Consider the following 57671-nt stretch of genomic DNA (forward strand, 5'->3'; position numbering starts at 1 on the left):
TGGCCGGGCAGCCTATTTCGGGTTGGGCAAAGTGAGGGCGCAAAGCCACCTGAAGGCGATGTGTGTGAACCTGTTGAAGGCGGCCAACAGGATAGGTGTGCCTGTTGCTGCCTGAACAGGCAGGCAGAGACCTTTGCAAAACCCTCAGATGTGGATGCAGTTCAAGGCGTAGCAGCACAGCGAGTGCAGACATATCATACAGATAGGCAAACGAGCGAGCAGCGCACAACGCAGAAATGCGCCGCAGATGGGGGTTTTGCAAAGGTCTCAGGTAGTACGGAACCGATTCTGTTAACAAAATCGTTCTCTTTGAGCCAAAGCACTGCAACGCCGTAGTAAAAGTTAAGTGGATTGACTATATCACGCAAATATTTCCCACACCCACCCATAAAATACACAAGAACCCACTCAGAAATTAATATCAACTTTCAAATAAAAAATCCCACGACTATTGTCGTGGGATTTTTTTATTTTTCACTTAGCGTTTTTTACCTGTTACTGTAGCAACAGCCAAATTGGCATTACGTTTCAGGGCAACGCTTTCAACGCCTTCCGGAAGTTTGATATCCGACAAATGCAGAATGTCGCCTGCCACAACATTGCCACAATCCAATTCCAACGCAGCAGGAATATCTTTAGGCAGAGCGATAACTTCCACAGTCGTATTCAACAGTGAAACTCGACCGCCTTGCAATTTTACAGCTTGGGAAATTTCTGCGTTCACTACATGCAAAGGTACACGGATACGCAGGGGCTTGGCTGCATCAACCACTTGGAAATCGATGTGTTGAACTTCTTGACGGAAAGGGTGGATTTGGAAATCGCGCACGATCACATCTTGGGTTTTGCCGTCAAGAGTCAATTTGATCAGAGCAGTATGGAAAGATTCTTTTTCCAAAGCATAGAACACTGTTTTGTGATCAACCGCAATTGCTACAGGCTCTTGGTTCTCACCGTACAATACGGCAGGGGTTTTACCTTCACGACGCAGGCGGCGGCTCGCACCAGTGCCCTGTGCTTCGCGAACGGTAGCTTGAATTTCGTATGACATAATTAAAAAACTCCAAAATAAATAAAATTAACTGCAATCGGCCGCGACCAGCCCAAAGCAGCTCACGTTAAGGCAGAAATACACTGCCGTTGGTTAACACATCTTCATTGAAAAGATATGAAACAGATTCTTCGTTGCTGATACGTCGCACGGTTTCGGCCAACAGTCCGGCAATCGTTACCTGACGGATACGTTCGCATTGCTGTGCAGACGCAGACAAAGGAATGGTATCCGTTACCACAACCTGATCTATATCTGAAGAGTCGATTCGGGATACCGCCTCTCCGGAGAATACCGGATGGGTAGCATAAGCCAACACTCTGGAAGCACCTCTGGCTTTCAAGGCCGAAGCGGCTTTACATAAAGTATTCGCGGTATCAATCATATCATCGACAATCAAACAGGTACGGTCTTGAACATCACCGATAATGTTCATTACTTCCGCCACATTGGCTTTGGGGCGGCGTTTGTCGATAATCGCCAAATCGGCATTCAGTACTTTGGCTACCGCCCGTGCACGAACGACACCGCCGATATCGGGGCTTACCACTGTCAGATTGTCGATACGCTGACGCTGGATATCGTTAATCAAAATGGGCGTAGCGTAAATATTGTCTACCGGAATATCAAAAAAACCTTGAATTTGATCGGCATGCAGATCAACAGTCAACACCCTGTCGATACCTGCGGAATAAAGCATATTGGCAACCAGTTTGGCAGAAATCGGAACGCGCACGGAACGGGGGCGGCGATCTTGGCGGGCATAGCCGAAATAAGGAATCGCTGCTGTAATGCGCCCCGCTGATGCACGCTTCAAGGCATCGGCCATGGTAAGGATTTCCATCAAGTTGTCGTTGGTGGGTGCACAGGTAGGCTGAAGAATGAAAACATCACGCCCGCGCACATTTTCCAGAAGCTCTACTGCCACTTCTCCATCAGAGAATTTGCTCACAGAGGCATTTCCTAAAGAAATGTCTAGATGTTTGACCACTTTTTGCGCCAATTCGGGATTGGCATTACCGGTAAAAACCATCAAACTGTCATATGCAGCCATATCTTCGTCACCTGGATGTGTATTGGGGTTGTGCTCGGAAAACATTATTGCTTCCTTCTGCTTTTGGCCGGCCAGCCGAAGCGGTTATTATACGCGCCAACGGTCAACCATCAAAGCCCCTTCTTTAATTCTTGATATTTTTTCAGACGGCCCTAGACTTTGTTGCGTTAAAGTCTGCTCAAAGCCTCTTAAATGAAAACCTTCTCACAAAATAAAAAGCGTGCAAGTAAACTCACACGCTTTTTTATTGGCTGGGGAGGAAGGATTCGAACCTTCGCATGCTGGAATCAAAATCCAGTGTCTTAACCACTTGACGACTCCCCAATGAGGGGTTGGCTGGGGAGGAAGGATTCGAACCTTCGCATGCTGGAATCAAAATCCAGTGTCTTAACCACTTGACGACTCCCCAACACAATCAACTGTTAACTATTCAGCAGCGGATGAGCATCTAAGCTTTTCACACAATATGCTTCATAGTGTTTTGAAACTTTGCTTAAGGCTGAGTTTGCATTTTCTTCGCTGTCAAAAGCGATGAATAAACAGGCGCCGGAACCGGTCATTAAAGGTTTGCCTATTTTTTCCAGCAACTGATAAGCCTTCAAGACTTCAGGATACTCCTGAAACACAACCGCCTGCATATCATTTCTGAAAGGTTGCAGCGATTGGAAAGTCGGCATTATGCTGGGTTGGGAATCCCGTGTCAAGCGTTCGTGTGAAAAAATCGCAGCCGTGCTGACGTGAACCGGTGGTTTTACTACAACAAACCATTGTTGGGGAAGGTCAATTTGCGTGAGTTGCTCGCCTATGCCTTTGGCAAAAGCGTTACGTCCGAAAATAAAAAACGGCACGTCTGCACCGAGTTTGACGCCTATATCTATCAACTCCGGCGTGGTCAAACCGCATTGCCACAAGCTGTTGAGGGCGATCAATACCGTTGCCGCATCGGAACTGCCTCCTCCCAAGCCCCCGCCCATGGGAATACGTTTATCCAACCAAATATCCACGCCTTTTAGGCCGTCTGAATAAGGCTGCAAAGCGGCAGCGGCCCGATAGGTTAAATCCGTTTCGGGCGGCACGTTCTGCAACGGGGTGTGCAAGATGATTTTGCCGTCGTTGCGGGGGGCAAGATAAACCGTGTCTTGCAGATCAATCAAACAGAAAATGCTTTCCAAGCAGTGATATCCGTTTTCCAAGCGGCCGGTGATGCGCAAATCCAAGTTCAATTTGGCGGGTGCGGGATAAGCTGTGGCATGGTTCGGAACAATGGCCTGCGTCATAATTTTCCTTCAATCCATTGATTGATTTTATTGTTTATCTTGCTGCGCATTGGGTTGCGGCATCGGCATTGCGGGCGTATTCCATTTGGTCGAACACCAGCCTCAATGTTAATCGGCTGCTTTCCAATAACAGGATTTTCGGCGTGCCGTCTGTATTGAGGGAACGGGTAATCGTCCATTCAAATTGCTGCAAACGTCCGTCGGGCAACAGTTGGTACGGTGCGTTGGCAACCCATTGGCCGTTGGCCCAAACATGCAGGTATTGTACGGGCAGCGCGAAGCCTAATAGTTGCTCGCTTAATTGCTTCGGGGTGGCTGCTTGATATTTTTTTCCTTTGCTGTCTACGGCCAGCACGCCTTGTTGGTCTTGACAGAGTTGGCCGATGGTATTGCCCAGCGGGGTGTTGACATCAATTGTTTGGACTTGGTTTTGGTACGTCCAGTCGAAATTGGCATACGAGCCTTTTTCGTTCATTTTGACGGCCAAGCGGCCGTCGGCGGCAAAATCGGGAATATCGGTTTGTGCGCGCCAGCTTTCTTTGCCCGCCATGTGGGGTTGGGCGCACGCAGCCAGCATCAGCAAGGCTGCAACGGGGAATAAGGGTTTGAAGCGATTGTATTTCATAGATTGCCTTGAGAGTGGATATTCAAACGGCCGTTTATTCAAGCCGATGTAAATCTGACATTGAGGCCGTCTGAAATAAAGGTTTTCAGACGGCCTGCTTCTTTATTTTTTCTTGGCTTTGGCACGTTTTGCTTTTTCGGGAAGCTGCACACCGAACCGTTGCAGGGTTTTTCTCAGCACGGCATGGTTGCGGTCTTTATCCAACCCTTGCTGCCAAACGGTTTTGGCTTTTTCCTGCTGGCCGAGCTTCCAGAATACTTCGCCTAAATGTGCGGCTACTTCAGGATCCGGAAACTGTTCAAATGCGTATTCGAGATAGGGCAATGCGGCTTGGGCATCGCCTTTCAGGTAATATGCCCATCCCAAACTGTCGTTGATGGCGGCGGACTCGGGTTCCTGCTGATAGGCCGCCTGAATCAGTTTGAATGCTTCTTCGACATCGTATTTCGGCAAGGAAAACATGGTGTAGCCAAGGGCATTCATGCCTATTGCGCTGTCCGGATTAAGCTCGAGATAACGGCGCAGGTCGGTTACGGCTTTTTCGGGGCGGTTGAGTTTGTCGGCATAAAGCATGGCGCGCTGGTAAAGGATATCCGACAGCCGCTCTTTGCCGTCGGGCTGTTTTTCGGCATCTGCGGCCAAAGCATTCAATTCGGACAGTGCTTCTTGCGGGCTGTTGTGCTTGCTCAATGCAAACAGATAAACGCGCTGGATATCGCTCATGCCGAAAAACCGCCCCTGTTTTTCAGGCAGTTTTTGTGCGCGGCGCGCTTCTGCCAAAGCATTGCGGCCATTGCCCTGCTCGGCTTCGATGGAGGCTTTCAATACGGCTTTATCGAAGTTAAATTCGGGCGAGGTAATGCGCTCCACCCATGATTTGGCTTGTTTGAAATCTTTTACATCTGCATAACGCATGGCACCGATCACGGCCGCCCTGCTCTTTTGTTCGCTGGTGCCGATACGGTAGGCTCTGTCGAGATAGTTGCCGACTACGGAAATATCGTCTTCGCGCGTTACCGACAAAATGGCGGCCTGAATATACAGATCGGCATTCGGGTTTTCGTTTAACAAGGTTTGCAGACGTTGATAGGCTTTGTCATGCTGGCCGTCTGCAATCAATCCGCTGATTTCCAATTCCTGCCATACGGGGGAAAGTTTGGCGGTGTCGGTTTCTGCAAAAAAACGGCGCAAGACTTTGGGGCTGTGTTGGGCAACCAGCCTCAGGGTGATTTCGGTAGGCGGTAGAATATCGGTATCCAGCTTGGCCAGATTTTGCAAAGCCTGAACGGCATCGCGTTCCCGCCCTCTTTGGGCGCTTAAAATCAGATCGGCAATAGCTGCTTCGGGCTTATCGGCATGTTTTTTCGCGGCTTTGTGCACTTCTTTTCCGGCCTTCTCCGCCAAAGAAGCATGTTGCAGGCTCATTTGAGCAAGCAGCAGGAAAATACGGCGGGTTTGCTCTTCGTTCGCACGCTCGAGTACGGCTTCCAAGCCTTTGGCTGCGGCTTCCGACTTGCCGTTGATTAAATCGAGCGTCCACGCCATCCGTTTTTGGGCATCTCCCGGCACCGGTTCGATTTCGCGCCATATTTGGTAAATCTGACCGGCCTGTTGATAGGCGCGCAGTGCCACAGCCATTTCTACCGCACGCTCTGCCACCACCGGGTCTTTGGTGCGGTTGAGCATCACGATATAGGTGGCCAATGCCGTGCCCGGATCGCCTTTCTGCACCGCCATTTCGCCGCCCAACAGGGTAAAGAGATGGTTGGCACGCTCAACAATGGCCGAACGGCGTTCGTATTCCGAAGCACGCTCTTCGGGCGTATATTGGCTTTTTCTTGCCACCACAGACTTCACCGACTGTTCGGGCTGCTTCGACGCCTCTGCCTGTGCATAAGCCTGACCGGCAAACACAGCCATTACGGCAAGTGCCGCAAAACGCATGCGTTTTTTTCCCAAAAACATAAAACTTTCCTTCGATATGTGCAGGATCAGGCACATGATTTCAGACGGCCTGTATCCTGAAAAACAGATGTGCGATACTTTATCACAAGCATGGAGCTTTGTTGACATTGCAGAAATCATAATTACATATGTAAAGTTATCTGCCGCAACATTTAAACAGGCCGGATACGCAACCGCACATCGAAGCGGTTTCACACCGGCCGCCAAACAGATATATCATGCGGAAACGGCTTGTTTTAGGGCGCGCAACCGGAAGGCTTGAGAAGCGACAGACAATCAACTTATTTTTCACACAAGACAGCAACGCCGCAGTATCAAGTTAAGTCGGTTGACTATAAAATCGGCTGTGAACATACCGCCGCAATGCTTTCTAACGACACGCCCCCCAAATAACGAGGCCGTCTGAACACAATACGCAGGTGCACACATGACCCAATCCGAACTTGCCGGTTTTTTACAACAAGCCGCACATTACCCCGCCGACGCAGGCAAGCGGCGCAATGCCTTGTTTGCGCAAACCGCCACGCGCGAAGCCGCCGTTTTGCTGGGCATGGTCTGCCGCGACAGCCAATGGCAGATTCTGCTTACCCGCCGCAATGCCGCCCTACCCGAACATGCGGGGCAGATTGCGCTGGCAGGCGGCAGAAAAGATGCTACCGACACCAACCTTACCCACACCGCTTTGCGCGAAACAGCCGAAGAAACCGGCATCGGCGCCGAGCATTGGCAAACCTTTCCGCACTTCCAACCTTATTACACGCCTTCGGGCTACATTGTTTCTCCCGTGCCCGCGTTATGTGCCGGCAATCCGCCCACCTTCCCCAATGCGGCGGAAGTGGAAGAAATTTTTTACCTGCCTCTCTCCGTGGCACTCGACACCCGCGCGTATGAAACCCGAACGCTCAACTACAACGGCAACCGCCTCAACACCCCCGCCCTGCCTTATCTGCACTACGACATTTGGGGGCTGACTGCGATGATTCTGTATGATTTGGCCGACCGCTACCGGCAACACCGGCAGGCTTCGGGGGCTTGCGGATTGCCGTTTTAAAACGTGAAATTAGGTTCACACAGCAATCAGGCCGTCTGAAAATAATTTTTCAGACGGCCTGATACTTTGCAAAACCTTTAAGATGCGGATGCAGCTCAAGGTGTATAGTCAAACGAGCGAGCAGCGCACAATGCAGAAATGCGCCGCATATAGGTGATTTGAAAAGGTTTAGACCCTGTTTACATCACCATCACGCTTCGCCCAACAGCTGTTCACGCGTCAGCAGGAACACGAAGCCGTCGCCGCCGCTGGTTTCCAGCCAAGTGAACGGCAGTTCGGGATAGGCCGCTTCCAATACATCGCGGTTGTGGCCGATTTCCACCAGCAGCACGCCTTTGGGGTTCAAAAACTTGGCGGCATGCAAAATAATCTCGCGGGTGGCATCGAGGCCGTCTGAACCGCTGCCCAATGCCAGCTCGGGTTCGTGCAGATATTCCTGCGGCAGGGCTTCCACCGATTCGGCATCAACATAAGGCGGATTCGACACGATTAAATCGTAAGTGCCTTCCAAGCCTTCAAACAAATCGGTGTGAATCAGATTGATGCGCTCTTCCAAGCCGTAGTCTTCCACGTTGATGGCGGCCACTTCCAAAGCGTCGAGGCTCAAATCGACCGCGTCGATTTCGGCAGCCGGATAATGATAGGCCATCTGAACCGCCAAACAGCCGCTGCCCGTGCATAAATCCAAAGCGCGGTGAACCAGCTCTTCATGCTCTATCCACGGCGCAAGCGGCTCGCCCAAAAGTTCGTAGATAAACGAACGCGGCACAATCACGCGCTCGTCCACATAAAAATCAAAATCGCCCTGCCAAGCCTGATTGGTTAAATAAGCCACGGGCACACGTTCGGTAACGCGCTTTTCAATCAAGCCCAATACTTCTTCTTTTTCGCTGTCGAGCAGCTTGGCATCGAGATACGGTTCGAGCATATCCAGCGGCAGGCTCAGGGTATGCAGAATCAGATAGGCGGCCTCGTCGTGGGCATTGTCGCTGCCGTGTCCGAAATGCAGGCCGGCTTCGTTAAAACGGCTGACGGCAAAGCGCAAAATATCGCGCACGGTAGAAAGTTGTTCGGCGGCTTGGGTAAACATCATGTGGTTGCTTTCAATTTAACAGTTTTGCTTAGGCAGGTCGGCCGTTTCAGACGGCCTTTGCTGCCCGCACGTTACAGTTCGATACCTTTGAGCTTGGCTACGGTGTTAATGTCTTTGTCGCCGCGACCGGACAAGTTGACCAAAATCACTTGGTCTTTGCCCATCTTCGGCGCTTCGGCCACCGCCCACGCCAGCGCGTGGCTGCTTTCCAGCGCAGGGATAATGCCTTCGTAGCGGCACAGCAAATCAAAGGCTTCCAGTGCGGCATTGTCGTTGGCGGCATGGTATTCGACGCGACCGAGGTCAGCCAAATGGCTGTGTTCGGGGCCGATGCCCGGGTAGTCCAAACCGGCGGATACCGAATGGGTGCCGACCACTTGGCCGTGTTCGTCCTGCATCAGATAGCTGCGGAAACCGTGCAGCACGCCGATCGGGGCTTTGCTGGTAATCGGCGCGGCATGTTCGTCGGTATCCACGCCTTTGCCGCCCGCTTCCACGCCGACCAAACGCACGTTTTTTTCGCCGAGATAGGGATAAAACAAGCCGATGGCGTTGGAGCCGCCGCCCACACAGGCCACAGCCGCATCGGGCTGGCGGCCGATGGCTTCAAGCATCTGCTCTTTGGCTTCGTTGCCGATCACGCATTGGAAATCGCGCACCATTTCGGGATAAGGCGCAGGGCCGGCGGCGGTGCCGATGATGTAGAACGTGTCGTCCACCCGCGCCACCCATTCGCGCATGGCTTCGTTCATGGCATCTTTCAACGTGCGCGAACCGCTGTCGACACTCACCACGTTCGCCCCCAACAGCTTCATGCGGAACACGTTCGGCGCTTGGCGTTGGATGTCGTCCGCGCCCATATAAACGTGGCACTCCATGCCGAAACGCGCGGCCACCGTAGCACTCGCCACGCCGTGCTGCCCCGCGCCGGTTTCGGCAATCACGCGTTTTTTGCCCATACGCTTGGCCAGCAAGGCCTGACCAATGGTGTTGTTCACTTTATGCGCGCCGGTGTGGTTGAGGTCTTCGCGCTTGAGCCAGATTTGCGCCCCGCCGAGCTTTTCGCTCAAACGCGCGGCATGGTAAACCGGGCTGGGACGGCCGACGTAATGTTTCAAATCGTGGCGGAACGCTTCCCAAAAAGCCGGATCGTTTTTAGCTTCGCGGTAGGCTTCGGCCAATTCTTGCAAGGCGGGAATCAGGGTTTCGGAAACATATACGCCGCCGTGTTCGCCGAAAAAGCCTTGTTCGTTGGGCGCTTGGTAGTCTGCCATTATTTTGTCCTTTTCTTTTCTCTTATTTTTTCAGACGGCCTCTGCAAGCATACAGTAGAAATAAATGTTCAGCCGTCTGTTTAATTACAGTCTGCAAGTTTGAACGGCTGCTAAAAATGCCGCTATTTTATCGTGATCTTTAATGCCGCCCGAAACTTCCACCCCGCCGGACACATCCACTGCCGCCGCGCCGCTGACACGCACGGCTTCGGCTACATTCTCCGGCGTGAGGCCGCCTGCCAAAACCCACGGTTTATCAAGCTGTTTCGGCAATAACATCCAATCAAACTGCTGCCCCGTGCCGCCGTATTCGGTCGGATGATACGCATCAAACAGCAAGGCGCGGGCGTTGGGAAACTGCGCGCAGGCCGTCTGAATATCTTCTGCATGCCGCACCCGCACGGCTTTTAAATAAGGCCGTCTGAACTGAGCGCAAAAGGCATCGTCTTCATCGCCGTGAAACTGAATCACATCCACCGGCACCTGCGCCAAAATATCGTGGATGCGCGCGGCATCTTCGTTCACAAACAGAGCCACTACGCTCACAAACGGCGGCAACACGCGCACGATTTCTTGTGCTTGGGCCACGGTTATGCGGCGTTTGCTTTTTTCGTAAAACACCAAACCGACCGCATCGGCACCGGCTCGGGCGGCGGCAAGGGCGTCTTCGGGGCGGGTGATTCCGCAGATTTTCACTCGGATGTTCATGATGGTTTTCCGGTATGGTATCAAGCGTTGAAACGGTTATGTGCGCAGAGGCCGTCTGAAAACACGGTAACGGCACGCCCTGATGTTTAACCGAAAAAGCCCATTTTTACTTCAATCAGTTTTTCCAGTTCGCGCAATACGCGGCGGCGCGATACGAAAAAGATGATGTGGTCGCCGTCGGCCATTTCGGCGTCTTCTTTATGCCCCATGATTACTTGGTTGTCGCGCACAAGAGCGGCGAAATGGCAGCCTTGCGGCCATTTGATCTCGGAAACGCGGCGGCCTACCAGCGCAGACGTGTGTTTGTCGCCGTGTACCACCACTTCGATGGCCTCTGCGGTGCCGCGCCGCAGCGGATGCACCGCCACCACATCGCCGCGGCGGATGTGCGCCAAAATCGAGCCGATGGTAATCAGGTGCGGCGACACGACGATGTCGATTTTGTTGCCTTCGAGCAAATCTACATAGCTGGAGCGGTTCACAATCGAAATCACGCGCTTGGCACCGAGATTTTTGGCCAGCAGGCTCGACATGATGTTGTTTTCGTCGTCGTTCGTCAATGCGCAGAATACGTCGATTTCGTCGATATATTCGGCTTCGAGCAGGGTTTCGTCGGAAGCCGAACCTTGCAGCACTAGGGCATTGTCGAGATGTTCGGCCAACCATTCGGCGCGCGGCTGGTTGAATTCGATGATTTTGATGTCGTACTGGTTTTCGAGCTGCTTGGCCAAGCGGTAACCGATATTGCCGCCGCCGGCAATCATAATGCGGCGGTTTTGCTGCTCGCGCGGGCGCAATTCGCGCATGATGGCGGCCACGTCTTCGGTGGCGGCTACAAAGAACACTTCGTCGCCTTCGATAATCACGGTTTTGGCCGAAGGCACGATCAGATGGTTGTTGCGGTAGATGGCGCAGATTTGGCAGTCGACACCTTCGGGAAGGTGCTTGTTGATTTGGGAAATTTCTCTGTTGACCAACAGCCCGCCTTTACGCGCCTGCACAATCACCATTCGTGCTCTGTCGTTGGCAAACCGCAGCACCTGCAAAGCACTGGTGTAGCTGATCAGGCCGACCAGCCGCTCGGTAACCAGCTGTTCGGGGCTGATGGATTCGGTAATGTCAAAGAGCGAAAGGCTGTTGTCGTATTCATTGCTGCCGGGCGCGCGGTATTCCAGATAATCGGTGGAACGCACACGGGCGATGCGGCCGGGAATGTTAAACAAACCGGCTGCCATTTTACAGGCCACGATATTGGTTTCGTCGCTGCGGGTCAGCGCCAGCATCAGGTCGGCATCGGCCGCACCGGCGCGCTCCAACACCAGCGGCGATGCGCCGTTGCCGAGCACGGTTTGAACGTCTAAACGGCTGCCGATATTGTGCAGGGCGTTTTCGTCTATATCGATGATGGTGACGTCGTTACCGGGTATGGAGGCAAGGTTGTGGGCAACGGTAGAACCTACCTGCCCGCTGCCGAGTATGAGTATTTTCACGTTGCGGATGTCGGTTAAAGCAAAGTGTGTATTCTAAACTAAAGCCGCAGCAAGCCGATAGGCCGTCTGAAATTTATGATGCAATAAAGCGGAATTTACTTTTCAGACGGCCTCGACACGGGCATTCGGCCGAAATCGCCGGCACAGGCGTTTTAACTGAAAACACCGCCGCAACGAAGCGTTGAACAGGTTAAGGCTTCAACGGCCATACAGCTTTACCGCAGCCTGTGCCCGCGTGCGCCAATCTTCCTGCCCGCCTTCTGCCAAAATCCGGCAGCACGCTTCGCTCAAAAGCAACCGCTTACGGCGTTCCAGAGCAGCCATGCGGTGCAAAGTATGCGGCAGTTCTCGCGCGGCGAAAGGGTTCAGACGGCCTGCCTCGGCCGCCCAATCTTGCACGGCTTGGATAACGGCGGTATGGATTTGCGCTTCCGAGAGGCCGTCTGAAACGGGCTTAAACCATCCCAACCATGCAGCAGCTTCCAACCACAATACGGCAGCATCGGGCGACAAGGTTTCGTTCTAAACCAATGCGTATAAATCGGCGTGCAAACGCTCGCGCTCATCGGGCGGCAGCGCGGCGGCGGAAGACAGCAAATGCTCCAACAGAGCCTGATGTACGGGCTGCGGCAAAGGGTGGCGGCTCAAGCGTCGGTAAAACGCGAAACGCAAAGGAAAAGCCGTTTCCCACACTTGTTCAGCCACACGAGCCGATGCCTGCGGGGCAAACAAGCAGGCCAACACCACCAACAGGCGTTCGCCGTCGCCTTCCGCGCTCAACCAATGTCTCGGCGCAATACGCGCCAACTCATCCGCCCGGCCTGCCGATTCGGGGTCAAAAGCGCGAATCGCTTCGGCGGTTTGCCGGCTGAGGTGTTTTTGTTGGTATTCTGCTTCGGCCGCTGAAAAATCACTGCGGCCGCCTGAAAGATAAGCCGCTGAAGATGCGAAGAAAAAATCGGTGCGCACCGATTGGGCTTCACGGATTTCTTTCTTCCAGCGACGGGCTTTAAACGGGCTGAGCCGCTCGATGCGCAGATAAATATCGGGGTGCGTGGCCGCCAGTTTGTCGAAAATATCGGCCTCATGCACGCCTTCAAACATAAAGTGGGCATATTCCGCAGCATAAGGCGACGTTAACCTTCTATGGGAAGCCACCGCCACTTTATATAAAGCCGAAGCCAAACCGTCGCTTTGGCGCGTAAACTGAACGGCGGAAGCGTCTGCCAAAAACTCGCGCTGCCTGCTGATGGCCGCCTGAATCCAGCTTGCGGCCAACGAACCCACAAAGCCCAAACACAGCAACACTACGCCCAAAAACATGGTCGGCAGGCCGCGGCTTTCGCCGCTGCGCAACGAAGACCCGGTATCGCCGTGCATAAAAAAATGGCCGAGGCTGGTTATCATCTGCAAACCGTACAGGCAGCCGCACAACTGCATATTGCGGCGCATATCGCCGTTAAGAATATGGCTGAATTCATGCGCCACTACCGCCTGCAACTCATTGCGGTCGAAACCTTGAACCGCACCGCGGGTAATACCGATAACGGCATCATTCTCGCTCATGCCTGCCGCAAAAGCATTCAGGCTCAAATCGGGCAGCACATACACCTTAGGCATACGCACGCCCGAAGCAATGGCCATTTCTTCCACCACATTCAGCAAACGCCGTTCGGCCAAACCCGCTTTGCCGCGCGTTATCCGCATGCCGCCCAAAGCTTCGGCAACCACATGGCCGCCTGCCGAAAGCTGGCGCAAACGCACCCATCCCGCGCCTATGATAACCGCCGAAATGGCTGCGAACACCACAATAAAAATGGTTTTGCTGTACCCGATGCCGGAACCTTCGGAAGGCGGCACGATGTAGAACGAACAGATAAGCGCGGTAACATAAGCAGTCAAGCCGGCCACCGACATCACGGCCAAAGCATACAGGCACAAAAGCCCGCTGCTGATGCGGCGGGCGTCTTTCTGATATTGACGGAAACGCATAATCAGGCTGCTCAACGGCGCAATTCAATCTGCGGCGCACGGCTGATTACCGCATGGTCGTCAAATTGCAGCATGGCCGCGTTGTGCCGGTGTCCGAAAAAATCGGCCAACAACGATGCCGGGAAGGTTTCGCGGGCGTTATTGTAGGCCAGCACCGCATCGTTATAGGCTTGGCGCGCAAACGCTACACGGTTTTCCGCACCGGCCAACTCTTCGGTTAACGCTTGCACCGAACGGTTGGCCTGCAACTCGGGATATGCCTCCACCGTCACGCTCAACTGGCGCAAAGCGGCGCTCAACTGATGTTCGCCCGCCGCCAATGAAAGAATATCCACCGTGTTTTCATCTGCCCTGCCGACGGCAGCCGATTCCAACAACCCCGCCGCATGGTTGCGCGCCTGAATCACCGCTTCCAGCGTTTGGCTTTCGTGTTCCAAATAGGCCCGCGTGCTTTCCACCAGATTCGGAATCAAATCATGCCTGCGCTTGAGCTGTACTTGGATTTGTGCAAACGCATTGCGGTATTCGTTACGCGCACGCACCAAACGGTTGTAAATCACGATCGGCAGCACCACCAGCACGCCCATCAACACCAGCAAAACCAACCAACTCATCACATACCTCTTCACATGTCATATTATGTGAGACCTTTGCAAAACCCTCAGATGCGGATGCAGTTCAAGGCGTAGCAGCACAGCGAGTGCAGACATATCATACAGATAGGCAAACGAGCGAGCAGCGCACAACGCAGAAATGCGCCGCAGATGGGGGTTTTGCAAAGGTCTCATGTGTTTATATTATCAGGATATTGCAGGCAATGATAGAAAGAATCCTGCCGGCATACCGCTTTCAAAGCCAATCAATAAACAGGCCGTCTGAAAACGAATTTCAGACGGCCTGCATCATGGTTTACCGATAATCGGCTTCACTCTCTGAAAAGCTGAACTTAAGGCGCAGGTTTGGCAACGGCTGTTGCGCCTACCACACCCTGCCATTCTTTATCTCTCTGTTCCGAAAAAGCACGACCGTTTAATACGCTGCCGTTTTTGCCGTATAAGCCGCCGATAAAATGCCCGTCGGGCACCACTTTCGTGCTTTCGTTACTCAAAAACATCAGATTTCCGGCTACGTTACCGCGCTCATCCACATTCACAAAAGCAGGGCTTTTGGGCGTTCTGTCTTGATGCAGTTTCCACACACCGTCTTCGCGCGAAGTAATGGTCATCTTCAACGTTTTATCCATACCAGAATACACGGCCTCGACATCCGCCTCAGAAGGCTTGTTAGGGTAAGCTTTGTATTGATACAGCATTTTGCCGTTGTAGGTAATGTTTTCAAGCCCTACCGGACGCTTCATCAAAGTCGGATCGGCATATTGCATAAAGTAATGGTGATCAACCGCATACTGTTCACGGTTATCGTCCAGCCTCTGTTCGGCCACACGGGCATAACCGTAGTAGCCGACCAATGCCCCTTCGATATCGCGCAATGTTTCTATTTGGGGTTGGCCGGTGAAATGATGAGGCTGAATAATGTCGAGTTCGATTTTTTTCGAGCCTTCATTGAATATCATTTTAAAGAAACCGTCTGTTATCAAACTACCTTTAGCATATGGAACTAAGCGGGAAAATACTTCCTGATCCGAAGGACGGGCTTCTGCTTGAGGCTCAGAATTGTCGGTTTTCGGCAATTCAGGCGGAAGCTCTTGCTTAGGTTCTTGCTTAGGCTCCTGTTCAGGCTCTTGTTTGGGTTTCTGTTCAGGCTCTTGTTTGGGTTCCTGTTCAGGCTGTTGTTTGGGCTCTTGCTTAGGCTCTTGCTTAGACTCCTGTTTAGGCTCTTGTTTGGATTCTTGTTTAGGCTCTTGTTCGGGCTCTTGTTTAGCTTCTTGTTTAGGTTGAGATCCTTCATTAGAAGAATTTTGCCCGTCTAAATCCTGAGATTTGTCAGCCGATTCTTTCTTCGCGCCGTGAGCCTCCGGTTGCGGCTTAGACACGGCAACAGGTGCTTTATGGCTGCTGCTTCCGCAAGCCGCGAGTACACATGCAGCAATGATAGTGAGCGTAACGTTTGATTTCATGGTAGGTATTTCCTTATTGTTATGATCGAAAAGTTTTGCCGGACACAAGCTTTGCTTTGTCCGGCATGGGTTCTGACAGTTATGTCGACCGCTATATTATCATATTAACGGCTCTTGATTTGAATAAACTTAACCCCCGAGCGGATTACATTACATCCAGCGTTTCAATGCCCAGCAATTCCAAACCTTGTTTCAGGGTTGCGCCGGTTAATTTGGCCAACTGCAACCGGGTATTGCGGGCCTCGCCTTGCGCTTTCAGAATCGGGCAGGCTTCGTAAAAACGGCTGAACAGGGTGGCTACTTGGTAGAGATAGCCGGCCAAATAATGCGGGTGGGAAGTATCGGCGGCAGACTGCAACACGTCTTCAAATTTCAGCAATTCAACGGCAAGCTGTTTTTCCAACGGTTCGGTCAACACCGGCGCGGCGGTTTCGTCCCACTCCCCTGCTTTGCGGAACACGCTTTGTACGCGGGTGTAGGCGTATTGCAGGTAAGGCGCGGTATTGCCTTCGAAACTGAGCATGTTGTCCCAATCGAACACATAATCGCTGGCGCGGTTTTTGCTCAAGTCGGCGTATTTGACCGCGCCGATGCCGACGGTACGGCCGATGGCTTTGGCTTCGTTTTCAGCCAATTCGGCATTTTTGCTCTTTACCAACTCTGTTGCACGCTCAACCGCTTCGTTGAGCAAATCCACCAGCTTCACGGTATCGCCGCTGCGGGTTTTGAACGGCTTGCCGTCTTTGCCCATCATGGTGCCGAAGCCGATAAATTCTGCCTGTACGTTTTCGGGCAGGTAGCCCGCTTTACGAGAAACGGTAAACAATTGCTCGAAATGCAGTTTTTGGCGGTGGTCAACCACATACAGCAAACGGTCGGCTTGAAGTGTGCCTACACGGTAACGCATACAGGCCAAATCGGTGCTGGCATAGAGAAAACCGCCGCCTTGTTTTTGCACGATAAAGGCAGCCGGATCGCCGTCTTGGTTTTTAAATTCGTCTAAAAACACCACTTTGGCACCGTCGTCGTCCACAGCCAAACCTTTAGCGCTCAAATCATCGACTACGGCCCGCAAATCTTCGTTGTAAATCGATTCTCCGGCCACATCGTCGGGCGTGAGCAGCAAGCCCAGCGTGTCGTAAACATTTTGTGCGTGCTTCAGAGAAATCTCGACAAACTGCTTCCACAAAGCCAAAACGTGCTCATCACCGCCTTGCAGCTTCACCACATATTCGCGGGCGGTGTCGGCAAATGCCGCGTCTTCGTCGAAGCGCACTTTGGCATTGCGGTAAAACTGTTCCAAATCGGCCAGCTCAAACTCGGCGTTGTCTTGTTGTTGTTCCACCATATAGGCAACCAACATGCCGAACTGCGTGCCCCAATCGCCCACATGGTTTTGACGGACAACCTTGTGGCCTAAAAAGCCGAGAATGCGGGCGATGCTGTCGCCGATGATGCTGGAGCGCAAATGGCCGACGTGCATTTCTTTGGCCAAGTTGGGCGAAGAATAATCGATCACGACGGTTTGTTTGCGTTCCGCTTCTTGTACACCCAAACGTGCAGTGTCGGCCAAAGCTTTTTGCAGGCCGTCTGAAAGAAAGGCAGGGGCAATGCGCAGGTTGATGAAGCCCGGGCCGGCGACTTCGGCGCTTTCAATCACGCTGCTGCCGGATAAAGCATCGGCCACTTTTTGCGCCAGCTCGCGCGGGTTTTGTTTGGCCTGCTTGGCGGCACCCATCACGCCGTTGATTTGAAAATCGCCGAAATCGGCATTTTTAGCAGGCTGTAAAATCACGGGGGCACCGGCGATACCGGCCGCGGCAAAGGCTTGTTCCGCTTCGCGGGATACGGTTTGATGTAGATTCATGTAGATGCTCTGTTTTGAATGTATTAAGTGTAAGCATGTGATCGGTCGCTTGCGGAACGGTTTATTAGAACAATCCGCAGGGGCAAGACAAAACACTGCAAGATTGGACATCCCACGGGGCTTTTAAACGCGGCAAATAAATATAGTTGTGGATATTGATCCGAAAACCGCCGCAATGCCGACGAACAACATGCTTTAAAGGCCGTCTGAAACGGCCTGATTCGGAATGGGCTTATTTTAAAAGAAATCGGCTTGGTAAAAAATCTTTTTCTGTTTCGGCAGATGATTCGGCGTGTTGCGGTGTTGATTGATCACGATGATGCAGGGCAACGCGATTTCAAAGCAACAGGCCGAGACCTTTGCAAGGGGTTAGCAAAAATCTCAGGCCGTCTGAACGGTTAGTTTCAGACGGCCATGCGGATACGCCGACTTTATCTTCTCTTGCGGCCGCCGTCGTTATCCGACCAAATACCGCCGCGCTCGTTATCGTTGTCTTTATCGTCGAACATGCCTGCCAATTTGGAACCTATGCTGCCATTGTTTTTGCCGGTATCCATGCCGGCCTGCTTGATTTCGTCGGCAAACTGTTCCTCGCAGGGAATGCCGTCATGGTCGCCGTCCATCTTCACATTGGGGCAGTATTCTAAGAAATATTGCGCTTCGGCAAACGATTTCATTTGCGAGCAATGTGTGCGTCCGTCGCATTTGAAAGGGGAAGCGGCTTTCCTTTGCGCGGGAGATTCCACGCCGTTGATTTGCTGTTTGGTATTGGTTTGCGCCGAAGCGGCTTTCCTTTGCGCGGGAGATTCCACCGCCCTTTTCCATGCTTCGCGTTCGGCCATCATTTTGTCGGCCACTTGATCGACCATTACGCCCGTTACGCGGTGTTCGGCCTGATAATCCTGCCAACGGCTCAAGCCGTAATAGCCGGCCGCACCCAACAGGGGAATGCCCACCAAAGCAGCCACCATACCTTTCAACCAAAGCGACAGGTTTTTAGGCGAGTCTTCTTCCGTTTCGATATCCACCGCAACGGGCTTGCGGCGGCGGTTGGTGTATTCGATATTTTTGGCTTCTTCCGTGCCGTGGCTGTTGCTGACAATGTCGAACGACACGGTTTCGCCGTCGCGCGGGGGCGGATTTTCGGTTTCAAATTCACCGATATGGGCAAAGATTTCAGATTTGGTTTGTTCTTCTTTAATGAATCCGAAGCCGAGCTCGTAGTCCCAGCGCATAATGGTTCCGTGATAGCGCATGCTTTCCCTTTTTTAGCTTGTAATCTTGTGGTTATGCAATTGCTATATTTTAAAAGAAACTGTTGCGAAATACATCTTTTTTTTATGTTTGTAAGGCTTAAACGGCGTTTTTTCAGACGGCCTTGACAAACTTATTGAAAAGATTAATATAAAATCACTACATAAGATAACAAAACGCTACAAATCCAATCATGTCTGCCATCGAGATTACCCCCATCAGCGAATCGGCATTGGTTTGCGTGCTGCCGCCGCCCGCCGCGCCGGAAAAACAGCAGCGTTTGTGGGCATTTGCCGATGCCGTGCAAAATCTGCCCGAAACGGCTGAGGCCGTTACCGGCATGAACAATCTGACGGTATTTCTCCGCCCCGATGCAGACCTGACCGCATGCACGCACACCTTGCTTGAGATATGGCAGTCAACCGCCGCCCGCCGGAAAAAAGGCCGCCACATCGATATCCCCGTTTGTTACGGCGGCGAATACGGTGCCGATCTGCATGAAGTTGCCGCATTTCACCGCACCACGCCGCAGGAAATCGTCCGACGCCACACCGAACCGGTTTACACCGTGTTTATGATGGGTTTCCAACCCGGCTTTCCCTATTTGGGCGGGCTGCCCGAACATCTGCACACGCCACGCCGCGCCGTGCCGCGCACCGAAGTGCCTGCCGGCTCGGTGGGCATAGGCGGCAGCCAAACCGGCGTTTATCCTTTTGCCTCGCCCGGCGGCTGGCAGCTGATCGGGCGCACGGAAATATCTTTGTTTCAGACGGCCTCATACCCGCCCACCCTGCTTCAGGCGGGAGACACGGTGCGTTTTGTTGCCGAAAAGGTTTGCCTATGATGCATGTTATCCAAGCGCCCGCTTTGGCACATATTCAAGACTTGGGCCGCTTCGGTTTGCGGCGTTTCGGTGTCGGACATGCCGGAGCGATGGATACGCTTTCGCTGCGCGCGGGCAATCTGCTGCTGTGCAATCCCGAAAACGCAGCAGCCGTAGAAATCACGCTCGGCGGTTTGACCGTGTCTTTTGAACACGATACGCCGTTCTGCATCACCGGCGCAGTGTACGAAGCCGAACTCGACGGCGAACCGGTTTATTCTTATTGGCGTTATACCGCACGGCGCGGGCAAACGCTGAAACTCGTGCGTGCCGTGCAGGGCATGTACGGCTACTTGTGCGTATACGGCGGCTTTAACGTGCCCGAAGTGCTGGGTTCGCGCAGCACCGATTTAAGAGCGGCTTTCGGCGGTTTCGCAGGCCGCAGGCTTCAGGAAGGCGACAGCATTCCGCTCAACATCCGCAGTGCCGAAGCCAAACGCATCGGCATTGCCCCGCCCACACCGTCGCACCGCATCCGTGCCGTGCCTTCTTCCGAATATCATGCGTTTACGCGCCGTTCGCATTCCCTGCTGTGGCAAAATGCTTGGACACTGCAAAGCAACAGCAACCGCATGGGCTACCGTTTTGAAGGCGCGCAGCTGGCTACTGCCGAGCCGTTGGAAATGCTTTCCCACGCCGTTCAGTTCGGCACAATACAGGTACCGCCGAACGGACAACCAATTATCTTGATGGCCGACGCGCAAACCACCGGCGGCTATCCCAAAATCGCCTCGGTCGTTGCCGCAGACTTAGGGCGTTTGGCACAAATCCGCTTCGGCAGCAAAATCTTTTTTCAGACGGCCTCCATACAAGACGCCGCCAACCTGCTCAAACAAAACCAAACTTATCTCAACCAAATCAAAAGGATTGCGGAAAATGCACGTTGATTTAAACGCCGACTTAGCCGAAGGCTGCGGCAACGACCACGCCTTGATGCAGCGCATTTCGTCGGCCAACATTGCTTGTGCGCTCCATGCGGGCAATGCGGCTCAAATGCAGAAAGCCATCGCTTGGGCCAAACAATACGGCGTGCGCATCGGTGCGCATCCGGGCTATCCCGACCGCGAAAATTTCGGCCGCACCAACATGACTTTGCCCGAACAGGAATTGCGCGCCTATCTGCAATACCAGCTCGGTGCATTGCAGGCTTTGTGCGATGCGGCAGGCGTTCAGACGGCCTATGTCAAACCGCACGGTGCTTTGTATAACCAAGCCGCCGCCGATGCCGCGCTGGCCGCCATCGTGGCCGACACCGTGCGCCGCTTCAATCCCGAACTGAAACTGATGGCACTTTCCGGCAGCCTGTTGCTCGAAGCCGGGCAAGCCGCCGGTTTGGAAGTGATTTCGGAAGTATTTGCCGACCGCCGCTACCTGCCCGACGGCAAGCTCGTGCCGCGCACACGCACCGACGCCCAAGTGGACAGCGATGAAGAAGCCATCGCCCAAGTGTTGCAAATGGTTAAAGAAGGCACGGTAACGGCGGTGGACGGCAGCACGGTCAAAGTGTGCGCCGACAGTATCTGCCTGCACGGAGACGGCGCCCACGCGCTCGAGTTTGCCGACAAAATCACCCAAGCCTTAACAGCAAACCGCATCGGCATACAGGCCGTCTGAAAACAATCCATACCGATAGTGAACTAATAACAATATCTGCTGTCTTGCTAAAGTATCTTGCATTTTTTTGACAATTCATAACAAAAAAGTGCGCACAACACCGCAAGTTGTTTGCGCACCATACACACCATCAAACCGAACAGCACTTCAAACGCAAAACATCCCAACCATACAAGCATTAACCGCATACATTGCCGCAAGCACCCCGCGGCAATGATGCGGAAATATAACAACAACAGGAGAACTCTATGTCAAACAACAACCGCCGCAATACCCTTATCGGCGCGGCTTTCTTGATGGCCACCTCGGCTGTGGGGCCGGGCTTTCTTACCCAAACGGCCACGTTTACGCAAAGCCTGCTCGCCAGTTTCGGCTTTGTGATTTTGGTGTCGATACTGCTCGACATCGGCGCGCAGCTCAATATTTGGCGCATCATCGCCGTATCCGAACAACGCGCCCAAGACATTGCCAACCGTGTTTTTCCCGGTGCGGGCTATTTTTTGGCTCTGCTGATCGTGATGGGCGGATTGGCTTTCAACATCGGCAACGTCGGCGGTGCAGGTTTGGGCATCAATATTCTCACCGGCCTATCGCCCGAAATGGGCGCGATTATCAGCGGCGCGGTGGCCATCGGCATTTTCTGTTTAGGGAGGCGGGAAAAGCGATGGACAGATTCGCCCAAGTGATGGGCTTCATCATGATCGGTCTCACGCTTTATGTGGCATGGCGGGCATCGCCGCCTTTGGGCGAAGCGGTACTGCGTACTTTCGTGCCGTTAAAACTGGATGCGGTGGCAATTGTTACCTTAGTGGGCGGCACGGTGGGCGGCTACATCACTTTTGCGGGCGCACACCGTTTGCTCGATGCCGGCATTAAAGGCAAATCTTCATTGCCCGAAGTCAACCGCAGCTCGGTTTCGGCCATTCTGATCGCTTCCGTGATGCGGGTTATCCTGTTTCTCGCCGTGTTGGGCGTGGTATCCCAAGGCGTAACGTTAGACCCGAAAAACCCCGCCGCCACACCGTTTGAACATGTTGCCGGCCATGCCGGGCTGCTGATTTTCGGCGTGGTGATTTGGGCGGCCTCGATAACTTCCGTTATCGGTGCAGCCTATACTTCGGTATCGTTTATTTCAGGCTTCAGCCCGCGTATCGAAAAAAACCGCAATGCTTGGATTATCGGCTTTATTCTGGTTTCAACGCTGGTGCTGGCAACAATCGGCCGCCCCGCCCAAGTGTTGGTGTTCGTCGGCACACTCAACGGCTTGATTCTGCCGATTTCCCTCGGCCTGATTCTGCTGGCCGCATACCGTTCCGATATTGTCGGCGACTACAAACACCCGAAATGGATGACGGTGTGCGGTTTGATTGTGGTAATCGCCATGGCGGTATTAAGCGGCATGACTTTAATCAAATACATCGGCTCGCTGGCAGGTTAAAAACCATCTCCTCAAGCAGCCTATATATGAACAGGCCGTCTGAAAAGAAATTTTCAGACGGCCTTGAAGATTGGGGAAAAACAAACTCAACAGCAATACAAACTCACAGCGCAAAGCTGCTGTTTAACTGCCTCACAACATCACCATTAATTTTTCAGACGGCATCATTCCCGCCCGATCACCATAAACTTATCGCGGTTCGCCAACACATATAAGGCAGCGGCGGCCAAATCTTCATCGGCGGCTTCGTAGTAATCGCCGTCCAATTCTTCAAACATGCCGAACTGTGCGCGGATGTCTTCCAACGCCACTTCTTCGTCGGCCATCTGCTCGATGGCTGAACCGTGTTCCGCATACAGGGCTTTGGCTTTTTCGATAATTTTCGGCGTCGGTTTGATCCGCCAGCGGCGCAGGCTGTCGGCCAACGGGTTCATAAAAATATATTCGCCGTAACCTGCTGCAATCAGTTGGAGAAAACCGCCCTCCTGCACTTGGCTGTCGAGATAGCAATAGGCCAGCAAGGTGTGCTGCTCGTCGTTCAGCGCTTCCATGCCGTGCGTTTCACTGTATTCAAGGTAAGCGTCCGACAAGGTATAGAGAAACCCTGCCGGATCTTCGGGGTTCAAATCATCAAGATGGATAATATGTTCAGACATAACAAGAACGGTATTTCGTTAAAAAGCTGATAAAAAATTCAGACGGCCTGACTGCATACTGTCGAGGCCGTCTGAAAATTACACTTCGATACGGTTGGGGGTAAAAGTTTCCCACTTGTTGCAAGCCGGGCAATGCCAGAAAAACACTTGCGATTTGAAATGGCAGTTGCGGCAGCGGTACATCACGGCTTTTTGCAGCTGGCGGCCGACCACCGAACGCATCATATCGGCATCGGCTTTCCAAGCCGGATTCAATTCGCTCAACTGCAAACCCAACAAGCGGTACACGCCGCTCAAATCGGGCTTTTGGCGCACCAATTCGACTGCGGTATGCGCGGCTTCGCTTTCGCCGTTGAGCAGCAGCGATTTTTCATAAATCACGTTGATCAGATCAAGCTGGGGGAAGGTGTGCATATAGCCGATCAGCACGTTCAACCCTTCCTGCGCCCGTCCGAGCGCATCATAAGCATCGTAGAGCCGCTCGCCCACCATGCTCAAATAAGCGTGGTTTTGCTTCTCAATCGCGGTATAGGCTTCGATGGCGGCTTCATAACGCCCGCGCTTCTGCTCGATGTCGCCCAAAATCATATTGGCACGGGTACATTTTTTATTGGCATCCAGTGCTTTTTCAACGTAATGCAAAGCGGTATCGGAATCGCACTTAAACAGGGCGGTTTGAGCCAACTCGCAATAAAACTGCGCGATTTCAAACTGATAAGTCTGCTCGTCGTGGCTTAACAGCTGCGCCATTTCAATGGCCTTTTCCCAATCGCGGTCTTGCTGGTAAATGCTCAACAACACTTGCCGCGCTTCTTTGGCCATGTTGCCGTTTTGCAGGCCAAGAAAAATCTGTTCGGCACGGTCAACCAAACCTGCGCTTTGGTAATTCTGTCCCAGTTCAAACAACACCCGCTCGCGTTTTTCGCCCACGGTATCGGGAGATTCAAGCAGAGCCTGATGCATATTGATGGCTTTGTCGTTCTCGCCGCGCTGGCGGTAAAGTTTGCCCAAAGTGAGATTCAAATCGTAAGACTGCGGCTGCTGGTCGATTACCTCCGCCAGCTCGCGTGCGGCTTTGCCGCTGTTGCGGTCGACCAATGCGTCCAAACTCTTGTAAAAACCGCCCGGCACGGTTTTAGCCTGTTTCAGCACGGTTTTCATATCCACCCGTGCCGCAAACCAGCCCATCGCAAAAAACACCGGCAGCAGGATGATCGGCAACAGCAGAATCCAAAGTTCGTTTTCCATGCCGGATTATTCCTTGCGTTCAGACGGCTGCGAAGATACGGCGGGGGCAGCCGGAGATACGGGCGCCGAGGGCACAACCAAATCCTGCTCGGTTATGCGGGCGGATTTTTTCACTTCGCTGCGCAGGCGGTTGTTTTCGCTGCGTAAAGTCATCAAACGGCCGAACAGGGCAAACAGGCCGAATATGGCGCCGATCACAAAAGCACCGAACAGCACCACAATCAAAGGCAGCTCGATCGGTTGCGCAGGCAGGTAAAAAAACTGAACGGTTTGGGTATTGCTTAAAGCGAGTACTAAAAATACCAATAAAATAAGTATTTTAATAATGCCGGAAATGATTTTCATCACATGCTCCGTATTCTGATTATTTTTGAGGTAAAACAGCAGGCCGTCTGAAGCGGCCGGTGCGGAGGCAACAGTTTAAACGATTTGCCGCCCTTATAGCAAAGAAAGCAGCAAACGACGGCCCGTCGGCGTTTTGTTTTCAGACGGCCTCACAGCCGGCATCCTATCTGCGCATCTGCGCACCGCCGCAATTGTGTACGGTTTTAACACGTTTTGATGATAATCCGCTGCCGATACTTTAAAATTAGGCGGGCATGCCGTACCATACGCCCTGTTTACAGCGGTAAAAACCAAACCCATGCTACTGCGGCGGCCAGCCACCCATGATAAAAAAGGAAACCACATGAGCAACCAAAACGCTACTACTATTGTTATCACGCCCCACGACCTGCCCCTGCATTGCTCCGGCCCGAAAAACGAAACATGGAACGGCCACCCGCGCGTGTTCCTGCCCATCCAATCAAACGGCACCGTCGAATGCCCCTACTGCGGCACGATTTACCGGCTGGAAGGCGAAATCAAAGGCCACCACTAACCGGCAACACACCCGCCCGAACCGGATAAAAGACGCTTTTTTAACCAAGCGTCTTTTTAGGGTGCATCGCCGGCCGCATCGCTCCGCCCCTTCCGCAGCAACAGTGAATTGGCCATGCGGCTTGTAGCGCAGATTAACTTTTTGACTGCCGTGCCGTTTCGGGCTTACCGCCAATCACAACAACACCCCGTTTTTAAGCCTGCACATCATAATATTCATATTCGGCTTTTTCGCAACATCCGGAAAATGTGACAGGCATTTCGTTTATAATGCACCCGTTATTTCTACGGTTGCATAGTTATGATTAAACGCTATTTTCTGATTTTTTCCCTGTTGTGCTGCGCCGCCTGCGGCACCCAAAAAGCCGTTCGCCCCGACGCCCCCGCGCCCGTTGTGGCCGAATCCGAATCCCAAACCATCCACTATAAATCCTACAAAGGCAAACACCTGACCGCCGTGTATTACAACAACCACAGCCCGCTTACGGTTGAATTGCGCGAAGGCAACACCACGGAAACCCTCAAACAGGTTCAATCTTGGGCAAAAGGCGTGGAATACAGCAATGCCTCAACCCGCTGGCATGTTCAGGAAGACCGCGCCACGCTGAAACGAAAAGGCAAGGTAACGGTTTACCGCGAAGTGGATTAATCCGCGCAAAACCTTACTCGCCAACCGTCTCTTTACAACAAAACCCGCTTGCCAAACCGTTATTTATCGGGCTTTGCAAGCGGGTTTTTCAAGTGTGTTCATACCGTTGGGCAATATGCAAACCGTTAACGGTGGCCTGCGGTATTGTAGCGTTTTTCCAAAGTCGCAAACAGCCAACCCAAACACATGGTCATCACCAAATAAATCAGCGCAACAGTATAAAGCGGCGTGTCGTAAATCGAATAACGGCCGGAAATGGTAGATTGAACGTAAGCCAATTCGGTTACGGCAATTGCCGACAACAGCGAGCTGTCTTTCAGCAGCGTAATAAACTCATTGGCCAGCGGCGGCAGCATACGGCGCAACGCCTGCGGCAAAATCACATAACGCATGGCTTGGGGATAAGTCAAACCCAGCGAGCGTGCGGCTTCGATCTGCCCGCGGTCGATAGACTGGATACCTGCGCGGAAAATCTCGGTAATATAAGCTCCGGCATTCACCGTTAACGCCAAAGCACCTGCAATCAAAGCACCGTAATTGCGGCGCAGCTCAATCGCCAAATCACCGCGGATGAGCCAACCGTCGGTCGGGTGGATTAACGCAACCGCCCACACGAAATACCAGATAAAAATCTGCACATATAGGGGGGTGCCGCGAAACAGCGTTACATACACCAATGATACGGTGCGTAAAAACCAAGCGAAAAAGCGGGCAAATACATTGCCTTTTTCAAAACGGGTCAACCGTGCCAAAGCACCGAACAAGCCTAAAACCGTGCCGCCCAAAGTAGCGGCCACCGTCAGCCCCAGCGTGGTCAGTGTGCCGTAAATGAACATCTCGCGATATTCAAGGATAATGTCGAAACGAAAATTCATGTTGCGGCTCTAAATCCATTCAAACGAAAGAGAAAGCCGGCATCACGCAGGTGCCGGACGAAACGAAGTATTTTACAAGAAAATACACATCTTGAAATGATTTATTTCAGACGGCTCTACTCAACATTCAGTTAGATTAAGGAAACGAATGACCAAAACCGCTCTACTCTCCCGGCACAATGCATTTGCCCACCGCGTACTCGAAGTTGCCGGACAACCGGGAGAAACCGTAGAAGTATTCATCGGCAAACCCGAAATTTACCACGACAACGAAGAAGAATGGATTCGCCACTACCGCATCGTCGGCGCAGGCAAAGACTTCAATTTCGGTGTCATCGGTATTGACGGCATACAAGCTTTACAGCATGCCTTAACCCTGATTGACGCCAGCATTATCGGTGCTGACATGCAGCTGACTTGGCTCGGCCAAGACGATTTGGGATTTGTCAAATCCGAAACAAGCTGAGAGGATTTCTTACATCTTAATCCGTCTGAAAGGCTGAAACCCCTCCTCCAAATTGACCTCTCAAACGAAAAGGCGGATAATCCCGCACCTTGTCCGTTTTATGTTTCAGACGGCCTAAGCGTTTGAAACATTTTATTTTTAAAAGCAATACACATCATGAAATCACCCGAACTCCTTCTCCCTGCCGGCGGTCTCGAGCGCATGCGCGCCGCCTATGATTTCGGCGCCGATGCCGTTTATGCCGGCAGCCCGCGCTATTCCCTGCGCGCCCGCAACAACGAATTCGCCAAACTGCCGGTGCTGGAACAAGGCATTAACGAAGCGCACCAACGCGGTAAAAAATTCTTCCTTACCGTCAACACCTTGCCGCACAACTCCAAACTGAAAACCTTTATGGCCGACATGGAGCCGCTGATCGCCATGAAGCCCGACGCGCTGATTATGGCCGACCCCGGCCTGATTATGCAGGTGCGCGAAAAATGGCCGGAAATGCCGATTCACCTTTCCGTGCAGGCCAACACCACCAACTACTGGGGCGTGAAATTCTGGCAAAAAATCGGCGTGGAGCGGATTATCCTCTCGCGCGAATTGAGCATGGAAGAAATCGCCGAAATCCGCCAAGAGTGCCCCGACATTGAATTAGAAGTGTTCGTGCACGGCGCATTGTGTATCGCCTATTCCGGCCGCTGCCTGCTTTCCGGCTACTTCAACCACCGCGACCCCAATCAAGGCACCTGCACCAACGCCTGCCGCTGGGACTACACGGTTCACAACGCCGAAACCGATGAAATGGGTGATGCCAAATTGTTGCAAGGCTTTAATTTCAACCAAGCGCAAGAAGAAGCCAATGCCGCATTTGAAGGCATCAACGGCCAAGTGCGTCACCCCGAAGCCAACAAAGTGTTCCTGATTGAAGAAGCCAACCGCCCGGGCGAGCTGATGCCGATTATGGAAGACGAGCACGGCACCTATATTATGAATTCCAAAGACTTGCGCGCCATCGAGCAAGTGGCCAAACTCGCCGAAATCGGTGTGGACAGCCTTAAAGTGGAAGGCCGCACCAAATCGGTTTACTACGTCGCCCGCGTCGCCCAAGCCTACCGCAAAGCGATTGACGATGCCGTGACCGGAAAGCCCTTTGATTACAGCCTGTTGGCCGAACTCGAAGGCTTGGCCAACCGCGGCTATACTTCGGGCTTTTTGGAACGCCACCAAACGCAGGAATACCAAAACTACCTGCACGGCCATTCGCTGGCCAAACAAAGCCAGTTTGTGGGCCAGATTACCGAAATCGATGCCGACGGTTGGGCGACGGTGGACGTGAAAAACCGTTTTGCCGTGGGCGACACCATTGAAATCATCCACCCGCAAGGCAACCAAACGCTGGTGCTGGACGCCATGACCCGCAAAGGCGAAGCTGTGGATGCCGCGCCCGGCAACGGCATTCAGGTGAAGATTCCCAACATGCAGGGTAAAGATAAAGCATTGATTGCGCGGATTATGAATCCTTAACCCAAATCCGGCGGCCGGCAACGAGGCCGTCTGAAAAACCAACTGCACCTCACAAGTTAGATGCTTCCCACTTGTGAGGTGCAGTTTTGTTATCGTTCACAAAAGACCGGTGCAAGGCCTTTGCTGCCCTATCTTTCAACCCGATTTAAATACAAAAATCCGCTTGAGTACTCAAGCGGATTTTTAAGAATCTGGCACGCCCACGGGGATTCGAACCCCGGTTGCCGCCGTGAAAGGGCAGTGTCCTAGGCCTCTAGACGATGGGCGCGTAACCGAAACGCGCAACTATACCGATACGCAACACACTTGTCAATAAAACACCTGCATAACGCCTTTCAGACGGCCTGCCGCTACGGTATAATGCCGCGGTTTAATATGAAAGAAATGCCATGTGGTTCAAACAAATCAGCTTTTACCCGCTCAACACAGACAAACTTCCCGCCCTCGAAACATTGGCCGAAAAACTCAACGAAGCCGAATTCACGCCGTGCATGGGTTTGGATTGGTTCAGCGAAGGTTTTTCCGCTCCGGTTTCCTTTTCGCCCGAAACCGTTTTCCCTGCTGACTACACTTGGCGCGTGGCATTAAAAAAAGAAGAAAAAGTATTACCGGCAGGCGTGATCCGCGATATTTTGGACGAACGCGTTGCCGAAATACAGAACGCAGAAGCCCGTAACGTCGGGCGCAAAGAAAAACAAGAATTAAAAGAACAAATTACCGACGACTTATTACCGCGCGCCTTTACCCGCAGCAGCCGCACCCAAGCCATTTTCGACACCAAACACGGCTATCTCTTTATAAACAACGCTTCGGCCGCCAAAGCAGAAGGCATGCTGACCAAACTGCGCGAAGCATTGGGCGGTTTGGAAGCACGTTTGCCCAATGCCAAACAATCGCCCGGCAGCTTGATGACCGACTGGCTGCTGCGCGGCGCGGCCGAAGGCGGCTTCGAACTGGACAGCGATTGCGAGCTGAAAGGAACGGGAGACGTAGCACCGGTGGTTAAAGTATCCAAACAGGATTTAACCGCCGATGAGGTTATCCAACATGTGAAAAACGGCAAAACCGTTACCCAGCTGGGGCTGATATGGCGTGAACAAATTTCATTTATCCTCACGCAAGACTTCACACTCAAACGCATTCAATATCTGGATGTTTTGCAGGAAGAAGCCGAAGGCCACGGCGACGATGCCGCCAGCCTGACATTTGCTTCGCAAATCCTGATGACCGAGGCTTTGAGTACGATGCTTGAAGAATTGGCCGGCTATTTGGGCGGCTGGCAGGAATAACCGCCAAACCGCCCCCGCCGCTTAAACCGCAACAGGAAACAGCCGATTATTGCAACGGCTGTTTTTTTTGCTTATCGGAGCCTCTGCCCTATTTGCGGGTTTGGCAAAGGTCTCAGGCCGTCTGAAATTATTTGCCTGCCGCAAACCATGATTCTGCAAATTCAGGTAAAATAGCGGCGATTTTTACCCTTACAGAAAGCCCGAAACATGAGCGATTCATTGAGCTACCGCGACGCAGGCGTAGATATCGACGCAGGCGACCAACTCGTTGAAAACATCAAACCTTTTGCCAAACGCACCATGCGCCCCGAAGTATTGGGCGATTTGGGCGGCTTCGGCGCACTGGTGGAAATCGGCCAAAAATACCAAAACCCCGTGCTCGTTTCCGGCACCGACGGCGTTGGCACCAAACTGAAACTGGCTTTCGATTGGGACAAACACGACACCGTGGGCATCGACCTCGTGGCCATGAGCGTGAACGACATTCTGGTGCAAGGCGCAGAGCCGCTGTTTTTTCTCGACTACTTCGCCTGCGGCAAACTCGATGTCGCCCGCGCCACCGATGTGATTAAAGGCATCGCCCAAGGCTGCGAAGAATCCGGCTGCGCCCTCATCGGCGGCGAAACCGCCGAAATGCCCGGCATGTATCCCGAAGGCGAATACGACTTGGCCGGCTTCGCCGTGGGCGTGGTGGAAAAAGACCAAGTGATCAACGGCCGCAGCATCGTGCCCGGCGACGTGGTGCTGGGCTTGGCTTCCAACGGCGCACATTCCAACGGCTATTCATTGGTACGCAAAATCATCGAGCGCGACCAGCCCGATTTGGACGCACCGTTCGACGGCAGCAAAACCCTGCGCCAAGCCATCATCGCGCCCACCCGCCTGTATGTAAAACCGATTCTCGCCGCGCTGAAACAGTTCACCATCAAAGGCATGGCGCACATCACCGGCGGCGGCATCACCGAAAACGTACCGCGCGTGCTGCCCGAAAACACCGTTGCCCAAATCGACGCCAACGCATGGGAAATGCCCAAGCTGTTCCAATGGCTGCAACAAGCGGGCAACGTGGCACAACAGGAAATGTACCGCACCTTCAACTGCGGCATCGGCATGGTGGTCATCATCGCCAAAGAAGATGCCGACGCGGTGCAGAAATTCTTGGCCGAACAAGGCGAAACCGTTTACCGTTTGGGCGAAATCCGCGAACGCAACGGTGACGAACATCAAACCCAAGTGGCCTAACATCAGGCTTACTTCACTAAACGGAGGCCGTCTGAAAAAACATTTTCAGACGGCCTTGCCTTCAAATCAAAGCCATTCAACCCCATGAACATCATCGAAAAACAAGCCTTAAAATTCATCCTCAAACACACGCAGGAAACGCATCAGCAGGAAATGTCCGACTACGTTCAAACCCATTGGGCACGCTACCGCGCAGGCGAAATCAATCTGCAGGAAGCCAAAACACTCGCCAAACAAGCCCGCCCGATGCTGAAACCCGAAAGCGTGGCCGAGCTGACCGAGTTTGTGAAAACGTGGTCTAAACGTTTGAATTTCAAATAATCTCTATCTGATGCCGTCTGAAAGCGGGCTTTGCGAGCTTCGCTAAAACAAGCCGTGCGGGTTCCGCTAAAACCCCGTCTCAGCTTTTCAGACGGCCTCTCCCAACGCAATACGCACAATCCGTTGGTCTAAATTCCGCTTACCCCAACGGGTACGGTAAAACAAGCGGGCGATCCACGGATAGCGGTGGCCGCAGCAATCGCTTAAATAAGCCACATGTTCGACACGCAAGCCGGGCAGCCACTTTTCCATCTCACCTGCATCAACCACCGACCATTTGAATTCGGGGCGTTCGCTGCCTTGATTCATTTTCCCCAACGCATCATGGTGCTTCGCTCTACCGACCGCAAACACCGGCACGATATCGAATACCACGACCACGCCCGGCAGCTTGTGCGACAGTTTGGCAAACAGCGCCTGCACTTCCACCACGTCGAAATACATCAGCACCCCTTCCAACACCAGCAAAACGGGCTTGCCGTGCGCCGCTACCGTGTCCATCCAGCTTTCATCAAACATCGACGCAGCCAAATAATGATTGCCGTCTTCGGGCAGCAGTTGTCGGCGCAGTTCAATCACTTCGGGCAAATCCAAATCATACCAAGCGGTAACGGCGGGTTTGCCCAAACGCTCAAAACGCGCATCCAGCCCCGCGCCGAGCTGCACGACCACGGCATCGGGGTGTTTGGCCAAAAAGCCTTTGATTTCATTATCCATCAAAGCGGCTCGCCCGCAGCAGCCGGGCTGCGACATCTTCGCTCCGGCAAACGTGCTGAAATCGTAGTCGATCTGCTTCATCATGCGTGCGGCCGCCTCGTCCCGCAGCAGCGCATCGGCGCGGTCGTTTTCTACCGCTTTCGCCCACAGCGTAATCAGCATGGTTTCCGATAAAGCGCCGACTTTATCGGGAGAAATTTTACCGTTCATCAGCATGCCCTCCACCTTAATAGGAATTATTCTCAATCATAGCACATACCCGTTTCAGACGGCCTCACGCATTCCCGCCGTACTCCCGCACCTTCGGGCAATCTTTTAATACTCTTAAATACCCTTAACCCGCCCCCGCCACCCGAAAAAGCGTTTACAATAGCCTGCGTTTGGGTGGCACTGCCCGATGCTGCCGCCTTGCATTGAATACAAAGGAAAAATCATGAACTTCAACGACTTGTTCAACCGAAACGAATTTGCATCACGCCACATCAGCTTTAAAGACGAAGCGGCTTTGCTGGAAGCCCTCGGCGAAAGCAGCATGGAAAGTTTTATCGACAACACCGTGCCGCAAAGCATCCGCATGCCGTCCGAACTCAACCTGCCCGAGGCCTTGAGCGAGGCCGATGCGTTGGCGAAGCTCAAAGGTGTGGCGGCGAAAAACAAGGTGAACAAAAGCTATATCGGCTTGGGCTATTACCCGACCCGCCTGCCGAATGTGATTTTGCGCAATGTGCTGGAAAACCCGGGCTGGTACACGGCTTATACGCCTTATCAGTCGGAAGTGGCGCAAGGCCGTTTGCAGGCTTTGCTGAACTTCCAGCAAATGTGTATCGACCTCACCGGCTTTGACGTGGCGGGCGCGTCGCTGTTGGACGAAGCAACGGCGGCGGCCGAAGCGGTGGCGATGGCCAAACGGGTGAGCAAGTCGAAATCCAACCGTTTCTTTGTGGACGAGCGTGTGTATCCGCAAACGCTCGACGTGATGAAAACCCGTGCCAAATATTTCGGCTTTGAATTGGTGGTGGGCGATTTTCAGACGGCCTCCGAAGGCGATTTCTTCGGCGCGCTGTTCCAATATGTCGGCAAAGACGGCGATGTGCGTGATTTGGAAGCCGTGATAGGCCGTCTGAAAGAAAAAGGCGTGATTGTAGCGGTGGCGGCCGACGTGATGAGCTTGGTGTTGCTGAAATCGCCCGCTTCTTTAGGCGCGGACATTGCTTTGGGCAACACCCAGCGTTTCGGCGTGCCGATGGGCTTCGGCGGCCCGCACGCGGCTTACTTTGCGTTTAAAGACGAATTCAAACGCTCGGCGCCGGGCCGCATCATCGGCGTATCGAAAGACGCTTCGGGCAAACCCGCGCTGCGCATGGCCTTATCGACCCGCGAGCAGCACATCCGCCGCGAAAAGGCGACTTCCAACATTTGTACCGCGCAGGCTCTGCTGGCCAACTTGGCGGGCATGTACGCCGTTTACCACGGCCCCGAAGGGGTGAAACGCATTGCCAAGCGCATTCATGCGCTGGCGGCGGCGTTTGCCGATGCGGTGGTTTCAGACGGCCTCAAAGTGCTGCATGAAGTGTTCTTCGACACCGTGGCCGTAGATTGCGGCGCGAAAGCCAAAGAGATTTATCAAGCCGCCTTAAACGCGGGCTACAACCTGCGCCAAGTGAACGACAACGTATTGGCCGTGGCGTTCCACGAAGAAACTTCCGCCGACGATTTTGCCAAGCTGGTGGAACTCTTCACCGGCAAAGCACAATGCCTGTCTGAAAAAGCCTCGAGCAAACTTTCAGACGGCCTGTTGAGAAAAGACGCCATCCTGCAACACCCCGTGTTCAACAGCTACCACACCGAACACGAAATGCTGCGCTACCTGAAAAAGCTGGAAGAGCGCGACTTGGCAATGAACCGCAGCATGATTTCGCTCGGCAGCTGCACCATGAAGTTGAATGCCACCAGCGAAATGCTGCCGATTACATGGCCCGAGTTCAGCAGCATCCACCCGTTCGCCCCGCGCGACCAAGTAGCGGGCTACATGCAGATGCTCACCGATTTGCAGGAGCAGCTCAAAGCCATCACCGGATTTGACGCGATTTCCATCCAGCCGAACTCCGGCGCACAAGGCGAATACACCGGCTTGCTGTCTATCCGCCGCTATCACGAAGCCAACGGCCAGCCTAACCGCGACGTGTGCCTGATTCCCCAATCCGCACACGGCACCAACCCCGCCACCGCACAAATGCTGGGCATGAAAGTGGTGGTCGTGAAAACCGATGAAAAAGGCAACGTCGATATCGAAGACTTGAAAGCCAAAGCTGCCGAACATCAACAAAACTTGGGTGCGCTGATGATTACCTATCCTTCCACCCACGGCGTGTATGAAGAAGGCATCCGCGACATCTGCAAAATCATCCACGACCACGGCGGCCAAGTGTATATGGACGGCGCAAACATGAACGCCCAAATCGGCATCATGCAGCCCGCCGAAGTGGGCGCGGACGTGCTGCACATGAACCTGCACAAAACCTTCTGCATCCCGCACGGCGGCGGCGGCCCCGGTATGGGTCCCATCGGCTTGAAAGCGCATCTCGCCCCGTTCGCCCCGAGCCACACCGTATCGCCGGTGGAAGGCGCAACCGACGGCATGAGTGCCGTATCCGCCGCGCCTTACGGCTCCGCCAGCATCCTGCCGATTACTTGGATGTACATCACCATGATGGGCAAAACCGGCATGGAGCAGGCCACCCAATGGGCATTGCTGAACGCCAACTATGTGGCCAAAGAATTGAGCGCGGATTACCCGATTCTCTACACCGGCAAAAACGGCCGCGTCGCGCACGAATGTATCGTCGATTTGCGTCCGCTTAAAGCCGAAAGCGGCATCACCGAAACCGACATCGCCAAACGCCTGATGGACTACGGCTTCCACGCCCCCACCGTATCGTTCCCCGTGGCCGGCACATTGATGATCGAGCCGACCGAAAGCGAAAGCAAAGCCGAACTCGACCGCTTCATCGCCGCGCTGAAGTCCATCAAACAGGAAGTGCTGAAAGTACAAAACGGCGTATGGCCGAAAGACGACAACCCGCTGGTAAACGCCCCGCACACCGCGTTTAACGTAGCCGGAGAATGGAACCGTGCCTACACCCGCGAAGAAGCCGTGTTCCCGCTGCCGTATGTGCGCGAAAACAAATTCTGGCCGAGCGTCAACCGCGTGGACGATGTGTACGGCGACCGAAACTTGGTCTGCTCTTGCCCGCCGATGAGCGCGTATGAAGAGTAAACCGACAATCGGCGGATAAGCTGATGAATCAGCGTGAAACAGCCGAAGCGTGTTTGAAGCGCGCTTCGGCTGTTGTTTTTCAATAAGGTCGGCACTTTGACAAAATAATCTGAGACCTTTGCAAAACCCCCAGATGTGGATGCAGTTCAAGGCGTAGCAGCACAGCGAGTGCAGACATATCATATAGATAGGCAAACGAGCGAGCAGCGCACAACGCAGAAATGCGCCGCAGACGGGGGTTTTGCAAAGGTCTCAATCTACATAACGGCTTGCGCAGGGGAAGATATGCAATCCTCCCCTAGGTTTGGCTTTTGATGCGGATAGTTAAGAACCATTGCCGGTTGCACAAAGGCTTGAGGCCGTCTGAAACCAAACTTTTTCAGGCTTTCAGACGGCCTCAAACACCAATCCCAAGCAGATTATTTCCGATACAGGTTTGCAGCATCACAAGGCTTTCGTTAATATCCACCCGATACACCATTTCTTTCCCGCTTTTTATATTATGTCCGCATTTGATCTTACCGACTGGCTGCTGTTTGCCTTGCTGCTGTTGCCGATTTTGGCCACCCTGCTCCCTTTAATCAACCACAGCCATTGGACGTTCCGCATCTTCGACTTTCCCCGTCCGCAGATAGCCGCAGTAAGCCTGTTGTGCGTGGTGCTGAACATTCTTTGGCAGCAGCACGAACATCCGCTCTTCATCGCCTTTGAAATCCTCAACCTCGCCTGCTTCGCCTACCAGCTCAAAGAAATCGCCGCCTACACCCGCCTGAGCAAACCCGAAGTGCTCCAGTACAAAGGCGACGACAACGACCGCACCATCTCACTGATTACCGGCAACGTGCTCACCCACAACCGCCGAGCCGACCTGCTGCTCAACCAAGTACGCCAATATCAACCCGACGTCGTGCTCACTTTGGAAAGCGACGACTGGTGGGAACAACAACTCGCCCCGCTCGAACACGAACTCGACTACACCTACACCGTAAAAATCCCGCTCGACAACCTATACGGCATGCACCTATACAGCCGCCTGCCCCTGCAAAACGTCGAAATCCGCCATTGGGTTGCCGAAGACATCCCCTCGATTGCCGCCGAGCTGCAACTGCGCTCCGGCGAATGGATACGCATCTACTGCCTGCACCCCATGCCGCCCAGCCCCACCGAAGCCGACACCTCCACCGACCGCGATGCCGAACTGCTGCTCGTCGGCAAAGAAATCGCCAAAAACAACCATTCCGTGCTCGTGTTCGGCGACCTAAACGACGTAGCATGGTCGCGTACCTCGCGGCTGTTCCAACAAATCAGCGGCCTGCTCGACCCCCGCAAAGGCCGCGGCATGTACAGCACCTTCCACGCCGGCTACCCACTCCTGCGCTGGCCGCTCGACCACATTTTCCACAGCAGCGATTTCATGATGAGCCGCATCGAAGTGCTGCCCGCCATCGGCTCCGACCACTTCCCCGTATACGGCAAATTCCAATTCGCCCCCGCCGCCGAAGCCGTGCAGGAAAAAGAAGCCCCGGATAGGGAAGAAAAACAAGAAGCGCGTGAAAAAATCGCCGAAGCGGAACCGATTAAAGAAGTAGTCGCCGAGAAATATACGGAAAACGGTAAATAACCGACCTATGAACAAATACGGTGCATATGTAAATAACAAGTAAGTAATCGACGTAATTACAATAACGATACGGTTATACTCGTACTTCACCCGAGCATAGCGGATATGCTATTTTTTAATTCATTCACCATAACATTCAACAAGAGGCCGTCTGAAAATATACTCAAAATCTTTTCAGACGGCCTTACTGTATTTAACGCGATCCGTCGCGCGGTAACTCAATCAACGGCGGAATCGGCGGGTCTTGATAGCTTTCGTCGATTTCAAACCCTTGCGCCCGGGCTTTATCTTCATCCATTTTCCGGTATATGGCATAGCTTTTGAATTGTTTATTTAAAGCATCATTGTATGTAGGCTTACCGAACTGTTCCTGTGCATTCAAACGGACTTGATTCCAATATGCCTCAATCGTAACTTCCAGCGCATACTGACCGTTTCCATATTTATCGCGATATTGCTCGGAATCATCTTTACCCAAAGAAAAGCTTACTATCACGCCATCCGCATATAAGTCTCCCAATCTGGCACGGTGCGGAAGTTTTTTCCATTCTTCCGCTGTCAATTCAATAGTAGTCGGAATACCGGAAGTCCATTTTTCATTTAGCCAGCCGTCTTCAATTTCAAAAAAAGCAGCCGCATTTTTACGGTTGCGCTTAATTCTAGGCTCACTGCGGTAAATCAAATCCCTCCACCCCGCCTGATGCATCTGCCTGATCAAACGGTAAAAGTTTTGTCTGGCTTCTTCATCGCTAATGTTGCTGGTTTTACCTAGATCGGCATAAATGATTAATTTGTGTATGCCCAAAAAAGGTTCCTGATTATATTCATGAGCTGTAACCGAACCCACATAAGGCAACTTGAATGAATACTTACCGTGTTCAAATAAAGCCGTTTTTTCAGGTGCGAACGTAGCCGAGTAACGGGTTAAAGAATACGGTTCTCCCGGAGATTCGTCATCGATATAACCGGTAAAACGGTTGGCAAAATGTTGGGCAGATTCCGGCAGGGTTATCGACACGGTTTCAGGCAGGGTATCTTTTTGCGGTTCTTGCTGCATAGGTTTGCACGCTCCCAGCAAACCTACCGTCATCGTTAACAAACAAATCAATATCTTTTTAAACATGGTCGTGTGCATTGGCATTTATCTGCCGGCTGATATTTGAAAGCAAGGAAACAGATAAGATTTAACAAGAGGCCGTCTGAAACTGTTCAATCTTTTTTCAGACGGCCTTACTGTATTTAACGCGATCCGTCGCGCGGCAACTCAATCAACGGCGGAATCGGCGGGTCTTGATAGCTTTCGTCGATTTCAAACCCTTGCGCCCGGGCTTTATCTTCTTCTAATTTCCTAATCATCGCGTAGGTTTGGTATTTCTTTTTTACGGCATCATTAAAAGTAGGCTTACCGAATTCTTCCTGTGCATCCATACGGACTTGATTCCAATAAGCTTCAATCGTTACCATAAGCGCGTATTGACCGTTGCCGTATTTATCGCGGTATTGTTCGTCATTGTCTTTACCCAATCGCAAACTCACCACCACACCGTCTGCATACAAAGTGCCGATATTCGACAAATGAGACAATTGTTTCCACTCGGCCGGAGTAAGCTCAATCGTAGTTGGAATACCGGTAATTGGTTTTACCCTAAAATAACCGTCTTCCATCCCGAAAAAAGCAGCGGCATTTTTACGGTTCATCTGAATTCGGGAATCCACGGGAGAAATCAAATCCCTCCACCCCGCCTGATGCATCTGCTTGACCAAACGGTAAAAGTTTTGTCTGGCTTCTTCATCGCTAATGTTGCTGGTTTTACCTAGATCGGCATAAATGATTAATTTGTGTATGCCCAAAAAAGGTTCCTGATTATATTCATGAGCTGTAACCGAACCCACATAAGGCAACTTGAATGAATACTTACCGTGTTCAAATAAAGCCGTTTTTTCAGGTGCGAACGTAGCCGAGTAACGGGTTAAAGAATACGGTTCTCCCGGAGATTCGTCATCGATATAACCGGTAAAACGGTTGGCAAAATGTTGGGCAGATTCCGGCAGGGTTATCGACACGGTTTCAGGCAGGGTATCTTTTTGGGGTTGTTGCTGCATAGGTTTGCACGCTCCTAATAAAAATATGATAGTCATTATTAATGAAATTAAATATAAAAAATATTTAGGCATGTTCTTTTCCATCTGCTCGTTTGCCATTAGCCAAAATACGCAATTGTTCTTCTAAAAAGATTTTATCTTGTTCTCTTTGCATTAAGTCATGGTATTGTGTGGCTGCATCAGCAATCCATCTCATCCGTTGATTCAAATTCTCCAACACAATCCCTTTCGGCGCAGCGGACAAAAAACGCTCCTGTCCCCGCTTAATCTTACAGCTTGCTACCAAATGCAGTTCATTTTGCGGCATCTCGCGGTAAAGGTCGGGGTGTTTTTTTTCCAAATAACGTGAAACTTCCAGATATTTTTTAAAAACAAAACTGTTATACATGATTTTTTGCAAAATGATTTCTTGCTCGTGGTAGGCTAAAAGCATTAAATGTTCCAGTTTTGCAGCAGCTATATCTTGAGCGCGACTTTTCTTAAGCGCATTATCCAAAGCCTGAAACGATTCTAAGATATACTGCTTTCCGGAATCAGAAAAATCCATTGATTTATTGCCGACGGTTTCCTTAAAACCGTCCACCCTTTCCAAATCTTCCCGCATCACCTCCGGCAACTTCGCATATGCCCTTTCCGCCCTGCACAGTTTGAAGGTTTCTTTATCTTGGGCATAAACATAATGCCAAGGCATCACGTCTAAAAACAGCCAAATATTGCCTTTGCCCAGCATCTTGTCCATTGAGGAGAATACTTCAACCAAAGTCGGAACGGGTAAAGTAACCATATTTACAGAAGTAGGTAATGGAACTTTGGATTTATGTTTCAGCGTGTCTATATGCCGCTTCACTTGTTTTCCGGGATCTTTCACCCACGGATTTTCTAAAGAGCATCCCACCGTTTTACTGGCAAAGGCAGCCAGCCCCATCCAGTAAAACAGGCCAGGGTGTTTTTTCAACAACGGAAACTGTTGAAACTCGCCTGCGCCCAAATACATCTTGGCATATACGGCAGCAATATCGTAAGCACGTTGGGCATAATGGCTTTTAATTTTGTAGCGTCCTTGGCGTTTCACCACCCCTTGAGGGGAAAACCAAACCAGATAAGTTTCTCTTTCTGCGCTTTTCATACGGTTGAGTGCTTCAAACTGTGCCTCAGCCCATGCATTTTGGCATCCGAAACATAATTTTTGCTGCGATTGCGACGTGGTATTTGTTTTATAACATTGCGACATAATCGTTAATCCTCTGCGCTGTGATTTTTATTGCCGACCGATATTTGAAAGAATGCAAACATACCATATACAGTTAAATTACTTAATTTCAATAACAGTTTTGTCATATTCAGGTTTGACCCAAGCATCTCCTAAGATTAGCGGAACTTAATATGCTCGGGACAAGATCGGTTATGACAAACATACTATTTTTTTAAGTTTATTCACTATATTTATTTCCGGTAACGGCTCAAACCCAAATCATCGCTGCGCACTTCGGTAGCTTTGCCGCACACCAAATCGGCGGCGATTTTTGCCGAGCCGAGCGACATCGTCCAGCCCAGCGTGCCATGGCCGGTGTTGGTAAAGAGGTTGCCGAAGCGGGTAGCGCCGACAATCGGCGTGCTGTCGGGTGTCATCGGGCGCAGGCCGCTCCAGAACGTTGCTTTGTTCAAATCGCCGCCGTGCGGATATAAGTCTTTAACCACGAGTTCCAAAGTTTCGCGGCGTTCGGGATTTAAATGAATGGCGTATCCCGACAACTCTGCCATGCCGCCGACGCGGATGCGTTGATCGAAACGGGTAATCGCCACTTTGTAGGTTTCGTCGATAATGGTAGAAACGGGCGCAGCGTCGCTGTCGATGATGGGGATGGTGAGCGAGTAACCTTTAACGGGATAAACTGGCAAATCCAGCCCCAATTCGGTTAATGCGGGGCGGCTGAAGCTGCCGAGTGCGCACACATAGCGGTCGGCTTCGAAACGCTGCCCGCCTGCGTGAACAGCCTTGATGAGGCCGTCTGAATGTTCGATGCGCTCGATGGTGTGGTTAAACTTAAACTCCACGCCTTTTTCGGCGCACATGGCGGCGAGCGTGCGGGTAAAGAGATGGCAGTCGCCGGTGGCGTCGTTCGGCAGATGCAGCGCGCCGGCGATTTTGTGCAGAGCGCCCTTCAAAGCAGGCTCGTATTGCAGACACTCTTCGGCTTTGATCCTTTGGTAAGGCACACCGTATGCTTCGAGCACTTCAATGTCTTTGGCGGCGGCTTCTACTTCGTGCTGGCTGCGGAAAATCTGCAATGTGCCTTTGCTCCGCCCTTCAAAACCGATGCCGGTTTGGGCTTCCAAACGACGGAACATTTCGCGGCTGTATTCTGAAATCCGCACCATGCGCTCTTTATTGATGTGGTAGCTGGCCGCATTACAGTTCGCCAGCATCTGCCGCAGCCATTGCAGTTGAAACAGGCTGCCGTCGGGTTTGAAAATCAGCGGCGAATGCTTTTTAAACAGCCATTTCGCTGCTTTTGCGGGGATGCCCGGCGCCGCCCATGGGGTGGTGTAGCCGTAGGAAAGCTGGCCGGCATTGCCAAAGCTGGTTTCCATGGCCGCTCCTTCCGCCCGGTCGATAACCGTTACTTTGCAGCCTGCTTCCAACAAATACCAAGCCGTGCACACGCCCGCCACGCCTGCGCCCAATACGATAACGTGCATAGTTTTTCTCTTTTCATCCTTTCGGTGCTGACGCAAAACGGCTATAAAGCCGCCGATTTTATCCGTAGAGTATTTTCAAGTCTAAATAATTATTAACAGTTTTATTCACTTTATTTAAGCCGTAAAAAAGATTATTATTATGATAATTTGAATGGATATAGTGAATAATTTGATGAAAGAACTGGATAAAACCGACAGCAAAATTTTAAAAATCCTGCAACAAAACGCCCGCATTCCGATGACGGAATTGGCTGAAAAAGTCGGCCTGTCCACCACGCCCGTAACCGAGCGCGTGCGCCGTTTGGAACGTGAAAACATCATCACCGGCTACCACGCCCACCTCAACCCGCACGCTTTGGGGCAAAGCCTGTTGGTGTTTGTGGAAATCAAACTGCGCTCGAAATCGGGCAATATTTTTGAAGACTTCCGCCGCGAAGTGTCGATGATTCCGCAAATTTTGGAATGCCATTTGGTGTCGGGCGAATACGACTATTTAATCAAAGTGCGCCTGCCCGATATGTCGGCCTACCGCGACATGCTCGGCAATATCCTGCTGCAACTGCCTGCCGCCGCCGAAAGCCGCAGCTATGTGGTGATGGAAGAAGTGAAAGAAGATGTGTTGCTGGCCTTAGATTGAGTTTTCAGACGGCCTCAACCGCATATCCGGTCGCAAACCTGTTCACCCATGCTTACGCCGGATTTTCCAAGACACTTTTCATGTCATGCACCCAATGCCCTACACAAACCGGAGGCCGTCTGAAAAAGTACTTTCAGACGGCCTGACTCATTTCGGCAGCCCTATCCATTCGCAAGCGCAATATCAAGCAAAATCGCCCCACAATACCTGCATGGCCGCAATCGCTGCCAACGAAGCCGTTTCCGTGCGCAATACCCGCGGCCCTAAGGTTATCGAACGAAACCCCGCATCAAAAGCCTGTTGCTCTTCCGCCGCCGTCCAACCGCCTTCGGGGCCGATCATCAGCACCACATGGCGCGGAGGCGGCGCAATATCTTTCAATGCCGAGGCGCGGTTCAGGCTCATCAATAAACGTGTACCGTCGTCGGGCAGCGCGGCCAGCGCATCGCGGTAGTTTTGCAGCGGCAGCACTTGCGGCACGCTGTTTCTGCCGCTTTGTTCGCAAGCCGAAACCACAATATCCTGCCAACGCGCGGCACGCTTGTCGGCACGTTCGCCGCTCAAGCGCACCACACAGCGTTCGCTCAACACAGGCCGTATTTCGGTTACGCCCAATTCCACGCTTTTCTGCAAAGTAAAATCCATGCGCTCGCCGCTTGAAACCGCCTGCACCAGCGTAATCCGCAGCGGAGATTCGTTGTCGGCAGCCTCTTCGCGCAAAATTTCCGCCTCGGCACGACGTTTTTCCAAAATACTCAGTCGGGAGGGATACGCTTTGCCGTTTCCGTTAAATAAAACAATTTCTTCATGAATGCGGGTGCGCAGCACATTTAAATGGCGCACCACATTGTCGGGCAAATCAACGGTTTGGCCGGTGTGCAAAGCAAAAGGGACGTAAAAGCGCGGCATACGGGGTTGGTGTCGTTGGCAGAAAAAAGTTAATATTGTCGTTTTCAGGCCGAAATAGCAAGTATTTAAGGACGATTCATTGTGTTAGACAAACTGCATGTGCTGGTGCGCGAAGTGGCGCGTGCCGAAGTAATGCCCCGCTTTTTAGATGTCAGCATCAGCCGCAAAGCCGACGGCTCGCTGCTCACGGAAGCGGATTTGGCGGCACAGGCGGCATTTGCGGCTAAACTGCCCGAAATCATCGACTGCCCCATGCTCGGCGAAGAAATGACGCCCCGCCGCCAGCAAGAATTATGGCAGTACAACCGCGACGGGCTGTGGGTGGTCGATCCTATCGACGGCACCAACAATTTCATCAACGGCCTGCCCCATTTCGCGCTTTCGTGCGCCTATATCCGCAACGGCCGCGCCCAACTCGGCGTGGTGTACAACCCCGTCAGCGACGAATGTTTTTACGCCGAACACCAAAAAGGCGCTTATCTCAACGGCCGCCCCCTGCCCTTGCGCCATGTTGACAAGCAGCTGCACGAAGCCATTGCAGGTGTGGAAATCAAATACCTGCGTTCCGGCAAGCTCTCCAGCCGCATGAACACGCTCGCGCCGTTCGGCAGCCTGCGCAGCATGGGCAGCAGCACGCTTGATTGGTGTTATCTTGCCGCCGGCCGCTACGATATTTATGTTCACGGCGGTCAAAAATTGTGGGATTACGCTGCCGGTGCGTTAATTTTTGAAGAAGCGGGCGGCAGCTTGGCCACGCTGGAAGGCGATGATTTTTGGAGCGGCGAGCATGTGTTCAAACGATCGGTTATTGCCGGCCTGCAAACGGATTTGTTTGAAAAATGGCTGAAATGGATACGCGAAAACCAATAATCACTTGGAATTTATTTATGCCATTTGCAAACAAACAACACTGAACGTAAAAAATGAAAATAATTGCACAGATTAACCCCATTTAAAGCTAACTGGGTTTAGAATGCAAAGCACTGGCAGCGGTTGCCTTTTCTCCCTTGAGGCGACCCAAGACAGTAAGACGTTTTCCCGCAATGTATTGACCATTCATACTTCTCCCTTGGTATGAATGGTTTTTTTTGCCCGCATTTTGCGTTTTTTATGCCTTATATGGCTTAAAAAAATCAGCGATTCAATCATGCCGATATTCTATTAATATTTTATTTACATAATTATTTTGCGTATTTGATTTATAAACACGGCAAAAAAACAGCCGGTATGCTTTTGCTGCCGGCTGTTCCCAAAACAAACCTAAAAGGCCGTCTGAAAAAATATTTTTCAGACGGCCTTTGGCGTTAACCCGTGTTACGCAATCCCTGTGCCACGCCGTTAATGGTCAGGTGCACCATTTGCAGCAAGTGGGCATTTTCAGGGTCTTGGCGCAGGCGTTTGAGCAAAGCTATCTGCAAGCCGCCCAGTGCGTTGAGGTAGGGAATCCTCAAGGCCAGCGAGCGGGCGAGGCTGCGGTTGTCGCTGAGCAGCTCTTCGGTTTGCAGAATATCCATCAGTGCTTGGCGGCTCTTGAGGTATTCTTGCTTGATCATGGCGAAAATCTCGGCGGCTCGTTCGGGCGACCGGCTCAAACCTGCGTAGTTTTCGGCCAGCGTCAAATCGGTTTTCGCCATCACCTGCTCCATGTTCGACAGCATGGTTTGGAAAAACGGATTGTTTTGTGCATGCTGCTGCAAGTCTTTCAGACGGCCTGAATCGGCTTGGCACAATTCTTCCACCGCGCTGCCGAAGCCGTACCACGCAGGCAGCATCAGGCGGTTTTGCGTCCACGAAAACACCCACGGAATCGCACGCAAATCTTGAATGCGTGCCAATGTTTTGCGGCTGGCTGGGCGGCTGCCCAAGTTGAGGGTGGCAATCTCTTGAATCGGGCTGGTTTGCAGGAAGTAGTCGATAAAGCCGTCGCAGGTAATCAGGGCGCGGTAGTGTTTGAAGGCGCTGTCGGACAATGCCTGCATCAGCGTGCTGTCGGGGTCTTGGTGTTGCGGCAGCAGGCTGGCTTCAAGGGTGGCTGCTACTAAGGTTTCCAAGTTGCGGTGGGCGTTGCCTGCATCGGCATATTTGGCGGTAATCACTTCGCCCTGTTCGGTAATACGGATTTGTCCGCCAACGCTGCCTTCGGGCTGCGCCAATATGGCTTGGTAAGACGGGCCGCCGCCACGGCCGACGCTGCCGCCGCGACCGTGGAACAGGCGCATTCTGATGCCGTGCCGTCTGAAAAGTTCTACCAAGCCTTGTTCGGCCTGATACAAACCCCAAGAGCTGGTTACATAACCGCCGTCTTTATTGCTGTCGGAATAGCCGAGCATGATTTCCTGAATATTGTCGCGGCTGGCGAGCAGATCGCGATACCACGGCAGGTTGAACAGGGTATCCATTACGGCACAGGCGTTTTCGAGTGCTTCGATGGTTTCAAACAGCGGCACGATGTTGATACGGCTCACGGGCTTGCCGTTTTCCAACACCAGCAGGCCGGTTTCCTGTAACAAAACGGCTAAAGCCAACAGGTCGCTGGGCTGTTCGCAGTTGGAAATGATGCTTTGGTTGATGGCTTTTTCGCCCAATTCGTTTTTGACTTTACGCGCTTCGTGAAAAATGGCCAGTTCGTGGCAGGTATGCTCGCTGTAATCTATGTAGGGGCTGTACAAGGGGCGTTGGTTGTGCAGTTCGCGCAGTAGAACATTTTGCTTTTCGGCCTCGGAAAGGCCGGCGTAATCCTCCAAGCCGGCATGACGGAACAGTTCGGCCACCACTTCGGCATGTTTGGCCGCGTGCTGGCGCAAATCGAGCGGCATCATGTAAAAGCCGAACACGGAAGCGGTGCGGATAATGTCGGCCAAACGTGCATCGGCCAGCATGGCACTGCCGTTGTCGCGCAAAGACTGCCGCATGGCGTTCAAGTCGGCAATAAATTCTTCGACATTGCGGTAAGGCTTGCCCAAGCCGAATTTACAGCCCAAAGTCAAACCGATTTCATGCCCGCGTGCAATCAGGCGCGACATAATATAAGCAATGGCGCGGCGGTAGGGTTCTTCTTCGTGGGCAATTTCGGTATCGGGCGACAAAGCCGAAAGTGCCAATACTTCGTCGCTTACGTTCACGCGCCGTATAGAAAGCGGCAAGTCGTGATACAGCTCGGCCAACTGGCGGCGGTAATAATGGAACACCGTATCGGCATGCTGTTTGAACGCATGGCGCAAAGTTTCGGCAGACACGAAAGGATTGCCGTCGCGGTCGCCGCCAATCCAACCGCCGATCTGCAGAATATCGGGAATGCGGATATCGGGATAGGCCGTCTGAAATTCTTTTTCCATGCTGCGGTAGAGTTTCGGCAACGCGTGAAAAAAGCTCAGCGGAAAAATAGATACGCCGTTGTTGATTTCGTTTTTAACGGTTACTTTGAAATGGCGGGTTTCGCTGGTTTGCCATAAAGCCAGCAAGGTCGCATCCACTTCTCTTTGCAACTCTTCCAGCTCTTCCGCACTGTTGCAACGTTCGTAGCGGGGCAAAAGCGTGCGGATGCGGCGGTGAAAGTTTAAGGTGGCCTGACGCTGTACTTCGGTCGGATGTGCTGTCAATACGGCAGCGATGTGGGTTTGGTCGAGCTGCTTTTGCAAGGCTTCGCTGCTGATCTGATGCGCTTTCAGTTTGCGCACCGTATCGGCCACGCTGCCGGAAGCGGCGCTGCTGCCCGCGTGTTCGTGCGCCAAACGGCGGCGTTCGTGATGCACGTCTTCGGCAATATTCAGCATTTGCGAAAACAGCCCGCACGCCAAAATCAGGTTTTGGGTTTGGCGTTCGCTAAGTTTGGGCAGAACTTCTTCGATAATTGCGCTGCTGTCGTCGGACTCGGCCAATTGCTTAACCGTGTTTAAAACGATTTCGGTGGTTTCGTTATGCAGCAGTTTAAACAACGATTGCGTTAAAAACTCCGCATCGGCCGCCAACGGTTCGTCTTTGGGATTACTCAGAATGTCAAGCCGCATGGTGTTTCTCTCTCGATATTTAAAGGTGCGGGAATTTTATAGCAAGGTTCGGAAAGAAACCATAATTGTTAGCAATCCAGTAAAAAGTAACTGGATTAAAAGCATGTTGCCAACCAGCTTAAAATGCCCACTGCATATAAAAATGAGTTAAATGTTTGTCAAAGCTTCTTGCAACCGCTTTTTTCAACACATCGGAACCTTAGTTTTGCCAATGCCCATATTGTTGTTTCATTGAACATATTGATACATCAATATATTGTTCACCATAGTCGGCTTTGTAAAAATCACTTAAAATAGCAGGCATGCCGGCGTGTTTTTTTTCAGACGGCCTCACCGGCACAGGACAACACGCCCGAGATGCGACAGAGCCTGTATTTTTTACCCTCAGCACATTCAGGAAACGATCATGATCGACTTAACCCACTTCAACGAAAACAACGAAGCCCACATGGTGGACATCGGCGAAAAAGCCCCTACCAAACGCGTTGCCAAAGCCAGCGGCTACATCAACATGAGCCGCGAAGCCATCCAGCTGATTGCCAACGGCGCCGCCAACAAAGGCGACGTTTTGGGCATCGCCCGCGTAGCAGGCATACAGGCTTCCAAACAAACCGGCTTTCTGATTCCTTTGTGCCATCCCGTCGCCCTGACCCATGTGCGCATCGACTTCGATGTCGACCTCCAACTTGCCCGCGTTAAAACCACCGTAACCGCCAGCACCGAAGGCAAAACCGGCGTGGAAATGGAAGCTCTTACCGCCGTCAATATTTCCCTGCTCACCATTTACGACATGCTCAAAGCCGTCGATAAAAACATGGTGATTTCACAAATCCACCTCGAAGAAAAATCCGGCGGCAAGAGCGGTAATTTCGTTTTCGACAACAACTTAGAAAACCTCAACTATTAAAACCGATATGGACGACCGCGACCTGCTGCGTTACAGCCGCCACATCCTGCTTGAAGAAATCGGCATCGAAGGCCAGCAAAAACTGCTCGATGCCTCGGCATTGGTGGTCGGCTGTGGCGGCTTGGGCGCGGCGGTTTTGCCTTATCTGGCCGCCGCCGGCGTGGGGCATTTGATAATAGCCGACCACGACACCATCGACAGCACCAACCTCCAACGCCAAATCACCTTCACCGAAGCCGACATCGGTTTAAACAAAGCCGAAGTGATGGCAGGCCGTCTGAAAAACATCAACAGCCGCATCCGTATCAGCGCGTTTAACGAACAGCTCACCGAAGAACGGTTAACAGACTTGATGGCGGGCGTTTCCATTGCAATCGACTGCTGCGACAACTTTACCACCCGTCAAGCCGTAAACAGAGCATCCGTCGCCACCCGCACTCCGTTGGTTTCCGGCGCTGCCGTGCGCTTCGAAGGCCAGCTCGCCGTGTACCGCCCCGACCTGACCGACTCCCCCTGCTATGCCTGCCTGTTTGACGGCAAACACGCCGATGACGGAGCGTGTGCCGTATTCGGCGTATTCTCCCCGCTTGTCGGCATTATCGGCACCGCACAAGCCGCAGAAGCCCTGAAAATTTTAGCCGGCATCGGCAGCCCAAGCCACGGTACGCTTTCTGTTTACGATGCCTTGCGCAGCGAATGGCAACAGTTTGAATTGGCAAAAAATCCGCACTGCCGCGTCTGCGCTTCAAATCAACCATCCCAACAACCTTGAATCCATCAGGCCGTCTGAAAACAACAAAGCCCGGAAATATATTCCGGGCTTTGTTGTTTCACGCTTATACGCCAATATTCGTCGGCCTGAGACCTTTGCAAAACCCCCATCTGCGGCGCATTTCTGCGTTGTGCGCTGCTCGCTCGTTTGCCTATCTATATGATATGTCTGCACTCGCTGTGCTGCTACGCCTTGAACTGCATCCACATCTGGGGGTTTTGCAAAGGTCTCGGCCTATATTATTCCAAAACCACTTCTACACGACGCGCTTCGGCATTATTGCCGCTACCCGTCGCATTTTCGGGCTTACGCAACTCTATTTGCGCTTCGGGCACACCCAAATGTAACAAAGCATCACGCACCGCAAACGCACGTTTTTTAGACAGCTCTTCATTCAGCTTCTTATTGCCCGTTACATCATGAAAGCCTGAAATCACCGCTTTCTTGCCCTCTTTCGCACCGGCAAGCACATCTTTCAAAGCATCGGCAGCATTTGCCGCCAAATCGGCTTTACCCGTAGCAAAATAAAATTTCACTACGCCGTTTTCCACCACCGCTTGAGCACCGTCTGCCACCATTTCAGCCGTGTCGGAAGCAGCCAAAATCTGCTCGGCTACCGAAGTTTGTTCCACAGCAGAAGCCGCAACCGCAACTTCCGGTTCCGAAACCGCTGCCACCGGAGCAACGCCAACCGCAGGGGCCGTCTGAACCGCAGCTGAAGCAGGAACCGCAACCGCCACATCGGAAGCTGCTATTCCGTATCCCGGAGATCCCTCTATTTTACCGTTCTCCCAACCCCAAACGGCATAGAACAAAATAGACAACACAGCCAGCGCAGAAGCACCGCCGGCAACCCACAAACCGATGCGCTGTTCTTTGTGATCATCGTTATCCGACATTTTTATTTTCCTTTGAATAGATGAAATAAGGACGGATTATACTCAAAAATCCGCATCAAGAAAGCACCCAATCCCTACAAAATAAAATTTAACATACAGAATTATCAGCATTTTTATTCATCACGCATACCGATTTACCAATTCATGCCACCTACCCCTACAACCATCGAAACCTACCCAAAACCCGCCCGAAACAGTAAAATGCACACTTTTATATATTTCACCATTATCAGAAGCCCACCATGCTCACCTTCCAACAAATTATCTTCAAATTACAAAACTTTTGGGCCGAACGCGGCTGCACCATCATCCAACCTTTCGACATGGAAGTCGGCGCCGGCACCAGCCATCCCGCCACCTGTCTGCGCGCCCTCGGCCCCGAGCCGTGGTATGCCGCTTATGTCCAACCCAGCCGCCGCCCCAAAGACGGCCGCTACGGCGACAACCCCAACCGCCTGCAACACTACTACCAATTTCAGGTGGCCTTAAAACCCGCCCCCGCCGACATTCAAGAGCAATACCTCGATTCGCTGCGCGAGCTGGGCATCGACCCGAAAGTACACGACATACGTTTTGTAGAAGACGACTGGGAAAACCCCACCCTCGGCGCATGGGGCTTGGGCTGGGAAGTGTGGCTCAACGGAATGGAAGTTACCCAATTTACCTATTTCCAACAAGTCGGCGGCATCGACTGCACACCTGTTTTGGGCGAAATCACCTACGGCATCGAACGCCTCGCCATGTATCTGCAAGGCGTAGAAAACGTATATGACTTGGTATGGTCGAAAACCCCCGACGGCCAAACCGTTACCTACGGCGACGTGTACCACCAAAACGAAGAGGAACAATCCACCTATAACTTTGAATATTCCGATGCCGAATGGCTGTTGAAGCAATTTAACGACTACGAAGCCCAAGCCAAACGCCTGCTGGAAGTAGAAGACACTTCACTCGCCCTGCCCGCTTACGAACTGGTGCTCAAAGCCGGCCACACCTTCAACCTGCTCGATGCGCGCGGCGCCATTTCCGTTACCGAACGCGCCACCTATATCGGCCGCATCCGCACCTTAAGCCGGATTGTGGCGCAGAAGTTTGTCGAGAGCCGGGAGAAATTGGGTTTTCCGTTGATTAAGGAGCTTTAGAAATGATCTATGATCTTAACTTAGTTAATGCAGGCCCAAGTGAGTCTTTATCCCTAAAATTTGGAGAGCGAATTAACATCTTTACAGGTGATAATGGATTGGGTAAGAGTTTTTTATTAGATATTATTTGGTGGTCACTTACTAGAACATGGCCTCATGAACTTAATACTTATTTAGATAATGGACACATTGCAAAACCGTTTAACAACAATAAAGAATCCACCATTTCTTTTCTTATCAAAGGCAGTACTACAGGGAAGAAAAAGGAGTATACAAGCAAATACAACCCTAAAGAAGAAGAGTGGATTGGAAGACCCGGAAGGCCAGTCAATCCAGGATTAGTTATTTATATAATGGCAGATGGCAGTATTGCCCTATGGGATCCATTAAGAAATTATTGGAAACAAAGCTCCAATATTGACACACCAAACAAAATACCTGCTTACATCTTTACCCAAAAAGAAATATGGAACGGAAAACAAAATAATGCGCTAAATTACTACTTCACAGGATTGCTTGCTGACTGGGCAATATGGCAAAAGGGAAAATCACATGAATTTGAAAAATTACAAAATGTACTCGACGTACTTTCAACTCCTAACGAGCCTTTAAAAATTGGCAACCTCGGAAGAATTAGCTTAGAAGATGAAAGATCTATTCCAAGTATTACCATGCCTTATGGCAAAGATGTTTTATTGCCACATGTTTCATCAGGCATCAAGAAAATTATTACCCTTGCTTATTTTTTAGTATATGCATGGCAAAAACATTTAGAAAATGCAAATTTATTAAACGAGAAGCCTACTAATCAAATTACCTTTATTATTGATGAAATAGAGGCACACCTTCATCCTAAATGGCAACGATACATCGCCCCTTCCATTTTAAAAATCATGGAAAGCCTAAATGAGAGAGCTAATATACAGTTATTTACTGCAACACACTCCCCTTTAATAATGTCCTCATTAGAGCCATATTTTGATGAAACAAAAGATCAATGGTTTGACTTAGACCTAAAAAAAGGAAAGGTCACTCTAGAAAATCGGCTTTTTGAAAAAAAAGGAAGCTCCGATAGCTGGCTATTAAGTGAAGCTTTTGATTTAACCAGCAGCAGAGCCCCTGACTTCCAAAAACTCATAGATGAAGCCAGTAAAATAACCGCGACAAACGAAAAACCATCCAAAGAATATATAGATGAAATTTATAAGAAACTAACAGAATCATTAGACCCAAAGGATCCTTTTTTAACAAGATGGAGATATATCTGCGAGAAAAAAGGATGGATAACTCTATGATGTATATCAAAAAAAAGCCTAAAGAACCTAGCTATTTCGCAAAGGAAGTTAGAGAAAAAGGGGAAAAATGGCAGAAAGAAAACCCTGGTTACCAATATAAAAAATTACCTTCTTATTGGACCAAATGTATTCCTGATTTACATAAAGACCACAAGGGCATTTGTGCCTATTATTGCTTTTATATCGACCTACCAAGCGGCACCTGCACTATAGATCATTTCCACCCAAAATCTAATCCAAATTATCAAAATATGGTGTATGACTGGAGTAATTATCGCTTTGCTTGCTTAAGCGCAAATAGAAATAAAAATGTACACGAAGATATATTAGATCCATTTCTGATTACAACATCTGGAACATTCATATTAAATTTGGTAAATGGTGAAATTGGTATAAATTATAACTCTTATCCAAAATTAAAGATGCTAGCTGAAAATACAATTAAACGACTAAAACTAGATGATCCAAATCTTAGCCAAAAACGTGCCGATGATTTTTTAGCCTACATTGAAAGAAAGATATCTGAAAAATATCTGAAAGAAAAAAGCCCCTTTGTATGGAGTGAGGCTAAACGACAAAATTTAATATAAGGTTAATATCAATGACCCAAACCCTGTTAATCGAACTCCTCACCGAAGAGCTACCCCCCAAAGCCCTCAACAACTTGGGCAACAGCCTTGCCGCTTCCATTGTAGAAGGCTTGGAAAAAGCGCAATTAATCGAAGGTGTTGCCCAATACACCGCCTATGCCTCACCCCGCCGCCTTGCCGTGCAGGTTAAAAACGTCAAAGCCGTTCAAGCCGACCAAGAAGTGGTAAAAAAAGGCCCGGCGGTCGCCAATGCCGTGAAAGACGGCCTGCCCACCAAAGCGCTGGAAGGCTTTGCCCGCTCTTGCGGTGCCGATATTGCCGACTTAAAAATCGTTCACGACGGCAAGCAAGACGTTTACGCATACGAATTTACCCAACAAGGCAAAAGCCTGCCTGAATTGCTGGAAGACATTCTCGCCCAAGCCGTGAAAAAACTGCCGATTCCTAAAGTGATGCGTTGGGGCAGCAGCACGCACACCTTCGTGCGCCCCGTTCACGGTTTAATCGTGATGCACGGCGCAGATACCGTTACCGCTTCCGTATTGGGATTGGAAAGCCAACGTCAAACTTCGGGGCACCGTTTCCTTTCAGACGGCCTGTTCGACATTACCCACGCCGACCGCTACGCCGAGCAAATGCGCGAACAAGGCAAAGTGATTGCATCGTTTGCCGAACGCAAAGCCGCCATTCAAGCAGCCTTAAACCAACAGGCAGGCCGTCTGAACGCCACGGTTGCCGCCGACGAAGCCCTGCTCGACGAAGTCACCGCGCTGGTAGAATGGCCGGTGGTATTGGAGGCCGGTTTTGAAGAACACTTCCTCGCCGTGCCGCAGGAATGCCTGATTCTCACCATGCAGCAAAACCAAAAATACTTCCCGCTGCTCGATCAAAACGGCAAGCTGATGAACCGCTTCCTGCTGGTTTCCAACCTGCAAACCGAAGACCCGAGCCACATCATCCACGGCAACGAACGCGTATTGCGAGCCCGCCTGTCTGACGCCGAATTTTTCTACAAACAAGACCAAAAAGCCACGCTCGAAAGCCGTCTGCCCAAACTGGCCAACGTGGTTTATCACAACAAAATCGGTTCGCAAGCCGAACGCATCGAGCGTTTGCAAAGCCTGGCCGCGCACATTGCCGCACAACTGGGAGCCGACAAAGCCACGGCAGAACGCGCCGCCCGCTTGGCCAAAGCCGACCTCGTTACCGAAATGGTCGGCGAATTCCCCGAACTGCAAGGCACCATGGGCAAATACTACGCCCAACTTGACGGCGAAAGCCCGGAAATTGCCGATGCCGTCGAACAACATTACCAACCCCGCTTTGCCGGCGACAAGCTACCTGAAAGCCCGATTGCCACCGCCGTCGCCTTGGCCGACAAACTGGAAACCCTGGTCGGCATTTGGGGCATCGGCCTGATTCCTACCGGCGACAAAGACCCCTATGCCCTGCGCCGCTCCGCACTTGGCGTGTTGCGCATGTTGATGCAACACGATTTGGACATCAACGATCTGCTTCAGACGGCCTACAACAGCTTCCCGCAAGGCAAACTCGCCGACAACACCGTTGCCGAAGTTGCCGACTTCATGCAGGCGCGCTTGGCCGTGTTGCTGCAAAACGATTACCCGCAAGACATCGTTGCAGCCGTATTAGCCAAAAAACCGAGCCGTTTAAACGACTTGGCTGCCAAACTGCAAGCCGTAGCCGCGTTCAAACAACTGCCCGAAGCAGCCGCCCTTGCCGCCGCTAACAAGCGCGTACAAAACCTGTTGAAAAAAGCCGATGCCGAATTAGGCGCAGTAAACGAAAGCCTGTTGCAGCAAAACGAAGAACAAGCCCTGTTTGCCGCTGCGAAAGATTTGCAGCCAAAAATCGAAGCCGCCTTGGCTGCCCAAGATTTTCAGACGGCCTTATCCGCTTTGGCTTCGGTGAAGCCGCAAGTGGATGCCTTCTTCGACAATGTAATGGTAATGGCCGACGATGCCGCGGTAAAACAAAACCGCCTCAACCTTCTGAATCAATTGGCGGATCTGATGAACGCCGTGGCCGATATTGCTCTATTAAGCGAGTAAATCGACCATAAAACGTATATTGAAAAGCCGTCTGAAAATCTATTTCAGACGGCTTTTTTGTAATTAGCGCAGTCAACCAACTTAAGAAAAAGCATAAACCTTGCTCCAAGCTGAATCATTTAAACGGCTTACCCGGTGTTTTCAAAACCAAACAGCCTGACGATTCAACCAATATCCGTCAGGCTGTTATTGATTAACCACAAAATATACTCTAAATATTAAGAGCGTTTTTGCAGCATCCAAGATTCAATTTTGCGCGCATCGTTCACACGGCTGAGAGATGAAGGCGCATTCAACAAAACAATGGTTACCGGTTGGTTCTGAACTTTCGCCTTCACAACCATAGAGCGGCCTGCCTCGCGGATATAACCGGTTTTTTGAAGCTCAATATTCCAACCGCCTTCACGAACCAAAGCATTGCTGTTTTTATAGCTTTGCTGCCCCCGGTTGGTATAAACCGCACGATAATTTGAAACACTGTCGCGGCGGATAACGGGATACTTGCTTGCCGCCTGTACCATTTTGCTCAAATCGTTCGCAGTTGAAACATTACGGAAGTCCAAACCGGTCGGTTCGTAGAAACGGGTGTTGCTCATACCCAAGCTTTGCGCTTTACGGTTCATGGCATCCACGAAAGCGGGCATACCGCCCGGATAACTTCTGCCGAGTGCATGAGTGGCACGGTTTTCACTGCTCATCAAACTCAAATGAAGCAGTTCGCCGCGGGTTAAAGTAGTGCCTATTGCCAAGCGGCTGCCGGTGCCTTTCAAACGGTCGATTTCCGCAGCGGTAATGGTAATCGGCTCATTCATATTCTGATTGGCATCAAGCACAACCATGGCAGACATCAATTTTGAAATCGAGGCAATCGGCATCACGCGGTTGGGGTTCTTCTGAAAAAGCACCTCGCCTGTTTTATTGTTGACGATTAAAGCAGATTGCGAAGACAGTAAAGGACCTGCGTAAGCAGCCTGCGCTTCTAACTGATCTTCGATTTTCATTGTGGCGAATGCGCCCAACGGATCGCTTTCAACCGGAAAATTCTGCTCTAAAAATTGCCCTAACACGTCTAAATCATCGGCTGCTGCAGGCAGGCTGAAAGCTGCCAAACCGATACTCAAACAAGCGGCGGCAATTTTTTTGCTGATATTCATCATCGGCATTTTTCATCTTCCGTGTGTATTTAAAATAAAACCATCGCGCCGTCTCCTTCCTGCTTTTCAGGCTTATGACAACACGGTTTACCTGTATTCATTAAATTATTGATTAAAACCGGCTTTGCTGTAAAGTCGAAAAATATATTTTCTTCTACTTAAACCATATTTTACCTTATAAAACTATCTAATAAGCATACCAATATGCTCATTTTTGCCGAAAAGACCAAATAAAAAGTAACCATATTTACTTTCAATAAAGTTAAAATATTGTTGCACAAACCGTACATGTTGAAAAATTCTTGATTTTTCATCACCCGATACTTTTTCTTTTTCCAAAAGCCGCCACGGTAAATCTTCATTGTGCTTAAGAGCCTTTTAAGCTTCTATATGAATACTCATCTACTTAGTTTGATAAACAAGCAGATACTTATTATACTTACCAGTTGAACTTAACCAGCTCCTCATCCATTCTTAAAAAATAATTCTCCAAAGAAAACTAAAATATGTCAGACGAAAAACGTTTCTGCTCGTTTTGCGGCAAACCCGAGCATGAGGTCAAAAACCTGATTGAAGGCGAAAAAGCTTTAATCTGCAATGAATGCGTAGAAACTTGCGGCATTATGCTTCAAAGCCAGCATAAAGATTCCGACAACATCTCTGTTGAAAATGCTCCACAAGACCGATTACCGACTCCGGCCGAAATCGTTGCCAATCTCAACGATCACGTTATCGGACAAGAGCAAGCCAAAAAGGCTTTGGCTGTTGCGGTTTATAACCACTACAAACGCTTGCGCCATCCCAAAAGCAGCGATAATGTAGAATTATCAAAGAGTAATATCCTGCTTATCGGCCCGACGGGCTCCGGAAAAACCCTGCTCGCCCAATCACTGGCACGAAAACTCGACGTACCTTTCGTAATGGCCGATGCCACCACGCTCACAGAGGCAGGCTATGTGGGCGAAGACGTGGAACAGATTATTACGAAATTATTGGGCAAATGTGATTTCGATGTCGAA

53 protein-coding genes, 3 tRNA genes and 3 pseudogenes (1 of these 59 running past the window's edge) are annotated in these 57671 nt (G+C 51.5%); 26 read left to right on the forward strand and 33 right to left on the reverse strand.

All coding sequences use genetic code 11. The annotated features are described in order from the left end of the window. A pseudogene (locus AKG43_RS12710) lies at positions 1–115 on the forward strand (IS5/IS1182 family transposase); the annotation flags it as partial. A 363-nt stretch (positions 116–478) separates the two neighbouring features. On the opposite strand, the gene AKG43_RS04055 reads toward AKG43_RS12710, so the two are convergent. The 7 genes from AKG43_RS04055 to AKG43_RS04085 all read right to left on the reverse strand — a co-directional run bounded on the left by AKG43_RS04055 (position 479) and on the right by AKG43_RS04085 (position 5972). Further along, positions 479–1051, reverse strand: coding sequence for a 50S ribosomal protein L25/general stress protein Ctc (locus AKG43_RS04055; RefSeq protein WP_054599299.1), 573 nt, complete (start codon positions 1049–1051; stop codon positions 479–481). A 67-nt stretch (positions 1052–1118) separates the two neighbouring features. Further along, the gene (locus tag AKG43_RS04060) at positions 1119–2105 is read right to left on the reverse strand and encodes a ribose-phosphate pyrophosphokinase (RefSeq protein WP_125940116.1); all 987 of its coding nucleotides are present in this window, start codon (positions 2103–2105) and stop codon (positions 1119–1121) included. A gap of 248 nt (positions 2106–2353) precedes the next feature. Next, positions 2354–2429 (reverse strand) — tRNA-Gln (locus AKG43_RS04065). Between the two features lie 9 nt (positions 2430–2438). Beyond that, a tRNA-Gln gene (locus AKG43_RS04070) sits at positions 2439–2514 on the reverse strand. A 13-nt stretch (positions 2515–2527) separates the two neighbouring features. Further along, the gene (ispE, locus tag AKG43_RS04075; RefSeq protein WP_054599301.1) at positions 2528–3382 is read right to left on the reverse strand and encodes a 4-(cytidine 5'-diphospho)-2-C-methyl-D-erythritol kinase; all 855 of its coding nucleotides are present in this window, start codon (positions 3380–3382) and stop codon (positions 2528–2530) included. Positions 3383–3416: 34 nt separating this feature from the next. Beyond that, a complete protein-coding gene (gene lolB / locus AKG43_RS04080; RefSeq protein ID WP_054599302.1) occupies positions 3417–4007 on the reverse strand; it encodes a lipoprotein insertase outer membrane protein LolB in 591 nt (196 codons plus the stop codon). 102 nt (positions 4008–4109) lie between these two features. After that, the gene (locus AKG43_RS04085) at positions 4110–5972 is read right to left on the reverse strand and encodes a tetratricopeptide repeat protein (protein ID WP_054599303.1); all 1863 of its coding nucleotides are present in this window, start codon (positions 5970–5972) and stop codon (positions 4110–4112) included. Between the two features lie 34 nt (positions 5973–6006). On the opposite strand from AKG43_RS04085, the gene AKG43_RS04090 reads away from it, so the two are divergent. Continuing rightward, complete coding sequence (locus AKG43_RS04090; protein ID WP_054599304.1) at positions 6007–6234, forward strand: hypothetical protein; 228 nt, start codon at positions 6007–6009, stop codon at positions 6232–6234. Between the two features lie 165 nt (positions 6235–6399). Then, entirely contained in the window at positions 6400–7023 is a 624-nt protein-coding gene (locus AKG43_RS04095; protein ID WP_054599305.1) for a CoA pyrophosphatase, read from the forward strand. A 190-nt stretch (positions 7024–7213) separates the two neighbouring features. Here AKG43_RS04095 and prmB read toward each other — a convergent pair whose 3' ends face one another. The 11 genes from prmB to AKG43_RS04145 all read right to left on the reverse strand — a co-directional run bounded on the left by prmB (position 7214) and on the right by AKG43_RS04145 (position 18759). Continuing rightward, positions 7214–8113, reverse strand: a complete 900-nt coding sequence (gene prmB, locus AKG43_RS04100) for a 50S ribosomal protein L3 N(5)-glutamine methyltransferase (protein ID WP_054599306.1) — start codon at positions 8111–8113, stop codon at positions 7214–7216. 74 nt (positions 8114–8187) lie between these two features. Beyond that, the gene (gene trpB / locus AKG43_RS04105) at positions 8188–9390 is read right to left on the reverse strand and encodes a tryptophan synthase subunit beta (RefSeq protein ID WP_054599307.1); all 1203 of its coding nucleotides are present in this window, start codon (positions 9388–9390) and stop codon (positions 8188–8190) included. Between the two features lie 84 nt (positions 9391–9474). Beyond that, complete coding sequence (locus AKG43_RS04110) at positions 9475–10098, reverse strand: phosphoribosylanthranilate isomerase (protein ID WP_054599308.1); 624 nt, start codon at positions 10096–10098, stop codon at positions 9475–9477. 86 nt (positions 10099–10184) lie between these two features. Further along, on the reverse strand, positions 10185–11588 hold the full coding sequence (gene trkA, locus AKG43_RS04115) for a Trk system potassium transporter TrkA (RefSeq protein ID WP_054599309.1): 1404 nt from the start codon (positions 11586–11588) through the stop codon (positions 10185–10187). A 198-nt stretch (positions 11589–11786) separates the two neighbouring features. Further along, on the reverse strand, positions 11787–12101 hold the full coding sequence (locus tag AKG43_RS04120; RefSeq protein ID WP_054599310.1) for a hypothetical protein: 315 nt from the start codon (positions 12099–12101) through the stop codon (positions 11787–11789). 9 nt (positions 12102–12110) lie between these two features. Continuing rightward, entirely contained in the window at positions 12111–13580 is a 1470-nt protein-coding gene (locus tag AKG43_RS04125; RefSeq protein WP_054599311.1) for a M48 family metalloprotease, read from the reverse strand. A gap of 11 nt (positions 13581–13591) precedes the next feature. Continuing rightward, entirely contained in the window at positions 13592–14194 is a 603-nt protein-coding gene (locus tag AKG43_RS04130; protein WP_054599312.1) for a LemA family protein, read from the reverse strand. Between the two features lie 18 nt (positions 14195–14212). Beyond that, positions 14213–14359, reverse strand: a complete 147-nt coding sequence (locus tag AKG43_RS13170; RefSeq protein ID WP_231718102.1) for a lipoprotein signal peptidase — start codon at positions 14357–14359, stop codon at positions 14213–14215. A gap of 167 nt (positions 14360–14526) precedes the next feature. After that, entirely contained in the window at positions 14527–15657 is a 1131-nt protein-coding gene (locus AKG43_RS04135; RefSeq protein WP_054599313.1) for a hypothetical protein, read from the reverse strand. A 145-nt stretch (positions 15658–15802) separates the two neighbouring features. Beyond that, positions 15803–17524, reverse strand: coding sequence for an arginine--tRNA ligase (gene argS / locus AKG43_RS04140; protein WP_054599314.1), 1722 nt, complete (start codon positions 17522–17524; stop codon positions 15803–15805). 431 nt (positions 17525–17955) lie between these two features. Continuing rightward, on the reverse strand, positions 17956–18759 hold the full coding sequence (locus AKG43_RS04145; protein ID WP_197273113.1) for an excalibur calcium-binding domain-containing protein: 804 nt from the start codon (positions 18757–18759) through the stop codon (positions 17956–17958). Between the two features lie 212 nt (positions 18760–18971). On the opposite strand from AKG43_RS04145, the gene pxpB reads away from it, so the two are divergent. The 4 genes and pseudogenes from pxpB to AKG43_RS04165 all read left to right on the forward strand — a co-directional run bounded on the left by pxpB (position 18972) and on the right by AKG43_RS04165 (position 22713). Next, the gene (gene pxpB, locus AKG43_RS04150; RefSeq protein ID WP_054599316.1) at positions 18972–19622 is read left to right on the forward strand and encodes a 5-oxoprolinase subunit PxpB; all 651 of its coding nucleotides are present in this window, start codon (positions 18972–18974) and stop codon (positions 19620–19622) included. Then, on the forward strand, positions 19619–20548 hold the full coding sequence (locus tag AKG43_RS04155; RefSeq protein ID WP_054599317.1) for a biotin-dependent carboxyltransferase family protein: 930 nt from the start codon (positions 19619–19621) through the stop codon (positions 20546–20548). The genes pxpB and AKG43_RS04155 overlap by 4 nt, the downstream gene beginning before the upstream one ends. Then, a complete protein-coding gene (gene pxpA / locus AKG43_RS04160) occupies positions 20538–21275 on the forward strand; it encodes a 5-oxoprolinase subunit PxpA (protein ID WP_054599318.1) in 738 nt (245 codons plus the stop codon). Before AKG43_RS04155 ends, pxpA begins: the two co-directional genes overlap by 11 nt. Before the next feature lie 248 nt (positions 21276–21523). Beyond that, positions 21524–22713: pseudogene (locus AKG43_RS04165) on the forward strand (NRAMP family divalent metal transporter). A 164-nt stretch (positions 22714–22877) separates the two neighbouring features. On the opposite strand, the gene AKG43_RS04170 reads toward AKG43_RS04165, so the two are convergent. The 3 genes from AKG43_RS04170 to AKG43_RS04180 form a co-directional block, all read right to left on the reverse strand. Continuing rightward, the gene (locus AKG43_RS04170) at positions 22878–23369 is read right to left on the reverse strand and encodes a DMP19 family protein (protein WP_054599319.1); all 492 of its coding nucleotides are present in this window, start codon (positions 23367–23369) and stop codon (positions 22878–22880) included. 78 nt (positions 23370–23447) lie between these two features. Further along, positions 23448–24617, reverse strand: coding sequence for a lipopolysaccharide assembly protein LapB (gene lapB / locus AKG43_RS04175; RefSeq protein WP_054599320.1), 1170 nt, complete (start codon positions 24615–24617; stop codon positions 23448–23450). A gap of 6 nt (positions 24618–24623) precedes the next feature. Beyond that, the gene (locus AKG43_RS04180) at positions 24624–24962 is read right to left on the reverse strand and encodes a lipopolysaccharide assembly LapA domain-containing protein (RefSeq protein ID WP_054599321.1); all 339 of its coding nucleotides are present in this window, start codon (positions 24960–24962) and stop codon (positions 24624–24626) included. Between the two features lie 343 nt (positions 24963–25305). Between AKG43_RS04180 and AKG43_RS04185 the strand changes: the two genes are divergently transcribed. Beyond that, positions 25306–25497, forward strand: coding sequence for a zinc-finger domain-containing protein (locus AKG43_RS04185; protein ID WP_054599322.1), 192 nt, complete (start codon positions 25306–25308; stop codon positions 25495–25497). Between the two features lie 300 nt (positions 25498–25797). Then, positions 25798–26145 carry a hypothetical protein gene (locus tag AKG43_RS04190; protein ID WP_054599323.1) on the forward strand — a complete coding sequence of 116 codons (348 nt, stop codon included), beginning with the start codon at positions 25798–25800 and terminating at the stop codon, positions 26143–26145. Between the two features lie 125 nt (positions 26146–26270). Here AKG43_RS04190 and AKG43_RS04195 read toward each other — a convergent pair whose 3' ends face one another. After that, positions 26271–27020: an amino acid ABC transporter permease gene (locus AKG43_RS04195; RefSeq protein ID WP_054599324.1), complete on the reverse strand. Its 750-nt coding sequence runs from the start codon at positions 27018–27020 to the stop codon at positions 26271–26273. 148 nt (positions 27021–27168) lie between these two features. Between AKG43_RS04195 and AKG43_RS04200 the strand changes: the two genes are divergently transcribed. Further along, the gene (locus AKG43_RS04200) at positions 27169–27486 is read left to right on the forward strand and encodes a hypothetical protein (protein WP_054599325.1); all 318 of its coding nucleotides are present in this window, start codon (positions 27169–27171) and stop codon (positions 27484–27486) included. Positions 27487–27642: 156 nt separating this feature from the next. Continuing rightward, positions 27643–28998 carry a tRNA 5-hydroxyuridine modification protein YegQ gene (gene yegQ, locus AKG43_RS04205; RefSeq protein WP_054599326.1) on the forward strand — a complete coding sequence of 452 codons (1356 nt, stop codon included), beginning with the start codon at positions 27643–27645 and terminating at the stop codon, positions 28996–28998. Positions 28999–29190: 192 nt separating this feature from the next. Here yegQ and AKG43_RS04210 read toward each other — a convergent pair. Next, positions 29191–29266, reverse strand: a tRNA-Glu gene (locus AKG43_RS04210). A 121-nt stretch (positions 29267–29387) separates the two neighbouring features. On the opposite strand from AKG43_RS04210, the gene AKG43_RS04215 reads away from it, so the two are divergent. The 3 genes from AKG43_RS04215 (at position 29388) to AKG43_RS04225 (ending at position 31850) form a co-directional block, all read left to right on the forward strand. After that, positions 29388–30287 (forward strand): recombination-associated protein RdgC, encoded by a 900-nt coding sequence (locus AKG43_RS04215; protein ID WP_054599327.1) that lies wholly within the window; start codon positions 29388–29390, stop codon positions 30285–30287. 207 nt (positions 30288–30494) lie between these two features. Further along, positions 30495–31529 (forward strand): phosphoribosylformylglycinamidine cyclo-ligase, encoded by a 1035-nt coding sequence (gene purM, locus AKG43_RS04220; protein ID WP_054599328.1) that lies wholly within the window; start codon positions 30495–30497, stop codon positions 31527–31529. Positions 31530–31613: 84 nt separating this feature from the next. Beyond that, a complete protein-coding gene (locus AKG43_RS04225; protein WP_054599329.1) occupies positions 31614–31850 on the forward strand; it encodes a hypothetical protein in 237 nt (78 codons plus the stop codon). An 87-nt stretch (positions 31851–31937) separates the two neighbouring features. Here AKG43_RS04225 and AKG43_RS04230 read toward each other — a convergent pair whose 3' ends face one another. Next, the gene (locus tag AKG43_RS04230; RefSeq protein WP_054599365.1) at positions 31938–32777 is read right to left on the reverse strand and encodes a class I SAM-dependent methyltransferase; all 840 of its coding nucleotides are present in this window, start codon (positions 32775–32777) and stop codon (positions 31938–31940) included. Positions 32778–33000: 223 nt separating this feature from the next. Between AKG43_RS04230 and gcvP the strand changes: the two genes are divergently transcribed. Continuing rightward, positions 33001–35844 (forward strand): aminomethyl-transferring glycine dehydrogenase, encoded by a 2844-nt coding sequence (gene gcvP / locus AKG43_RS04235; RefSeq protein WP_054599330.1) that lies wholly within the window; start codon positions 33001–33003, stop codon positions 35842–35844. A 79-nt stretch (positions 35845–35923) separates the two neighbouring features. On the opposite strand, the gene AKG43_RS13175 is transcribed toward gcvP, so the two are convergent. Further along, complete coding sequence (locus AKG43_RS13175) at positions 35924–36121, reverse strand: lipoprotein signal peptidase (RefSeq protein WP_231718106.1); 198 nt, start codon at positions 36119–36121, stop codon at positions 35924–35926. Between the two features lie 225 nt (positions 36122–36346). On the opposite strand from AKG43_RS13175, the gene AKG43_RS04240 reads away from it, so the two are divergent. Next, a complete protein-coding gene (locus AKG43_RS04240; protein WP_054599331.1) occupies positions 36347–37465 on the forward strand; it encodes an endonuclease/exonuclease/phosphatase family protein in 1119 nt (372 codons plus the stop codon). Between the two features lie 193 nt (positions 37466–37658). On the opposite strand, the gene AKG43_RS04245 is transcribed toward AKG43_RS04240, so the two are convergent. The 4 genes from AKG43_RS04245 to AKG43_RS04260 all read right to left on the reverse strand — a co-directional run bounded on the left by AKG43_RS04245 (position 37659) and on the right by AKG43_RS04260 (position 42268). Next, a complete protein-coding gene (locus AKG43_RS04245; protein WP_082402968.1) occupies positions 37659–38588 on the reverse strand; it encodes a hypothetical protein in 930 nt (309 codons plus the stop codon). A 116-nt stretch (positions 38589–38704) separates the two neighbouring features. Next, positions 38705–39568 (reverse strand): hypothetical protein, encoded by an 864-nt coding sequence (locus AKG43_RS04250; RefSeq protein ID WP_231718103.1) that lies wholly within the window; start codon positions 39566–39568, stop codon positions 38705–38707. Between the two features lie 64 nt (positions 39569–39632). Beyond that, on the reverse strand, positions 39633–40799 hold the full coding sequence (locus AKG43_RS04255) for a hypothetical protein (RefSeq protein WP_054599333.1): 1167 nt from the start codon (positions 40797–40799) through the stop codon (positions 39633–39635). A 212-nt stretch (positions 40800–41011) separates the two neighbouring features. Then, positions 41012–42268, reverse strand: coding sequence for a D-amino acid dehydrogenase (locus AKG43_RS04260; protein WP_054599334.1), 1257 nt, complete (start codon positions 42266–42268; stop codon positions 41012–41014). A 172-nt stretch (positions 42269–42440) separates the two neighbouring features. On the opposite strand from AKG43_RS04260, the gene AKG43_RS04265 reads away from it, so the two are divergent. Continuing rightward, complete coding sequence (locus AKG43_RS04265) at positions 42441–42905, forward strand: Lrp/AsnC ligand binding domain-containing protein (RefSeq protein ID WP_082402971.1); 465 nt, start codon at positions 42441–42443, stop codon at positions 42903–42905. 183 nt (positions 42906–43088) lie between these two features. On the opposite strand, the gene AKG43_RS04270 is transcribed toward AKG43_RS04265, so the two are convergent. Continuing rightward, a complete protein-coding gene (locus AKG43_RS04270) occupies positions 43089–43814 on the reverse strand; it encodes a 16S rRNA (uracil(1498)-N(3))-methyltransferase (protein ID WP_054599336.1) in 726 nt (241 codons plus the stop codon). A gap of 132 nt (positions 43815–43946) precedes the next feature. On the opposite strand from AKG43_RS04270, the gene AKG43_RS04275 reads away from it, so the two are divergent. Next, positions 43947–44684, forward strand: a complete 738-nt coding sequence (locus AKG43_RS04275; protein WP_369799565.1) for an inositol monophosphatase family protein — start codon at positions 43947–43949, stop codon at positions 44682–44684. Positions 44685–45118: 434 nt separating this feature from the next. Here AKG43_RS04275 and ppc read toward each other — a convergent pair whose 3' ends face one another. Then, a complete protein-coding gene (gene ppc / locus AKG43_RS04280) occupies positions 45119–47821 on the reverse strand; it encodes a phosphoenolpyruvate carboxylase (RefSeq protein ID WP_054599338.1) in 2703 nt (900 codons plus the stop codon). A 406-nt stretch (positions 47822–48227) separates the two neighbouring features. Here ppc and moaC point away from each other — a divergent pair, with 406 nt between their 5' ends. From moaC to AKG43_RS13180, 3 genes and pseudogenes are all read left to right on the forward strand, one after another. After that, positions 48228–48728 carry a cyclic pyranopterin monophosphate synthase MoaC gene (gene moaC, locus AKG43_RS04285; RefSeq protein WP_054599339.1) on the forward strand — a complete coding sequence of 167 codons (501 nt, stop codon included), beginning with the start codon at positions 48228–48230 and terminating at the stop codon, positions 48726–48728. 7 nt (positions 48729–48735) lie between these two features. Then, entirely contained in the window at positions 48736–49500 is a 765-nt protein-coding gene (locus AKG43_RS04290) for a HesA/MoeB/ThiF family protein (protein ID WP_054599340.1), read from the forward strand. A gap of 50 nt (positions 49501–49550) precedes the next feature. Then, positions 49551–49736: pseudogene (locus AKG43_RS13180) on the forward strand (signal peptidase); the annotation flags it as partial. A gap of 3 nt (positions 49737–49739) precedes the next feature. Here AKG43_RS13180 and AKG43_RS04295 read toward each other — a convergent pair. Further along, entirely contained in the window at positions 49740–50399 is a 660-nt protein-coding gene (locus AKG43_RS04295) for an OmpA family protein (RefSeq protein ID WP_054599341.1), read from the reverse strand. A gap of 242 nt (positions 50400–50641) precedes the next feature. On the opposite strand from AKG43_RS04295, the gene glyQ reads away from it, so the two are divergent. The 4 genes from glyQ to glyS are packed head-to-tail and all read left to right on the forward strand — an operon-like array spanning position 50642 to position 55498. Further along, a complete protein-coding gene (gene glyQ / locus AKG43_RS04300) occupies positions 50642–51541 on the forward strand; it encodes a glycine--tRNA ligase subunit alpha (protein ID WP_054599342.1) in 900 nt (299 codons plus the stop codon). 2 nt (positions 51542–51543) lie between these two features. Beyond that, positions 51544–52836 carry an AAA family ATPase gene (locus tag AKG43_RS04305; RefSeq protein WP_054599343.1) on the forward strand — a complete coding sequence of 431 codons (1293 nt, stop codon included), beginning with the start codon at positions 51544–51546 and terminating at the stop codon, positions 52834–52836. Beyond that, the gene (locus AKG43_RS04310; RefSeq protein WP_054599344.1) at positions 52833–53426 is read left to right on the forward strand and encodes a hypothetical protein; all 594 of its coding nucleotides are present in this window, start codon (positions 52833–52835) and stop codon (positions 53424–53426) included. The genes AKG43_RS04305 and AKG43_RS04310 overlap by 4 nt, the downstream gene beginning before the upstream one ends. A gap of 11 nt (positions 53427–53437) precedes the next feature. Continuing rightward, on the forward strand, positions 53438–55498 hold the full coding sequence (gene glyS / locus AKG43_RS04315; protein ID WP_054599345.1) for a glycine--tRNA ligase subunit beta: 2061 nt from the start codon (positions 53438–53440) through the stop codon (positions 55496–55498). A 218-nt stretch (positions 55499–55716) separates the two neighbouring features. On the opposite strand, the gene AKG43_RS04320 is transcribed toward glyS, so the two are convergent. Further along, positions 55717–56655, reverse strand: coding sequence for a serine hydrolase (locus AKG43_RS04320; protein ID WP_369799566.1), 939 nt, complete (start codon positions 56653–56655; stop codon positions 55717–55719). Between the two features lie 503 nt (positions 56656–57158). Between AKG43_RS04320 and clpX the strand changes: the two genes are divergently transcribed. Beyond that, a protein-coding gene (gene clpX, locus AKG43_RS04330) for an ATP-dependent Clp protease ATP-binding subunit ClpX (RefSeq protein ID WP_054599348.1) crosses the window boundary here: on the forward strand, positions 57159–57671 show its beginning. Its footprint extends 768 nt past the window's final position; the window shows 513 of its 1281 coding nt (coding positions 1–513); the start codon lies at positions 57159–57161; its stop codon lies off the right edge, out of view.

Origin of the sequence: Neisseria sp. 74A18 (assembly GCF_001308005.1) — a bacterium.
GTDB classification, from domain to species: Bacteria; Pseudomonadota; Gammaproteobacteria; order Burkholderiales; family Neisseriaceae; genus Neisseria; species Neisseria dumasiana.

Excerpts from the sequence above, each read along its gene's own strand:
- AKG43_RS04055 (WP_054599299.1), bottom strand. The coding sequence starts at position 1,051 with ATGTCATACGAAATTCAAGCTACCGTTCGCGAAGCACAGGGCACTGGT.
- AKG43_RS04060 (WP_125940116.1), bottom strand. The coding sequence starts at position 2,105 with ATGGCTGCATATGACAGTTTGATGGTTTTTACCGGTAATGCCAATCCC.
- ispE (WP_054599301.1), bottom strand. The coding sequence starts at position 3,382 with ATGACGCAGGCCATTGTTCCGAACCATGCCACAGCTTATCCCGCACCC.
- lolB (WP_054599302.1), bottom strand. The coding sequence starts at position 4,007 with ATGAAATACAATCGCTTCAAACCCTTATTCCCCGTTGCAGCCTTGCTG.
- AKG43_RS04085 (WP_054599303.1), bottom strand. The coding sequence starts at position 5,972 with ATGTTTTTGGGAAAAAAACGCATGCGTTTTGCGGCACTTGCCGTAATG.
- AKG43_RS04090 (WP_054599304.1), top strand. The coding sequence starts at position 6,007 with ATGATTTCAGACGGCCTGTATCCTGAAAAACAGATGTGCGATACTTTA.
- AKG43_RS04095 (WP_054599305.1), top strand. The coding sequence starts at position 6,400 with ATGACCCAATCCGAACTTGCCGGTTTTTTACAACAAGCCGCACATTAC.
- prmB (WP_054599306.1), bottom strand. The coding sequence starts at position 8,113 with ATGTTTACCCAAGCCGCCGAACAACTTTCTACCGTGCGCGATATTTTG.
- trpB (WP_054599307.1), bottom strand. The coding sequence starts at position 9,390 with ATGGCAGACTACCAAGCGCCCAACGAACAAGGCTTTTTCGGCGAACAC.
- AKG43_RS04110 (WP_054599308.1), bottom strand. The coding sequence starts at position 10,098 with ATGAACATCCGAGTGAAAATCTGCGGAATCACCCGCCCCGAAGACGCC.
- AKG43_RS04125 (WP_054599311.1), bottom strand. The coding sequence starts at position 13,580 with ATGCGTTTCCGTCAATATCAGAAAGACGCCCGCCGCATCAGCAGCGGG.
- AKG43_RS04130 (WP_054599312.1), bottom strand. The coding sequence starts at position 14,194 with ATGAGTTGGTTGGTTTTGCTGGTGTTGATGGGCGTGCTGGTGGTGCTG.
- AKG43_RS04135 (WP_054599313.1), bottom strand. The coding sequence starts at position 15,657 with ATGAAATCAAACGTTACGCTCACTATCATTGCTGCATGTGTACTCGCG.
- argS (WP_054599314.1), bottom strand. The coding sequence starts at position 17,524 with ATGAATCTACATCAAACCGTATCCCGCGAAGCGGAACAAGCCTTTGCC.
- AKG43_RS04145 (WP_197273113.1), bottom strand. The coding sequence starts at position 18,759 with ATGCGCTGGGACTACGAGCTCGGCTTCGGATTCATTAAAGAAGAACAA.
- pxpB (WP_054599316.1), top strand. The coding sequence starts at position 18,972 with ATGTCTGCCATCGAGATTACCCCCATCAGCGAATCGGCATTGGTTTGC.
- AKG43_RS04155 (WP_054599317.1), top strand. The coding sequence starts at position 19,619 with ATGATGCATGTTATCCAAGCGCCCGCTTTGGCACATATTCAAGACTTG.
- pxpA (WP_054599318.1), top strand. The coding sequence starts at position 20,538 with ATGCACGTTGATTTAAACGCCGACTTAGCCGAAGGCTGCGGCAACGAC.
- AKG43_RS04170 (WP_054599319.1), bottom strand. The coding sequence starts at position 23,369 with ATGTCTGAACATATTATCCATCTTGATGATTTGAACCCCGAAGATCCG.
- lapB (WP_054599320.1), bottom strand. The coding sequence starts at position 24,617 with ATGGAAAACGAACTTTGGATTCTGCTGTTGCCGATCATCCTGCTGCCG.
- AKG43_RS04180 (WP_054599321.1), bottom strand. The coding sequence starts at position 24,962 with ATGAAAATCATTTCCGGCATTATTAAAATACTTATTTTATTGGTATTT.
- AKG43_RS04185 (WP_054599322.1), top strand. The coding sequence starts at position 25,306 with ATGAGCAACCAAAACGCTACTACTATTGTTATCACGCCCCACGACCTG.
- AKG43_RS04190 (WP_054599323.1), top strand. The coding sequence starts at position 25,798 with ATGATTAAACGCTATTTTCTGATTTTTTCCCTGTTGTGCTGCGCCGCC.
- AKG43_RS04195 (WP_054599324.1), bottom strand. The coding sequence starts at position 27,020 with ATGAATTTTCGTTTCGACATTATCCTTGAATATCGCGAGATGTTCATT.
- AKG43_RS04200 (WP_054599325.1), top strand. The coding sequence starts at position 27,169 with ATGACCAAAACCGCTCTACTCTCCCGGCACAATGCATTTGCCCACCGC.
- yegQ (WP_054599326.1), top strand. The coding sequence starts at position 27,643 with ATGAAATCACCCGAACTCCTTCTCCCTGCCGGCGGTCTCGAGCGCATG.
- AKG43_RS04215 (WP_054599327.1), top strand. The coding sequence starts at position 29,388 with ATGTGGTTCAAACAAATCAGCTTTTACCCGCTCAACACAGACAAACTT.
- purM (WP_054599328.1), top strand. The coding sequence starts at position 30,495 with ATGAGCGATTCATTGAGCTACCGCGACGCAGGCGTAGATATCGACGCA.
- AKG43_RS04225 (WP_054599329.1), top strand. The coding sequence starts at position 31,614 with ATGAACATCATCGAAAAACAAGCCTTAAAATTCATCCTCAAACACACG.
- AKG43_RS04230 (WP_054599365.1), bottom strand. The coding sequence starts at position 32,777 with ATGAACGGTAAAATTTCTCCCGATAAAGTCGGCGCTTTATCGGAAACC.
- gcvP (WP_054599330.1), top strand. The coding sequence starts at position 33,001 with ATGAACTTCAACGACTTGTTCAACCGAAACGAATTTGCATCACGCCAC.
- AKG43_RS04240 (WP_054599331.1), top strand. The coding sequence starts at position 36,347 with ATGTCCGCATTTGATCTTACCGACTGGCTGCTGTTTGCCTTGCTGCTG.
- AKG43_RS04245 (WP_082402968.1), bottom strand. The coding sequence starts at position 38,588 with ATGTTTAAAAAGATATTGATTTGTTTGTTAACGATGACGGTAGGTTTG.
- AKG43_RS04250 (WP_231718103.1), bottom strand. The coding sequence starts at position 39,568 with ATGCAGCAACAACCCCAAAAAGATACCCTGCCTGAAACCGTGTCGATA.
- AKG43_RS04255 (WP_054599333.1), bottom strand. The coding sequence starts at position 40,799 with ATGTCGCAATGTTATAAAACAAATACCACGTCGCAATCGCAGCAAAAA.
- AKG43_RS04260 (WP_054599334.1), bottom strand. The coding sequence starts at position 42,268 with ATGCACGTTATCGTATTGGGCGCAGGCGTGGCGGGCGTGTGCACGGCT.
- AKG43_RS04265 (WP_082402971.1), top strand. The coding sequence starts at position 42,441 with ATGAAAGAACTGGATAAAACCGACAGCAAAATTTTAAAAATCCTGCAA.
- AKG43_RS04270 (WP_054599336.1), bottom strand. The coding sequence starts at position 43,814 with ATGCCGCGCTTTTACGTCCCTTTTGCTTTGCACACCGGCCAAACCGTT.
- AKG43_RS04275 (WP_369799565.1), top strand. The coding sequence starts at position 43,947 with ATGCCCCGCTTTTTAGATGTCAGCATCAGCCGCAAAGCCGACGGCTCG.
- ppc (WP_054599338.1), bottom strand. The coding sequence starts at position 47,821 with ATGCGGCTTGACATTCTGAGTAATCCCAAAGACGAACCGTTGGCGGCC.
- moaC (WP_054599339.1), top strand. The coding sequence starts at position 48,228 with ATGATCGACTTAACCCACTTCAACGAAAACAACGAAGCCCACATGGTG.
- AKG43_RS04290 (WP_054599340.1), top strand. The coding sequence starts at position 48,736 with ATGGACGACCGCGACCTGCTGCGTTACAGCCGCCACATCCTGCTTGAA.
- AKG43_RS04295 (WP_054599341.1), bottom strand. The coding sequence starts at position 50,399 with ATGTCGGATAACGATGATCACAAAGAACAGCGCATCGGTTTGTGGGTT.
- glyQ (WP_054599342.1), top strand. The coding sequence starts at position 50,642 with ATGCTCACCTTCCAACAAATTATCTTCAAATTACAAAACTTTTGGGCC.
- AKG43_RS04305 (WP_054599343.1), top strand. The coding sequence starts at position 51,544 with ATGATCTATGATCTTAACTTAGTTAATGCAGGCCCAAGTGAGTCTTTA.
- AKG43_RS04310 (WP_054599344.1), top strand. The coding sequence starts at position 52,833 with ATGATGTATATCAAAAAAAAGCCTAAAGAACCTAGCTATTTCGCAAAG.
- glyS (WP_054599345.1), top strand. The coding sequence starts at position 53,438 with ATGACCCAAACCCTGTTAATCGAACTCCTCACCGAAGAGCTACCCCCC.
- AKG43_RS04320 (WP_369799566.1), bottom strand. The coding sequence starts at position 56,655 with ATGATGAATATCAGCAAAAAAATTGCCGCCGCTTGTTTGAGTATCGGT.